The 55,681-nt window shown below is 72.5% G+C and carries 53 protein-coding genes (2 of these 53 cut by a window edge); 32 read left to right on the forward strand and 21 right to left on the reverse strand.

All coding sequences use genetic code 11. The annotated features are described in order from the left end of the window. A protein-coding gene (gndA, locus tag FE374_RS17130) for an NADP-dependent phosphogluconate dehydrogenase (RefSeq protein ID WP_139930504.1) crosses the window boundary here: on the forward strand, positions 1 to 623 show its final stretch. The gene continues 832 nt to the left of window position 1, outside the view; the window shows 623 of its 1,455 coding nt (coding positions 833–1,455); its start codon lies beyond the left edge, outside the window; it ends in the stop codon at positions 621 to 623. Between the two features lie 236 nt (positions 624 to 859). On the opposite strand, the gene FE374_RS17135 is transcribed toward gndA, so the two are convergent. From FE374_RS17135 to FE374_RS17145, 3 genes are all read right to left on the reverse strand, one after another. Next, positions 860 to 2,134, reverse strand: a complete 1,275-nt coding sequence (locus FE374_RS17135; RefSeq protein WP_139930506.1) for a 4-hydroxybenzoate 3-monooxygenase — start codon at positions 2,132 to 2,134, stop codon at positions 860 to 862. A 101-nt stretch (positions 2,135 to 2,235) separates the two neighbouring features. After that, positions 2,236 to 3,033, reverse strand: coding sequence for an IclR family transcriptional regulator (locus tag FE374_RS17140; protein ID WP_139930508.1), 798 nt, complete (start codon positions 3,031 to 3,033; stop codon positions 2,236 to 2,238). After that, positions 3,011 to 4,201 carry a polyprenyl synthetase family protein gene (locus tag FE374_RS17145; RefSeq protein ID WP_139930510.1) on the reverse strand — a complete coding sequence of 397 codons (1,191 nt, stop codon included), beginning with the start codon at positions 4,199 to 4,201 and terminating at the stop codon, positions 3,011 to 3,013. Before FE374_RS17145 ends, FE374_RS17140 begins: the two co-directional genes overlap by 23 nt. A gap of 620 nt (positions 4,202 to 4,821) precedes the next feature. Between FE374_RS17145 and FE374_RS17150 the strand changes: the two genes are divergently transcribed. From FE374_RS17150 to FE374_RS17180, 7 genes are read left to right on the forward strand one after another with little or no spacing between them, the layout of a single operon-like run. Continuing rightward, on the forward strand, positions 4,822 to 6,006 hold the full coding sequence (locus tag FE374_RS17150) for an inositol-3-phosphate synthase (RefSeq protein ID WP_139930512.1): 1,185 nt from the start codon (positions 4,822 to 4,824) through the stop codon (positions 6,004 to 6,006). Next, the gene (locus FE374_RS17155) at positions 6,003 to 6,866 is read left to right on the forward strand and encodes an SCO3242 family prenyltransferase (protein WP_230978370.1); all 864 of its coding nucleotides are present in this window, start codon (positions 6,003 to 6,005) and stop codon (positions 6,864 to 6,866) included. Before FE374_RS17150 ends, FE374_RS17155 begins: the two co-directional genes overlap by 4 nt. Beyond that, entirely contained in the window at positions 6,863 to 7,747 is an 885-nt protein-coding gene (locus FE374_RS17160) for a sugar phosphate isomerase/epimerase family protein (protein WP_139930514.1), read from the forward strand. The genes FE374_RS17155 and FE374_RS17160 overlap by 4 nt, the downstream gene beginning before the upstream one ends. Then, positions 7,744 to 8,439, forward strand: a complete 696-nt coding sequence (locus FE374_RS17165) for an EboA domain-containing protein (protein WP_179957331.1) — start codon at positions 7,744 to 7,746, stop codon at positions 8,437 to 8,439. The genes FE374_RS17160 and FE374_RS17165 overlap by 4 nt, the downstream gene beginning before the upstream one ends. Before the next feature lie 41 nt (positions 8,440 to 8,480). Next, complete coding sequence (locus tag FE374_RS17170; protein ID WP_139930516.1) at positions 8,481 to 9,347, forward strand: TatD family hydrolase; 867 nt, start codon at positions 8,481 to 8,483, stop codon at positions 9,345 to 9,347. Positions 9,348 to 9,350: 3 nt separating this feature from the next. Beyond that, positions 9,351 to 10,511, forward strand: a complete 1,161-nt coding sequence (gene eboE, locus FE374_RS17175; RefSeq protein WP_139930518.1) for a metabolite traffic protein EboE — start codon at positions 9,351 to 9,353, stop codon at positions 10,509 to 10,511. After that, on the forward strand, positions 10,508 to 11,899 hold the full coding sequence (locus FE374_RS17180; RefSeq protein ID WP_139930520.1) for an alkaline phosphatase family protein: 1,392 nt from the start codon (positions 10,508 to 10,510) through the stop codon (positions 11,897 to 11,899). Before eboE ends, FE374_RS17180 begins: the two co-directional genes overlap by 4 nt. Before the next feature lie 21 nt (positions 11,900 to 11,920). Here FE374_RS17180 and purD read toward each other — a convergent pair whose 3' ends face one another. Further along, entirely contained in the window at positions 11,921 to 13,216 is a 1,296-nt protein-coding gene (gene purD / locus FE374_RS17185; protein WP_139930522.1) for a phosphoribosylamine--glycine ligase, read from the reverse strand. Positions 13,217 to 13,292: 76 nt separating this feature from the next. Between purD and FE374_RS17190 the strand changes: the two genes are divergently transcribed. Both FE374_RS17190 and FE374_RS17195 read left to right on the forward strand, forming a co-directional pair. Continuing rightward, positions 13,293 to 14,207 (forward strand): LppM family (lipo)protein, encoded by a 915-nt coding sequence (locus tag FE374_RS17190; RefSeq protein WP_139930524.1) that lies wholly within the window; start codon positions 13,293 to 13,295, stop codon positions 14,205 to 14,207. A 94-nt stretch (positions 14,208 to 14,301) separates the two neighbouring features. Further along, positions 14,302 to 14,607 carry a DUF2249 domain-containing protein gene (locus FE374_RS17195; protein ID WP_139930526.1) on the forward strand — a complete coding sequence of 102 codons (306 nt, stop codon included), beginning with the start codon at positions 14,302 to 14,304 and terminating at the stop codon, positions 14,605 to 14,607. Between the two features lie 78 nt (positions 14,608 to 14,685). Here the strand turns inward: FE374_RS17195 and FE374_RS17200 are convergent, their stop codons facing one another. Both FE374_RS17200 and FE374_RS17205 read right to left on the reverse strand, forming a co-directional pair. After that, positions 14,686 to 15,195 (reverse strand): pyridoxamine 5'-phosphate oxidase family protein, encoded by a 510-nt coding sequence (locus FE374_RS17200; RefSeq protein ID WP_139930529.1) that lies wholly within the window; start codon positions 15,193 to 15,195, stop codon positions 14,686 to 14,688. Between the two features lie 105 nt (positions 15,196 to 15,300). After that, entirely contained in the window at positions 15,301 to 17,142 is a 1,842-nt protein-coding gene (locus FE374_RS17205; RefSeq protein ID WP_139930531.1) for a phosphoenolpyruvate carboxykinase (GTP), read from the reverse strand. Between the two features lie 124 nt (positions 17,143 to 17,266). Between FE374_RS17205 and FE374_RS17210 the strand changes: the two genes are divergently transcribed. After that, positions 17,267 to 18,739 carry a helix-turn-helix domain-containing protein gene (locus FE374_RS17210; RefSeq protein ID WP_139930533.1) on the forward strand — a complete coding sequence of 491 codons (1,473 nt, stop codon included), beginning with the start codon at positions 17,267 to 17,269 and terminating at the stop codon, positions 18,737 to 18,739. A gap of 108 nt (positions 18,740 to 18,847) precedes the next feature. Here the strand turns inward: FE374_RS17210 and FE374_RS17215 are convergent, their stop codons facing one another. Beyond that, positions 18,848 to 20,134, reverse strand: coding sequence for an adenylosuccinate synthase (locus FE374_RS17215; RefSeq protein WP_139930535.1), 1,287 nt, complete (start codon positions 20,132 to 20,134; stop codon positions 18,848 to 18,850). A gap of 251 nt (positions 20,135 to 20,385) precedes the next feature. On the opposite strand from FE374_RS17215, the gene FE374_RS17220 reads away from it, so the two are divergent. Continuing rightward, positions 20,386 to 20,766, forward strand: a complete 381-nt coding sequence (locus tag FE374_RS17220) for an STAS domain-containing protein (RefSeq protein ID WP_139930537.1) — start codon at positions 20,386 to 20,388, stop codon at positions 20,764 to 20,766. A gap of 48 nt (positions 20,767 to 20,814) precedes the next feature. Here FE374_RS17220 and FE374_RS17225 read toward each other — a convergent pair whose 3' ends face one another. After that, positions 20,815 to 23,055, reverse strand: coding sequence for an ATP-binding SpoIIE family protein phosphatase (locus tag FE374_RS17225; protein WP_168205730.1), 2,241 nt, complete (start codon positions 23,053 to 23,055; stop codon positions 20,815 to 20,817). A gap of 123 nt (positions 23,056 to 23,178) precedes the next feature. On the opposite strand from FE374_RS17225, the gene FE374_RS17230 reads away from it, so the two are divergent. Next, positions 23,179 to 23,577: an STAS domain-containing protein gene (locus FE374_RS17230; protein ID WP_230978371.1), complete on the forward strand. Its 399-nt coding sequence runs from the start codon at positions 23,179 to 23,181 to the stop codon at positions 23,575 to 23,577. 65 nt (positions 23,578 to 23,642) lie between these two features. On the opposite strand, the gene fbaA is transcribed toward FE374_RS17230, so the two are convergent. Continuing rightward, positions 23,643 to 24,665 (reverse strand): class II fructose-bisphosphate aldolase, encoded by a 1,023-nt coding sequence (gene fbaA / locus FE374_RS17235; RefSeq protein ID WP_139930543.1) that lies wholly within the window; start codon positions 24,663 to 24,665, stop codon positions 23,643 to 23,645. Positions 24,666 to 24,803: 138 nt separating this feature from the next. Further along, complete coding sequence (locus tag FE374_RS17240) at positions 24,804 to 25,475, reverse strand: TrmH family RNA methyltransferase (protein ID WP_230978372.1); 672 nt, start codon at positions 25,473 to 25,475, stop codon at positions 24,804 to 24,806. Between the two features lie 191 nt (positions 25,476 to 25,666). Here FE374_RS17240 and FE374_RS17245 point away from each other — a divergent pair, with 191 nt between their 5' ends. Beyond that, positions 25,667 to 26,407 (forward strand): HAD-IIA family hydrolase, encoded by a 741-nt coding sequence (locus FE374_RS17245; protein WP_139931680.1) that lies wholly within the window; start codon positions 25,667 to 25,669, stop codon positions 26,405 to 26,407. A 48-nt stretch (positions 26,408 to 26,455) separates the two neighbouring features. Here the strand turns inward: FE374_RS17245 and FE374_RS17250 are convergent, their stop codons facing one another. From FE374_RS17250 to FE374_RS17260, 3 genes are all read right to left on the reverse strand, one after another. After that, positions 26,456 to 27,229: a LemA family protein gene (locus tag FE374_RS17250; protein WP_139930545.1), complete on the reverse strand. Its 774-nt coding sequence runs from the start codon at positions 27,227 to 27,229 to the stop codon at positions 26,456 to 26,458. Positions 27,230 to 27,305: 76 nt separating this feature from the next. Continuing rightward, positions 27,306 to 27,875, reverse strand: coding sequence for an orotate phosphoribosyltransferase (pyrE, locus tag FE374_RS17255; RefSeq protein WP_139930547.1), 570 nt, complete (start codon positions 27,873 to 27,875; stop codon positions 27,306 to 27,308). A 10-nt stretch (positions 27,876 to 27,885) separates the two neighbouring features. Further along, positions 27,886 to 28,665, reverse strand: a complete 780-nt coding sequence (locus FE374_RS17260; RefSeq protein WP_139930549.1) for an SDR family NAD(P)-dependent oxidoreductase — start codon at positions 28,663 to 28,665, stop codon at positions 27,886 to 27,888. Positions 28,666 to 28,702: 37 nt separating this feature from the next. Between FE374_RS17260 and FE374_RS17265 the strand changes: the two genes are divergently transcribed. Next, positions 28,703 to 29,485, forward strand: coding sequence for an exodeoxyribonuclease III (locus FE374_RS17265; protein ID WP_139930552.1), 783 nt, complete (start codon positions 28,703 to 28,705; stop codon positions 29,483 to 29,485). 64 nt (positions 29,486 to 29,549) lie between these two features. Here FE374_RS17265 and FE374_RS17270 read toward each other — a convergent pair whose 3' ends face one another. From FE374_RS17270 to FE374_RS17295, 6 genes are all read right to left on the reverse strand, one after another. After that, positions 29,550 to 30,683, reverse strand: coding sequence for a ScyD/ScyE family protein (locus FE374_RS17270; protein WP_139930554.1), 1,134 nt, complete (start codon positions 30,681 to 30,683; stop codon positions 29,550 to 29,552). 184 nt (positions 30,684 to 30,867) lie between these two features. Next, entirely contained in the window at positions 30,868 to 31,470 is a 603-nt protein-coding gene (locus FE374_RS17275) for an LURP-one-related/scramblase family protein (protein WP_139930556.1), read from the reverse strand. 18 nt (positions 31,471 to 31,488) lie between these two features. After that, positions 31,489 to 32,271 carry a glycerophosphodiester phosphodiesterase gene (locus FE374_RS17280; RefSeq protein WP_139930558.1) on the reverse strand — a complete coding sequence of 261 codons (783 nt, stop codon included), beginning with the start codon at positions 32,269 to 32,271 and terminating at the stop codon, positions 31,489 to 31,491. A gap of 203 nt (positions 32,272 to 32,474) precedes the next feature. After that, on the reverse strand, positions 32,475 to 33,287 hold the full coding sequence (locus FE374_RS17285) for a serine hydrolase domain-containing protein (RefSeq protein WP_139930560.1): 813 nt from the start codon (positions 33,285 to 33,287) through the stop codon (positions 32,475 to 32,477). A gap of 69 nt (positions 33,288 to 33,356) precedes the next feature. Beyond that, entirely contained in the window at positions 33,357 to 36,026 is a 2,670-nt protein-coding gene (gene clpB, locus FE374_RS17290; protein ID WP_139930562.1) for an ATP-dependent chaperone ClpB, read from the reverse strand. A gap of 78 nt (positions 36,027 to 36,104) precedes the next feature. Continuing rightward, on the reverse strand, positions 36,105 to 37,121 hold the full coding sequence (locus FE374_RS17295; RefSeq protein ID WP_139930564.1) for a magnesium and cobalt transport protein CorA: 1,017 nt from the start codon (positions 37,119 to 37,121) through the stop codon (positions 36,105 to 36,107). Positions 37,122 to 37,232: 111 nt separating this feature from the next. Between FE374_RS17295 and FE374_RS17300 the strand changes: the two genes are divergently transcribed. Next, entirely contained in the window at positions 37,233 to 37,538 is a 306-nt protein-coding gene (locus FE374_RS17300; protein ID WP_139930567.1) for an antitoxin, read from the forward strand. Here the strand turns inward: FE374_RS17300 and FE374_RS17305 are convergent. Continuing rightward, positions 37,535 to 38,995: an amidase gene (locus tag FE374_RS17305; RefSeq protein ID WP_139930569.1), complete on the reverse strand. Its 1,461-nt coding sequence runs from the start codon at positions 38,993 to 38,995 to the stop codon at positions 37,535 to 37,537. The genes FE374_RS17300 and FE374_RS17305 overlap by 4 nt on opposite strands. A 110-nt stretch (positions 38,996 to 39,105) precedes the next feature. On the opposite strand from FE374_RS17305, the gene FE374_RS17310 reads away from it, so the two are divergent. The 15 genes from FE374_RS17310 (at position 39,106) to FE374_RS17380 (ending at position 52,135) form a co-directional block, all read left to right on the forward strand. Further along, positions 39,106 to 39,288 (forward strand): antitoxin, encoded by a 183-nt coding sequence (locus tag FE374_RS17310; protein WP_168205731.1) that lies wholly within the window; start codon positions 39,106 to 39,108, stop codon positions 39,286 to 39,288. Positions 39,289 to 39,406: 118 nt separating this feature from the next. Further along, a complete protein-coding gene (locus FE374_RS17315; RefSeq protein ID WP_139930571.1) occupies positions 39,407 to 39,730 on the forward strand; it encodes a hypothetical protein in 324 nt (107 codons plus the stop codon). A gap of 22 nt (positions 39,731 to 39,752) precedes the next feature. Beyond that, positions 39,753 to 40,049 (forward strand): hypothetical protein, encoded by a 297-nt coding sequence (locus tag FE374_RS17320; RefSeq protein WP_139930573.1) that lies wholly within the window; start codon positions 39,753 to 39,755, stop codon positions 40,047 to 40,049. Positions 40,050 to 40,280: 231 nt separating this feature from the next. Continuing rightward, the gene (locus FE374_RS17325) at positions 40,281 to 41,519 is read left to right on the forward strand and encodes a substrate-binding domain-containing protein (RefSeq protein ID WP_139930575.1); all 1,239 of its coding nucleotides are present in this window, start codon (positions 40,281 to 40,283) and stop codon (positions 41,517 to 41,519) included. A 154-nt stretch (positions 41,520 to 41,673) separates the two neighbouring features. Next, the gene (locus tag FE374_RS17330) at positions 41,674 to 42,432 is read left to right on the forward strand and encodes an ABC transporter ATP-binding protein (protein WP_139930577.1); all 759 of its coding nucleotides are present in this window, start codon (positions 41,674 to 41,676) and stop codon (positions 42,430 to 42,432) included. Continuing rightward, complete coding sequence (locus FE374_RS17335; protein WP_139930579.1) at positions 42,429 to 43,187, forward strand: ABC transporter ATP-binding protein; 759 nt, start codon at positions 42,429 to 42,431, stop codon at positions 43,185 to 43,187. Before FE374_RS17330 ends, FE374_RS17335 begins: the two co-directional genes overlap by 4 nt. Beyond that, on the forward strand, positions 43,184 to 44,056 hold the full coding sequence (locus FE374_RS17340; RefSeq protein ID WP_139930581.1) for a branched-chain amino acid ABC transporter permease: 873 nt from the start codon (positions 43,184 to 43,186) through the stop codon (positions 44,054 to 44,056). The genes FE374_RS17335 and FE374_RS17340 overlap by 4 nt, the downstream gene beginning before the upstream one ends. Continuing rightward, positions 44,053 to 45,294 carry a branched-chain amino acid ABC transporter permease gene (locus tag FE374_RS17345; RefSeq protein ID WP_139930583.1) on the forward strand — a complete coding sequence of 414 codons (1,242 nt, stop codon included), beginning with the start codon at positions 44,053 to 44,055 and terminating at the stop codon, positions 45,292 to 45,294. The genes FE374_RS17340 and FE374_RS17345 overlap by 4 nt, the downstream gene beginning before the upstream one ends. Next, positions 45,291 to 46,946, forward strand: a complete 1,656-nt coding sequence (locus FE374_RS17350) for an AMP-binding protein (protein ID WP_139930585.1) — start codon at positions 45,291 to 45,293, stop codon at positions 46,944 to 46,946. The genes FE374_RS17345 and FE374_RS17350 overlap by 4 nt, the downstream gene beginning before the upstream one ends. Then, the gene (locus FE374_RS17355) at positions 46,943 to 47,587 is read left to right on the forward strand and encodes a TetR/AcrR family transcriptional regulator (RefSeq protein WP_139930587.1); all 645 of its coding nucleotides are present in this window, start codon (positions 46,943 to 46,945) and stop codon (positions 47,585 to 47,587) included. The genes FE374_RS17350 and FE374_RS17355 overlap by 4 nt, the downstream gene beginning before the upstream one ends. Further along, positions 47,584 to 48,336, forward strand: a complete 753-nt coding sequence (locus FE374_RS17360; RefSeq protein ID WP_139930589.1) for an SDR family NAD(P)-dependent oxidoreductase — start codon at positions 47,584 to 47,586, stop codon at positions 48,334 to 48,336. Before FE374_RS17355 ends, FE374_RS17360 begins: the two co-directional genes overlap by 4 nt. After that, positions 48,333 to 49,298: an alpha/beta fold hydrolase gene (locus tag FE374_RS17365; RefSeq protein WP_139930591.1), complete on the forward strand. Its 966-nt coding sequence runs from the start codon at positions 48,333 to 48,335 to the stop codon at positions 49,296 to 49,298. The genes FE374_RS17360 and FE374_RS17365 overlap by 4 nt, the downstream gene beginning before the upstream one ends. A 160-nt stretch (positions 49,299 to 49,458) precedes the next feature. Next, complete coding sequence (locus tag FE374_RS17370; RefSeq protein ID WP_230978374.1) at positions 49,459 to 50,238, forward strand: CoA transferase subunit A; 780 nt, start codon at positions 49,459 to 49,461, stop codon at positions 50,236 to 50,238. Continuing rightward, positions 50,238 to 50,900 carry a CoA transferase subunit B gene (locus tag FE374_RS17375; protein ID WP_179957332.1) on the forward strand — a complete coding sequence of 221 codons (663 nt, stop codon included), beginning with the start codon at positions 50,238 to 50,240 and terminating at the stop codon, positions 50,898 to 50,900. Before FE374_RS17370 ends, FE374_RS17375 begins: the two co-directional genes overlap by 1 nt. Further along, on the forward strand, positions 50,897 to 52,135 hold the full coding sequence (locus FE374_RS17380) for an acetyl-CoA C-acetyltransferase (protein WP_139930593.1): 1,239 nt from the start codon (positions 50,897 to 50,899) through the stop codon (positions 52,133 to 52,135). Before FE374_RS17375 ends, FE374_RS17380 begins: the two co-directional genes overlap by 4 nt. Positions 52,136 to 52,264: 129 nt before the next feature. On the opposite strand, the gene FE374_RS17385 is transcribed toward FE374_RS17380, so the two are convergent. Continuing rightward, the gene (locus tag FE374_RS17385) at positions 52,265 to 53,383 is read right to left on the reverse strand and encodes an alpha/beta fold hydrolase (RefSeq protein ID WP_139930595.1); all 1,119 of its coding nucleotides are present in this window, start codon (positions 53,381 to 53,383) and stop codon (positions 52,265 to 52,267) included. 166 nt (positions 53,384 to 53,549) lie between these two features. On the opposite strand from FE374_RS17385, the gene FE374_RS17390 reads away from it, so the two are divergent. Further along, positions 53,550 to 55,681, forward strand: partial view of a prolyl oligopeptidase family serine peptidase gene (locus tag FE374_RS17390; protein ID WP_139930597.1) — the 5' portion only. 10 nt of this gene lie beyond the right edge of the window; only the first 2,132 of its 2,142 coding nucleotides appear in the window; its start codon is at positions 53,550 to 53,552; its stop codon lies off the right edge, out of view.

The raw sequence follows: 55,681 nt of genomic DNA on the forward strand, positions 1-55,681 counted from the left end.
TGGACCTGGGCGTCCCGGTCACCGGCATCGCCGAGGCAACCTTCGCCCGTGCCCTGTCCGGCTCCGTCCCGCAGCGCGAGGCCGCCCGCGGTGTGCTCCCCGCCCACGCCGGCACCTGGGACGTGACCGACCGCGACGTGTTCGTCGAGGACGTCCGCCAGGCGTTGTACGCCTCGAAGGTGGTCGCCTACTCCCAGGGCTTCGACCAGATCACCGCCGCCTCGGAGGAGAACGGCTGGGGCATCGACCGCGGCGCCATGGCCCGCATCTGGCGTGGCGGCTGCATCATCCGGGCCCGGTTCCTCAACCGCATCACCGAGGCGTACGAGCGCAACCCCGAGCTGGCGCTCCTGCTCGCCGACGAGTTCTTCACCGACGTCATGGACAAGGGCGTGGCCTCCTGGCGGCGCGTGGTCTCCCAGGCCGCGCTCAACGGCGTGCCCACGCCGGTGTTCGCGTCCTCGCTGAGCTACTACGACGGACTGCGCGCCGAGCGGCTGCCCGCCGCGCTCATCCAGGGTCAGCGTGACTTCTTCGGCGCGCACACCTACCAGCGCGTGGACACCGACGGCGTCTTCCACACTCTGTGGACCGGCGACCGCTCGGAGGAGAAGCAGTCCTGAGCTCATAAGAGACACCACGACGGCGGCCGGTCACCCGGCCGCCGTCGTCGTCTCTGCCCTGGCCCCGGCCCGAAACGATGCTCGGCACTCGACCGCTACACGACACGGCGAGCGCCACAGCTGCAACTGTGGCGCTCGCCGTGTCGTGTAGCGGTCGGTGACGGTGGCGTCGAGAAGCGACGCCGAGGTGATGACATGTCGCGGAGAAGATGACATCTCGCGGGGATGAGACCGGGTTACCGGGACGGCGACATGTCGCCGCTCCCCCGCAGCTGGCTCGCCAGCACTTCGCCCAGCGCCGACGCCGGGTCCAGGTACCCGGGCGCCGTCGGGATGAGCGACCACCCGGTGTACGCCTCGGCCAGGTACGTCGAGCCGGCCCGCGAGGTCGTCACCAGGTCGAGCTCGCCGAGCTGACGGCGGTTGTCGAACGAGTTGGCGTCGGGGTGGGTGTGCAGCATCGACGTCATCCACCAGGAGAAGTGCTGCGCCTTCCACACCCGGCGCAACGCCGTCGTCCCGTAGGTGGCGAGCAGGTCGTCCTTCCCCTCGCGGTAGTGCCGTTCGAGCGCCCTGGCCAGCACGCTGACGTCGCCCGCGGCCAGGTTGAGACCCTTTGCGCCGGTGGGCGGCACGGTGTGGCCGGCGTCCCCGGCGAGGAAGAGCCGGCCGTGCTGCATCGGCTCGCAGACGTAGGAGCGCATGGGGATGACGGTCTTGTCGACGATCGGCCCGTGCGTCAGGGCGAAGCCCGGGGCCGAGGTCCGCCTGTCCAGCTCGTCCCAGATCTGCTCGTCGGTCCAGCGGTCGGGGTCGTCGCTCGGGTCGCACTGGAAGTACATGCGCTGGGTGGTGGGCGTGCGCTGGCTGATCAGCGCGAAGCCGTGCGGGGAGTGCGCGTAGATCAGCTCGTCCGCGCTGGGCGGTGCCTCGGTGAGGATGCCGAACCAGCCGAAGGGGTACTCGCGGAAGTTGTCGGTGCGCAGCTCGTCGGGGATGGCCCGCTTGGAGATGCCGCGCGACCCGTCGCACCCGGCGATGAAGTCGCAGCCGAGCCGGGTGCGGGTGCCGTCGGTGTCCGTGAAGACGATGGTCGGGCTCTCGCCCTCGATGCCCTCGAGCTCGGCGTCGATCACCTCGAAGCGCACGTCGAGCCCGCGGGCGGCTGCGCCGTCGGCAAGGTCGGTGAAGACCTCCTGCTGCGGGTAGAGCTGGACCGACCGGCCCACCAGGTCGGCGAAGTCGATCCGGCGCGCCTCGCCGTCGACCCGCAGCTCGATGCCGTGGTGGGTGAACCCCTCCGAGCGCAGCCGCGCGTCGAGACCCAGCGCGGTGATGAGGTCCACGGTTCCCTGCTCGAGGATGCCGGCGCGGTGGGTGTGCGCGATCTCCTCGCGGCTGCGCTTCTCCAGGACCACCGTCTCGATGCCGGCGACGGCGAGCAGGTGGGCGAGCAGCAGGCCGGCGGGGCCGGCCCCGACGATCCCGACCTGGGTGCGGATGTCCAACATGGGGGCTCCTTCGGTGCTCACGGGCGTGCGTGCGCGGCTGCACGTGCATCGTCGCGGTGCGGCGACACTAGGACGTAGGTCACACACCCCGAAGGTTTCTCTCATTCAATGGGAGCAGGTGCGGTGCTGTGCACCACGTACCCGCCGTCGGCCACGACGGCGCCCATGGCCCGGGAGATGCCACGGCCGGCCGCCATCAGAGCGGGCACGAGGGGCCGGTGGTCCTGGGTCATCGGGATGACGATGGACAGGCTCGCGACGACGGCGCCGGTCCCGTCCCGCAGCGGCACGGCCACACCCTTCACGGCGGGGTTGATGGAGGCGGGCGCGACCGCGAACCCCGTGCGGCGCACCGTCGCGACGGTGCGGCGCAGCTGCACCGGGTCCGTCAGCGAGTGCGGCGTGAGCGCCTCGAGCGGCCCGGCCAGCACGGCCGCACGCACCTCCTCGGGGGCGTGCGCGAGGAGCACCAGGCCCGGGGAGCAGGCATGGATGGGCAGGCGGGCGGCGATGCTGCCGATGTTCGCCACCGCCCCGCCCGAGCTGAGCCGCTCGATGTAGAGCACCTCCGTGCCGGCGCGGACCGAGATCTGCACGTGCTGATGCACCACCGACTGCAGGTCCTCCATATAGGGCCGGGCCGCCTCACGCAGCCCGAGCACGCGGTGCGAACGCAGACTCAGCTCCCACAGCCGCACCCCCATGCGTACGCGCTTGTTCTCGTCTCGCTCGAGCAGGCCGAAGCCGATCATCTCCCCGACGAGGCGGTGCGCAGTTGCCACCGGGAGCTGCGCCTGCACGGCGATCTCGGTGACGGTCGCCGTCGGCGTCCGGGCGAACACCTCGAGGATGCGCATGATGCGCGTGAGCAGCGAGTCACCCGAGGTCGACCTGGCCATGGGGTGATCCTCCACCAGGGGCGGGGTGGCATCCATCCTCTGACATCGTCAGGACGTGCCTCTCGGCGTCGGCCAACGTCGCTGCGATCATCCCGGCGATCTCGTCGACCAGCGTCACCACCGTGGACGGCAGGGCCGTCCCGACGAGCGCCCGCTCGACGCCGGCGAGCTGCTCGCGCACCTGCGCCGCCACCCTGGTCGGTGCGTCCGACGCCGCCAGCGCTCGTCGCAGCTTCCTGGCCGTGACCTCGTCCAGGTCCGGGCGACCGAGATGTTCGCGCACCGCCTTCCACGCGGGCGTCGCCCGGGCATGCAGGATCAGGGCGGTGACCTTACCCTCGCGCAGGTCGGAGATGTTGCTCTTGCCCGTCACGTCCACGGGGGCGAAGGTGCCCAGCAGATCGTCGACGAGCTGGAACGCCCTTCCGAGACACAGGCCGAGGGCATCGAGCTCCGCCATGACCTCCGGCGCCGCGCCCGCAAGGATTCCGGCCGCTCCCAGCGGTGCCTGGAAGGAGTACATGGCGGTCTTGGACTGGGCCACCTCCATCGCCTGCTCCATCGTGGTCACGCCCAGGCCGAGCCCGGAAGCCACGTCATCGAGCTCCCCGGCGACGGAGACGAACAGAGTCTCAGCAAGGACGCCCCTGAGGCGAGCGTGCTCTGCAGGGGGCACATCAAGACCGGCGAACAGCTCGTGCGCCATCCCGAGGAGCAGGTCTCCGGCGAGGATGGCGCTGGCCTCCGAGAACCGGGCCGCACCGTCGGCATCGGCGCCGGCCTCGGTCGCGAAACGGAACATCGCGGCGGACAGGTTGGGCTCGCCGCGTCGCATGGTGTCGTGGTCGATGAGGTCGTCATGGACCAGGAAGCCGCTGTGCAGGAGCTCGAAGGCCGCCGCGACCTGGACGGCTGCCTCGTCACGCGTGCCGCCGAGACCCGCGTGGGCGCGCGTGACGATCCGGGCGCGGAAGCGCTTGCCCCCGCACACGGTGCGGGCGATCTCGTCCCAGAGGGCGACGTACCCCGTCCCGAGTGCGAAGGCACGGCGGCGCGCGTCGGCGAGGAGGCGGTCCAGCAGGTCGCCGACGCGGTCACCCGACCTCGTCCCCGTGTGGGCGACGGCGGCGCGCGGTGGCCTGCGCGCCGCCGCCCCCTCGCCGACCATCAGCCCCGCTCGGCCGGGACGTGGAGGTTCGCGCCGGTGGCCGGCGCGTCCACGTCCGGCTCGCGCCCTCCTCGGGTCGCGGCAAGACCCGCACGCGCGCCGACTGCTGCGACCTGTACGACGCCCCACGCGCTCGTCCCCCGGTGCGGCGACCGTTGGGCCACGCGCGGGTCGCCCACCGCAGGCGTGGTCACCACAGTGGCGCGTCCGATGAGATGTCGATGACGCCCAGGTTCACGCGCGGCGGGAGGGGGCGCGACCGATGGCGGTAGGGGCCGTCGTGAGGCCCGACTCGTCGCGAACGGCCCGAAACCAGTGCACGAGGTGCCCGGAGCCCAGCTCCCAGGCAGGTCGTCACCATGCCGAGCGCGTCCACAGCCATCTCCCGACCTCCCTGGCGTCGTTGCACCCCGATAGTGGCGTGATTTCCACCCGGACGATTGCGAAATGCCCTAACGTCTCGCCCATCGGGCACCGATGAGGAATTGTCAACGTCCCGCGCCGCCACACCGCAGGTCCACCGCCGCGCCCGCGGGCGGCGGGCCGTCCGCACACTCCGCCTTCGCCCTCGGGCGCCGCGATGGCGCCTTGCACGGGCGACCTGAACTCGAGGTGATCCGATGTCCACCACCACGGCCGCTGAGGTCCCGACATCCGCGACGACCGGCGTCTGGTTCGTCGGTGCGCGAGGGTCGGTGGCGACCACCGCCACGCTCGGCGGCCTTGCGATCGGCCGCGGTCTGGCCGCCCGTACCGGGATGGTCAGTGAGCTGAAGGAGGTGGCCGTCGCCGGCCTCGTCGATGTCGAACGTCTCGTCTTCGGCGGGCACGACGTCGTCGACACGACCCTCCTCGACCGCGCGTCGGCACTGGCCGCCACCGGGGTGATCCCCACCGGCCTGGTCCACCAGCTCGCTGACGACCTCGCGGCGGCCGACGCCCGGGTCCGGCCGGGTGTGCGTGCGGATGCGGGGCCGCAGCGCGACGCTGCCGAGCAGATCGAGGACGACCTCCACGTGTTCCGACGCGAGCATCAGCTGGACAGGGTGGTGGTGGTGGACGTCTCCAGCACCGAACCCCCTGCCCCACCGCGACCCGAGCTCGCGTCGCTCGCCGACCTCGAGCTCGCCTTGGACAAGAGCGCATCGCCCCTGCCCTTGAGCTCCCTGTACGCCTACGCCGCGTTCAAGGCGGACTGCCCCGTCGTCGCCTTCACCCCGAGCGCGGGCCCGTCGCTCGGCGCACTGGCCGAGCTCGCGAAGGAAAGGGGTCTGCCGTGGGCAGGGCGGGACGGCAAGACCGGCGAGACGCTGGTGAAGACGACCCTCGCCCCCATGTTCGCCACGCGGGCGTTGCGGGTGCGCTCGTGGGCGTCCTACAACCTCCTCGGCGGCGGGGACGGCATGACGCTCGCCGATCCGGCAGCCGCGGCAAGCAAGACCGCGACGAAGGCGGCAGGCATCGAGTCCATCCTCGGCCACCCGGTCGACGGGCCCCTCCACATCGACTATGTCGACGACCTGGGCGACTGGAAGACCGCATGGGACCACGTCTCGTTCGAGGGCTTCCTTGGCACCCGCATGAACCTGCAGTTCACCTGGCAAGGTTGCGACTCCGCGCTCGCCGCACCGCTCGTCCTCGATCTCGTCAGGCTGGTCGCGCGCGCGCACGAGCTGGGCGAGTCCGGGCCCCTCGGCGCGCTGGGCTTCTTCTTCAAGGACCCCCTCGGCGGGTTCGAGCACGCGCTGGCCGCCCAGTGGAGGGCTCTCACGCAGTGGTGCGAGTACCTCGGGACGCTCTCGTGACAACCGCACGGGACCTCGCCGAGCTGGTGCGGCTTCCGGCGGCGCTGACAGTGCCCGGCGACGTCATGGCCGGCGCGGCGGCCGCCGGCTGGCCCGCCCGGCGCGGCACCGCGGCGCTCGCGGCGGGGTCGGTCTGCCTCTACTGGGCTGGCATGGCGCTGAACGACTACGCCGATCGGGACCTCGACAGGATCGAGCGACCCGAACGGCCCATCCCCTCGGGGCGCGTGCGCCCCAGGCACGCCCTGGCGCTGGCCGCGGCTCTGACGGTCGCCGGCCTCGGTCTGGGCGCAAGCGCCGGGCGGCGAGCGCTCGCGGCCACCCTCCCGCTGGCGGGAACCGTGTGGGCGTACGACCTCGTGGCCAAGCGAACCGTGCTGGGACCGGTGGTCATGGGCGCCGCCCGAGGGCTGGACGTGCTGGTCGGGGCCACGGGCCACATCCGCCCAGCCGTGCTGCCCGCCCTGGCCGTCGCCGGGCACACCGCCGCCGTCACCGCGCTGAGCCGCGGTGAGGTCCATGGGACGCGTCCACTGTTCGCCGCGTCGGCCCTGGCCTGCACGGTGGCGACCGCCGCCTTGGCCGGCGCCGGCGCCGTCCGCGGTCAGGGCAGTGCCCCCCGGGTCACCGCGGTGGCGCTCGCGGCCCTGTACGCCTTGAGCGTCGGCCGGGCGCAGGCCGGCGCGGTCCTCCACCCGAACGGGCCCGTCGTTCGCCGGGCGACCGGGGCCGGGATCCGGGGGCTCATCCCCCTCCAGGCCGCCCTCGCCGCCGGAACGGGTTCGCTCGGGAGCGCCGCGGCGCTCCTTGTCGCGGGTCCCCTCACCCATGTCGCCACGCGGAAGATCTCACCGACATGAGCCTGCGACTGGCATACGGCACCAACGGCTTCGGCGACCATCGGCTGGGCGACGCTCTCAGTGTGATCTCCGACCTCGGGTACGCCGGCGTCGCGCTCACCCTCGACCATCCCCACCTCGACCCGTTGGCGCGCGACGCCCCTGCCCAGACCGCACGGGCGCGCCGCCTGCTGGAACGGCACGGTCTCGCCGTCGCCGTCGAGACCGGAGCCCGCTACCTTCTCGATCCCTGGCACAAGCACGAACCGACGCTCGTCTCGGACGCCGGCCGCGAGCGCCGGACGGATCTACTGATCAGAGCGGTCGAGATTGCAGCCGACCTCGGCAGTGAGGTCGTGTCCCTGTGGTCGGGGATCCTGCCCGCCTCGGCGACGCCGCAGCAAGGATGGGACCGACTCCTGACCGGGCTGGCGCCGGTGCTCCCACGAGCCGCCCGCGCCGGGGTCACGCTCGCCTTCGAGCCCGAGCCGGGGATGTTCATCTCCCGCCTCGAGGACGTGGCCGAGCTGCGCCGGCGGCTCGGTGACCCTGACGAGCTGCGGATCACGCTGGACGTGGGTCACCTGTGCTGCAACGAGACCGCTACCCCGGAGCAGTGCGTCCGGACGGCCGGCGAAGCGCTCGCCCACGTCCAGATCGACGACATGCGCAGAGGGGTGCACGAGCACCTCGAGCTCGGCGACGGCCAGGTCGACTTCCCGCCGGTCCTGGCAGCACTGCAGGACGCCGGCTACGCCGGCCTGGTGGCGGTCGAGCTTCCCCGCCACGGGCACGCCGCACCGGCGGTGGCCCGGCGTTCGCTGGACGCCCTGCGGTCGGCCATGGCTGCGGCCGAGCGGCTGCGCCGAGAGAACGCCCACCACGAGGAGGCACTGACATGACGACGACCGGGCACTCGCTCGACGAGGCCGTCTCCGCCGCGCTGCCGGAGGCGGGCCGCGTCCGGCTCGCCGAGCTCATCGAGCAGGTCTGCCGGGAGCCGGCTGCGGTGCACCGCCTGTTTCCGGCGGCGGCGCGGCTCGTCGGCCGCGGCCCCCTCGATCCCGCGGACCCGACCGGGATCGTTGGACCCACTCTCGACGACGCTGTCCGCGGAATTCTGCTCGAGGCGCTCGCGACCGCGAGGGCCGGTGAGCCGGGGGCCCTGCTCGAGGACGTCGAGGCGCTCTACCGCAACGGAGATGCCGATGAGAAGCGGGCGGCGCTCCGGGCGCTCCCCTGCCTGGGGCTCGGTCAGGCCGCACTTCCGCTCCTGCACGATGCGCTGCGCACCAACGACACCCGGCTCGTCGGCGCGGCGATGGGCGACGCGGGCACCGTGCAGCTCGACGCCGCCACCTGGCGGCAGGGTGTGCTCAAGTGCCTCTTCGTCGGCGTCCCCCTCTCCGCGGTATATGGGCTGCGCAGCCGCGCGGACGCCGAGCTCGCGCGCATGGTCGCCGCCTACGCGATCGAGCGGCTCGCCGCGGGACGCGACGTACCGGCCGACGCCCTCCGCGTCCTTGCCGACTTCCCCGACGTCGTCTCGGCGTCCGGTCTCGACGGGTGCCTGCCCGAGCCGGCGCCGCGCTGAGCCGCAAGACCCCACACCGACACCGATCAGCAGGAGGGCCCATGCGCATCTTCGACCCGCACATCCACATGACGTCGCGCACAACGGACGACTACGAGGCCATGTACGCCGCCGGCGTACGTGCGCTGGTGGAGCCGGCGTTCTGGCTGGGGCAACCCCGCACGAGCGTCGGCGCCTTCGTCGACTACTTCGACGCCCTGCTCGGCTGGGAGCGGTTCCGGGCCGCGCAGTTCGGCATCGCCCACCATGCGACGATCGCGCTCAACCCCAAGGAGGCCAACGATCCGCGGTGCACACCGGTGCTCGACGTCCTGCCCCGCTTCCTGGAGAAGGACGGCGTGGTGGCCGTCGGCGAGACGGGGTTCGACTCGATGACGGCGGACGAGGAGCGGGCATTCGTCCGGCAGCTTGAGCTGGCCGGCGAGCACGACCTGCCGGTCCTGGTCCACACCCCGCACCGCGACAAGGCGGCCGGGACGAGGCGCACCCTAGACCTGGTGCGCAGCGTCGGTCTCGAGCCCGGCCGCGTGCTCGTCGACCACCTCAACGAGACGACCGTGGAGCTCGTGGCGGACTCCGGCTGCTGGATGGGGTTCTCGATCTACCCGGAGACGAAGATGGACGAGCAGCGCATGGTGCAGATCCTCGCCGATCGTGGGCTTGAGCGGACCCTGGTCAACTCCGCCGCCGACTGGGGGCGCAGCGACCCCCTCAAGACCGCCAAGACCGGGGCGGCGATGCTGGCCGCCGGGTTCACCGACGCCGACGTGGACACGGTGCTGTGGCAGAACCCCATCGCCTTCTACGGCCAGAGCGGGCGCCTGCTGCTCGACGACGGAACCGAGGCCGGTGAGACGTTCGAGGGCAACTCCGTGCTGCGTGGCGAACGCGTGGCCGTGGAGGGCTGAGTCGTGCGGTTCCGGCACCGGGACGGCACGACCGTCCACCTCGCCTACGGCACGAACGTCCATCCCGCCGAGGACGTCGACGGCCTCATCGCGCAGCTCCACCGGTACGGCGAGCCGGTACGGGCGGCCCTCGGCGTGGATCGCATGGGCCTGGGGTTGTGGCTGCCTGCACCGGCCGCGGCCCGGCTCGTCGCCGAACCTGGCCAGCTCACGCGCCTGCGCGACGCGCTCGACCGGGCCGGGCTCGAGGTGGTCACGCTCAACGCCTTCCCGTACGCCCACTTCCACGCCCCGGTGGTGAAGCACGCGGTGTACCGGCCGGACTGGACCGAACGCTCGCGCCTGGACTACACGCTCGACTGCGCCCAGGTGCTCGCCGCCCTCCTTCCCGACGACGCGTCCCGCGGCAGCATCAGCACCCTTCCCCTGGGGTGGCGCAGCCCGTGGTCGCCGGCCGACCAGGCTGGCGCGCTGGCGCAGCTGGACCAGCTCGCGGAGGGGCTCGCGGCGGTGGCCGCCCGGACCGGCAGGACCGTCCGCGTGGGCATCGAGCCGGAGCCCGGATGCGTTGTCGAAACCACCGCCGACGCCGTTGCGCACCTCGGCACGATCGACACCGAGTACATCGGCATGTGCCTCGACACCTGTCACCTCAGCACGGCCTTCGAGGATCCGGTCGCCTCGGTGGCAGCCCTCGAGGTGGCCGGGCTCCCGGTGGTCAAGGCACAGCTGGCGGCCGCGCTGCACGTGGACCGGCCCGCCGACTCGCGGGCCCGTGCCGCCCTCGCCGGCTTCGCCGAGGACCGATTCCTGCACCAGGTTCGCGAGCTCGACGGTGAGGTCCTCGGCCGGGACGACCTTCCCGAGGCGCTCGACGGCGCGCTGCCCGGTGCCGGCCCCTGGCGGGTGCACTTCCACGTGCCCGTGCACGCCGAGCTCGCCGCACCGCTGGCGAGCACGCGGGACGTCCTCGTGTCCGCGGCGGCGGCGCTGCTCGGCGGTGCCCGCGCCCGGACCGACCACCTGGAGGTGGAGACCTACACCTGGTCGGTTCTACCGCAGGACCAGCGGCCCACCGACGACGCAGGCTTGGTCGCCGGTCTGGTGGCCGAGCTCGGGTGGGCACGGGCCAGGTTGCTGGAGCTGGGGCTGGCGGACGCATGAGGAAGATGGTCGTGATTGACGTCGTCGGGCTCACGCCGCGGCTCCTCGAGCACATGCCGCACGTGCGCGCCGTGGCGCACCGGGGCTACCAGGCGGAGCTGGGGACGGTGCTGCCTGCGGTGACGTGCTCGGCGCAGTCCACGTTTCTCACCGGACTGCCTCCGAGCGAGCACGGCATCGTCGGCAACGGCTGGTACTTCCGGGACCTCGGCGAGATCCTGCTCTGGCGTCAGCACAACGGGCTCGTCAGCGGGGAGAAGGTGTGGGAGACCATCCGCCGCGAGCGCCCCTACACCGTGGCCAACGTGTGCTGGTGGTACGCCATGGGATCGACGGCGGAGACCACCGTGACTCCGCGGCCCGCCTACCACGCGGACGGCCGCAAGGAGCCGGACTGCTGGACCTGGCCTCCGTCCCTGCACGACGAGCTCGTCAGCGAGCTCGGCCCGTTCCCGCTGTTCACCTTCTGGGGACCGGGTGCATCGATCGAGAGCTCGCGATGGATCGTCGGGGCGGCCCGCAAGCTCATGCCGCACCACGACCTGACGCTCGTCTACGTGCCCCACCTCGACTACGACTTGCAGCGCTTCGGCCCGTCCGGGCCCGAGGCGGTCCGGGCCGCCAGGGAGGTCGACGCCGTCCTCGCGCCGCTGCTCGATGACGCCATGGCGACGGCGACCACGGTGGTGGTGCTGAGCGAGTACGGCATCACCGACGTCTCGCGACCGGTGGACGTCAACCGGGCGCTGCGCCGAGCGGGGCTCCTCCACGTGCACACGAACGCGACCGGCGAGCTGCTCGACACCTGGACGTCGCGCGCGTTCGCGGCGGCGGACCACCAGATCGCGCACGTCTACGTCCGAGAGCCCGAGGACGTTCCTCTCGTGCGCGACCTGCTCGCCGAGCTGCCCGGCGTGGCAGAGGTGCTCGGAGAAGAAGGCAAGGCGGCGTACGGCCTCAACCACCCGCGGGCAGGCGAGCTCGTCCTCCTCGCCGAGCCCGACGCGTGGTTCACCTACTACTACTGGCTCGACGACGCGCGGGCCCCGGACTTCGCGCGGCTCGTCGAGATCCACAAGAAGCCCGGGTACGACCCCGCCGAGCTGTTCCTGGACCCGACCGATCGGTGGGTGAAGGCCCGCGCCGCGAAGGCCCTTCTGCGCAAGAAGCTGGGGATGCGCTACACGATGGACGTGGTCCCGCTCGACCCGTCGCCGCTACGGGGCAGCCACGGACGATTGCCGGCCGACCCCGCCGACGGTCCGGTGCTCCTGTGCTCGGACCCGCAAGGTGCCCGGGCTCGGGTGGCCGCGACCGAGGTTCGCGACGTGCTGCTCTCCCTCGCGGGCGCGTCGGCGCCGCGGCCATCCGTGGCCGGCCGGTCCTGACGGTTCGGGACGCGCCGGTGGTCAGTCGGTGCGGCGGCGTGCGCGGGCGATGTCCGTGCGGTGCTGTGCACCGGCGAGGCCGATGCGCTCCACGCCCGAGTAAGCCGCTGCGCGGGCCGCCTCCAGGTCCGGGCCCGTCCCGACGACGCTGAGGACGCGGCCACCTGCGCTGACCAGTGTTCCGCCGTCGCCCCGGGCTGTCCCCGCGTGCAGCACGTGGACGCTGTCCAGCCCGTCGGCGTCCTCGACGCCGCTGATCACGTCGCCCTTGCGGACCTGCTCGGGATAGCCGTGCGCGGCGACGACGACCGTCACCGCGGCCTCGTCCCGCCAGCGCAGGGGCCCGAGCAGATCCAGCCGCCCGGTGGCCGCGGCGTGCAGCGCCTGCGCGAGGGAGGATGCGAGCCGGGGAAGGACCACCTGCGTCTCCGGGTCCCCGAAGCGCACGTTGAACTCGATGACGCGCAGCCCGCGGCTGGTCAGCGCGAGGCCGCAGTAGAGCAGCCCGACGAACGGGGTGCCACGCCGGGCCATCTCGGCGACGACGGGGCGGGCCACCCGCTCGAGCACTTCCTCCGTCAGGCCGGTGGGCGCCCAGGTGAGCGGTGAGTAGGCGCCCATGCCACCGGTGTTCGGGCCGGCGTCACCGTCGCCGAGGCGCTTGAAGTCCTGGGCGGGATCGAGGGGCACGACGTCGCGGCCGTCGCACAGGCAGAACAGGGAGATCTCCGGACCGTCGAGGAACTCCTCGACGACGACGGCGGGCGGGCCGGCCGTCGTCGGGTCGTCGTCGTCGCGGCTCTTGGCCAGGCAGGTCCGGGCGTGGGCGAGCGCCGCGGCTCGGTCGGTGGTGACGACGACGCCCTTGCCGGCGGCCAGCCCGTCGTCCTTGACGACGTACGGCGGCCCGAAGGCGTCCAGGGCGTCGGCTACCTGTTCGAGCGTCGTGCACACGTGCGCCAGTGCGGTGGGCACCTCGGCGGCGGCCATGACGTCCTTGGCGAAGGCCTTGGACCCCTCGAGCCGGGCCGCCTCGCGCCCGGGCCCGAAGCAGGCGATGCCGGCGGCCCGGACGGCGTCTGCCACGCCGGCCACGAGCGGGGCCTCCGGGCCGACGACCACGAGGTCGGCCTCGACCTGGTGGGCCGCGGCGACCACCGCTGCGCCGTCGAGGATGTCGAGCTCGAGATTGGTGGCGATCTGGGCGGTGCCGGGGTTGCCCGGGGCGACCACCAGCCGTTCGGTCTGGGGGTCACGGGCCAGGGCCCGGGCCAGCGCGTGCTCGCGGGCGCCAGAGCCGATCAGCAGGATCCTCACGTGCCCGAGCCTACTGCGGGCCACCGACAGGCCCGACGGGGTGTTCGGCTGTCGGGCGGACCACTACGTTCAGCCCATGACCGCCCCGCGTCCCGGCGCCCGCAGCAGGCTCCGGCTGCTCGTCCTGCCGTTGCTGCTGCTGCTCGCCGGGTGCGTCCGCATGGAGCTCGGCTTCACCATCCAGCCCGACGACACCGCGGACCTGGCGATGGAGGTCGTCGACAAGACCGGGATGATGACGCGGGACGACCTCGACTGCACCGCACTGGCCGCCGAGGTGGGCCAGGCCGGGCTACCGGCGGGCGTCGACTACTCGGTGGAGGACCTCGACGAGGACGGCAACCTCGGCTGCGCGCTCGACGTCGTGGGGGCACCGCTGTCGCAGCTGGCTGCCGAGGGGCTCTCGATCACCCGGTCCGGCGAGCTGTACACGTTCACGCTCGACGGCGACGGCGCGGGTGCCGCAGAGGGCGTCACCGACCTGCCCGGTCTGGAGTTCACGCTGGCGGTGACGTTCCCGGGCGAGGTGGTCGACGACGGTGGCGGCGACGTCACCGGCAACACGGTGACCTGGACCGACCCCGCCGTGCTGAGCTCCGGCGTCACGGCGACGGGCCGGGCGGCCGGGCCGGGCGTGGTCGCCGGGGAAGCCGGGTCGGACGGCGTCGCCGGGGCGCTCCCCACCGGGTCGCTCTCCTGGCTGTGGTGGGCGCTCGCCGGGGTGGGCGCACTGGCGGCGATCGGCGGCATCGTCTTCCTCACCCGGCGCACGCGGACACCGGCCGACGCCGCACCGGCCGGAGGTGTCGCCGACGTGTTCGCCCCGCAGGGGCAACAGGTGCCGGGTGGCGCGTCGGGCGGCTACCCGCCGGGCGCCTACGGATCACCCACCCCGTACCAACCCAGTCAGCCGTCCGACCCTTACCAACCCGATCAGCACCGTCCCGACCCGTACCGGCCCGGTCACCGCACCGATCCGCCGGCGGGGTAACGCACTTCACGCCCACACCTGCGGCACGCGCTTTTACACGGAATACTCCTTCATTAATGTGGTGGTGTCAGTACTCTCTGGAAGGACGTGCCGCATGGCCACCAATGACGTCGAGATCCTCAGCAGCAAGGAAGCACCCCGCTCGGGCGGGTGCGCTTGCGGCGAGCACGACACCGAGATCCCCGCCCTCGATGTGCGCACCATCCCGCACGCGATCCGGCACGCCACCATCTTCGGTGCCCTGAGCGCCATCGCCCCGGGGTTCTCGATGGACCTCGTCGCCCCGCACAACCCCGTGCCGCTGCTCGCCCAGCTCGAGCAGCGTGAGCCGGGCGCCTTCGAGGTGGCCTACCTGCAGGAGGGCCCGGAGGACTGGACCCTGCGGCTGACCCGCCGCTGACGAACGAGCCGGCGTCGTCGACGGCGCCGGCCCGGGGCCACCTTGCTGTGCGAGCCGCGGGGCGTGCCGCCCCGCGGCTCACCGGTCGAAGCGCCAGCGCGTCGAGCGTTCGGCGAAGTCGGGCTGGCGTTCCACGACGGCGAACGCCCGGATGGGGACGAGCTCGACGAGCACGTTCTCCAGCAGGAACCCGGCACCCAACGCCGGGGACACGGGCGCGTACTTGGCGAGGTACCGCCCGATCCACGTCTCGCGACGCTCGTGGTCGCGCACCACCTCCGCACGGCCCTCGAGCGAGAGGCACTCGACGCTGTCGTCGACCGCGACCGCCGCGTGCGGGTTCGCCTCCAGGTCCGCCGCCTTGCGGGAGTGCGGACCGCACGAGAACGCGAACCGGTGCTCGTCGTCGTCCCACACGCCCCAGACGGGCATCGTGTGCACGCGGCCCGACCCCGAGGCGGTGGAGAGCCAGTAGTTGTGGCCCTCGGCGAGCTTGACGGCGGCCCAGGACCACGGCAGCTCGTGCCAGTTCGGGGTGTCTACCCCGTAGTCGGGCATGTAGGGACGTTCGGCACGCGGCTCGCCCATACCGTCACCGTACGTCCGCGCGGAGCAGACGACGAGCCCCGAGAATGCAGGTCACTGGGCAGGCGCCGGCCGGCCCGCCACGGTGGCGGGCCGGCCGGTGCGGCGTCAGTTCGCGAGCCGCTCACGCAGCTGCGCGAGCTGGTCGGTCATCGCGTCGGGCAGGCGTGAGCCGAACTGGCCGAAGTACTCCTCCGTCAGGTCCGCCTCGGCCGACCAGGAGGCCGGGTCGATCGCGAACAGCTCGGCAAGCTCGCTCTCGGTGACCTCCAGGCCCTCGAGGTTGAGGTCCTCGGTGCGGGGCAGCCGGCCGGTGGCGGCGTCGACGGCGCCCACCTCACCGTTGACACGGCGCAGCGCCCACTCGAGCACGCGGGAGTTCTCACCGAACCCGGGCCAGAGGTACGTGCCGTCGCTTCCCTTGCGGAACCAGTTGACCTGGAAGATGCGCGGGGCCTTGTCGCCCAGCTTCTCGCCCATCTCGAGCCAGTGACCCCAGTAGTCGGCCATGTTGTAGCCGCAGAAGGGCAGCATGGCGAAGGGGTCGCGGCGCAGGGCACCCACGGCTCCCTCGGCGGCAGCCGTCTGCTCGGAGGAGACCGTCGCACCGATGAAGACGCCGTGCTCCCAGTCGTAGGACTCGGCCACCAGCGGCACGTTGGTGGCCCGGCGCCCGCCGAAGAGGATGACGTCGATCGGCACACCGCCGAGGTCCTCCCACTCCGGGGCGATGGACGGCGCCTGGTCGGCCCGCACGGTGAAGCGCGAGTTGGGGTGCGCGGCCGGGCGGCCGGCGTCGGGCGTCCAGTCGTTGCCCTGCCAGTCGGTCAGGTGGGCGGGGACCTCGTCGGTCAGACCCTCCCACCACACGTCCCCATCGTCGGTCAGGGCGACGTTGGTGAAGATGACGTCGCGGTCCAGGGCGGCGATCGCCGTCGGGTTGGTGGTCTCGCCGGTGCCGGGGGCGACACCGAAGAACCCGGCCTCGGGGTTGATGGCGTAGAGGCGCCCGTCGTCGCCGGGGCGCATCCAGGCGATGTCGTCGCCGATGGTCTCCACCTTCCAGCCTGGGATGGTCGGGCGGAGCATGGCGAGGTTGGTCTTGCCGCAGGCGGAGGGGAAGGCGGCGGCGAGGTGGTAGACGCGCTCGTCGGGGCCGGTGATCTTCAGGACGAGCATGTGCTCGGCCATCCAGCCCTCGTCGCGGCCCAGGACGGAGGCGATGCGCAGCGCGTAGCACTTCTTGCCCAGCAGGGCGTTGCCGCCGTAGCCGGAGCCGTAGGACCAGATCTCCCGGGTCTCAGGGAACTGGACGATGTACTTGGTGTCGCTGCACGGCCAGGCCACGTCGGGGCGGCTCGCACCGTCGGCCTGGACCAGCGGGTAGCCCACCGAGTGCACTGCGGGGACCCAGTCGGCGCCCCGGTCGATCTGCTCGAGGGCCGCGGCGCCCATGCGGGTCATGATGCGCATGGAGGCGACGACATAGGGCGAGTCGGTCAGCTCGACGCCCACGCGGGAGATCGGTCCGCCGACCGGGCCCATGGAGAAGGGGACGACGTACATCGTGCGGCCGCGCATGGCACCGGCGAAGACGCCGCGCAGCTCCTCGCGCAGGGCGGTCGGCTCGGCCCAGTTGTTGGTGGGGCCGGCGTCGATCTCCTTCTCCGAGGCGATGAAGGTGCGCGACTCCACGCGGGCGACGTCGGAGGGCTCGGAGCGGGCGAGGTAGCTGCCGGGCCGCTTGGTCTCGTTGAGCTTGATGAACGTGCCGGCCTCGACAAGCTCCGCCGCGAAGCGCTCGTACTCCTCCTGGGAGCCGTCGCACACGTAGATCTGGTCCGGCTGCGTCAGCGCACCGATCTCCTGGATCCACGAGAACAGGTCGGGGTCGGTGATCCGGTGGCCGGTCATCGGGATCGTGGTCGTGCGGGGGTCTGTCGCGGTCATGCTTTCCTCCGTGGGTCTGTCCGAACGCCGCCGAGCGCTCTGAGTCCACTCTCCGCCCATTTCCAGCCCCGTTTCAACCCTGTGACGATGTAAAAACCGTGAAAGTTTCGCTATCGTCAACAGCATGCCGTCGACCACGTCCTCCCAGGCTCCCAGACCGGCCTCCGATCCGCTCGTTCTCGGGCGTCGGATCCGGCACGCCAGAACGGCTGCCGGGCTGACGCTGCGCGAGCTCGCCGGAGCGGTCGGCTCGACCATCAGCCAGCTCTCCCTGGTCGAGAACGGCCGGCGCGAGCCTCGGCTGTCGTTGCTGACGGCGATCGCGGAGACGGTGGGCACCACGCCGGCCGAGCTGCTCAGCTCCGAGGCGCCGCCGGACCGGCGCGCCCAGCTGGAGATCTCCCTCGAGCGGGCGCAGCGCAGCCCGGTCTTCGCCGCTCTCGGCGTACCGACCGTGCGGCCGGGCCGGCGCGTGCCGATGGACGCGCTGGAGTCGCTGGTGGCGCTGCACGGTGAGCTGGACCGGCGGGCGCGGGCGGCGATCGCGACACCGGAGGAGGCGCGGCGCATCAACACCGAGCTGCGCCTGGAGATGCAGTCCCGCAACAACTATGTGCCCGAGATCGAGGAGCTGGCCGAGGACTTCGTCCGCTCGGTCGGATACACCGGCGGCGCGCTCACCCACCACATGGTCGCGCAGATGGCCGAGAAGCTCGGGTTCACGATCATCCACGTCGACGACCTGCCGCACTCCACGCGGACCGTCACCGACCTGGAGAACGGCCGAATCTACCTGCCGCCCGCCTCTATCCCGGGTGGCTACGGGCTGCGCTCGCTGGCCCTGCAGTCGATGGCGCACCGGATCTTCGGTCACGAGAACCCGGAGAACTACGGCGACTTTCTCCGCCAGCGGCAGGAGCTGGCCTACTTCACAGCCTGCTGCCTGGTCCCCCGGTTCGCCGCGGTCGCCTTCCTCGAGCGCAAGAAGGCCGCGAAGGACCTGGCCATGGAGGACTTCCGCGACGCCTTCGGCATCACCCACCACTCCGCCGCGCAGCGATTCACCAACCTCGCGACGGCCCACCTGGGCCTGCCGGTCCACTTCATCCGCGCCAACAGCGACGGCGCCCTGTACCGCGGGTACGAGAACGACGGCGTGCCCCTGCCGGCCGACGCGAGCGGGGCCATCGAGGGCCAGCCGCTCTGCCGGAAGTGGGCGGCGCGCGCGGCCTTCGCCCGGCGCAACCGCACCACCGAGTTCTTCCAGTACACCGACACCCCGGCCGGCACCTACTGGTGCAGCACGCAGACCGGTACGAGCACGGACGCGGAGTTCTCGATCACGCTCGGTGTGCCCTTCGCGCACGCGAAGTGGTTCCGCGGCCGGGAGACCGTCCGCCGGGCGCAGTCGACCTGCCCGGACGTGAGCTGCTGCCGCCGCCCGGACCCCGAGCTGGCGGCACGGTGGCGGGAGAAGTCGTGGCCGAGCGCCAAGATGCACGCCCACGTGCTGAGCCCGCTGCCCTCAGGCACGTTCCCCGGCGTGGACGACACCGAGGTCTACGAGTTCCTCCAGGCGCACGCACCTGAGTCCTGATCCCGCGAGATGTCATCTTCTGCCCGAGATGGCATGCAGATGCCTGCAGACACCGTGACGTCTCACGGAGTAGATGACATCTCGCCGACAGGTGGGCGGCGGGGCGGGTCAGTCGAGCAGGTCGTGCCGGACGATCGTCTCTTCCCGGTCCGGCCCGACACCCACGGCGGAGATCCGCGTGCCGCTCATCTCCTCCAGGGCCAGCACGTACCGCTGCGCCGCTGCGGGGAGCTCCTCGAACGTGCGGGCGGCGGTGATGTCCTCCGACCAGCCGTCGAAGTGCTCGTAGACCGGGCGCGCGTGGTGGTAGGAGGACTGGTCGGCCGGCATCTCGTCGTGCCGGACGCCGTCGACGTCGTACGCCACGCACACCGGGATCGTCTCCAGGCCGGTGAGCACGTCGAGCTTGGTCAGCACCAGGTCGGTCAGCCCGTTGACCCGGTTGGCGTAGCGCGCCACGACGGCGTCGTACCAGCCGGTGCGTCGCGGCCGGCCGGTCGTCGTGCCGAACTCACCGCCCGCCTGCCGCAGCCGCTCGCCCATGTCGTCGAGCAGCTCGGTGGGGTAGGGCCCCTCACCCACGCGGGTGGTGTACGCCTTGGCCACCCCGACCACGCGGTCGATGCGGGTGGGCCCGACGCCCGAGCCGGTGCACGCGCCGCCCGCGGTCGCCGAGGAGGAGGTGACGAACGGGTACGTGCCGTGGTCGACGTCGAGCATGGCGGCCTGGCCGGCCTCGAACAGCACCGTCTTGCCGGCGTCGAGCGCGTCGTTGAGCACCAGCGTCGTGTCCGCGACCATCGGGCGCAGCCGCTCGGCGAAGGCGAGCAGCCCCTCCGTGGTCTCGTCGATGTCGACGGCGCGGCGGTTGAACACCTTCACCAGCAGCTGGTTCTTCTGCGCCAGCGCCCCCTCGACCTTCTGCCGCAGGATGCTGGCGTCGAAGAGGTCCTGGACCCGGATGCCCACGCGGGCCATCTTGTCGGCGTAGGTCGGGCCGATGCCGCGCCCGGTGGTGCCGATCTGCCGCTTGCCGAGGAAGCGCTCGGTGACCTTGTCCAGGGTGCGGTTGTACGGCGGGATGATGTGCGCGGAGGCGGACACGAGCAGCTTCGAGGTGTCGACACCACGCGCGTTCAGGCCGTCGATCTCCTGGAAGAGCACCTCCAGGTCGACGACGACGCCGTTGCCGATCACGGGGGTGCAGCCGGGCGTGAGGATGCCCGAGGGGAGCAGGTGCAGGGCGTACTTCTCCTCGCCCACGACCACGGTGTGCCCCGCGTTGTTGCCGCCGTTGAACTTCACGACGTAGTCCACGCGCGAGCCGAGCTGGTCGGTCGCCTTGCCCTTGCCCTCGTCGCCCCACTGCGCTCCGACGACCACCACGGCTGGCATCTTCAGTCCTCTCAGGCCGCCCCAGGGCACCGGACGGCGCCCCGACGAGGCTACCGGAGCACCCCGGCCGGCAGCCCGTCGTCTCAGCCGGGCCTACGACGTCCTGCGCGGCACGGAAGGCCTGCCGCCTCTCCGCAGGCGGGCCGTCCAGCCGTCGGGGTGCGGCACCGGGCGACGCGGGTTAGTTTCGATCCGGACAAAGCACCGTTTTATGCAGGGCAGACTCCGGCGGGTAAGGAGGGCACGACCGCATGATCGAGATCTCCGCGTCGGCGACGACGGCGGTCGTGCGCATCGCGGGCGACCTCGACCTTGCCGAACGGGTCCAGTTCCCCGAGGTCACCGCCCGGGTGAGCGGCCTGCGGCGTCAGCTGCTCGTGCTCGACATGTGCCAGGTGACGTTCCTGGACTCCACGGGCGCGGCGTTCCTCATGGCCCTGGCTGAGGCGGCCGCCAAGCGAGGCGGGACCGCCGTCCTGCGCGGGGTCAGTGACCGCGACCTGTTCGTGCTGGAGATCTGCGGAGCGCTGACGCTGTTCCGGCTCGACACCGAGCACAGGTGCCCGCCCCCCGGCGACGGGGACAGTTCCGCGTCGGCCGGGGCATTCGGCCGCGCCGACCGTCAGTCCTGACCCGTCCGGTCACGCCAAACGGTCAGCCCGTCCGGTCACGTCAAACGGTCAGCTCGCGCCGACCTCGTCACCAGGCCCTCCGCCGTCGTCCTCCGTCGCGTCCCCGCTGGGTCGCTCCTGCGTCGAGGCGGCTGACGTCGCACCGCCCGACGTCGCGCCCGCCTGCGAGCGCAGGCGCGCCCACACCACCTTCCCCGAGGGGGTGGGCCGCCAGCCCCAGTCCGCGAGCCGGTCGACGATGTGCATGCCGAAGCCGCCCACCCGGCCGGTGGAGCGCTCACGGGTGATCGGCGGTGCCGGGTTGGCGTCCTCGACCTCGATGCGCAGGCCGTCGCCGGTGTCCTGCAGGCGCAGCCCGATCCGGCCCCACCCGTGCATGACGGCGTTGGCCGTGAGCTCGGAGATCACCAGCTCGGCCGCGGCGACGTCCTCGATGCCCCAGGCGGCGCACGCCCGCCGGACCGCATGCCGGGCGCGGCCGATGGAGGCGGCATCGACCGGCAGCTGCCAGCGCCGACGTCGCGGGGCGGCGACGTCGACCTCCCCCTCGCTGCCGCCGGGCACCCGGATCACCACGAGCGCGACGTCGTCCTCCGCGGCGTCGGCGAGCTGGAGCAGCTCCTCCCCCACGCCCGCCGCGTCCGGTGCGTGGACGCGGGCGCACAGGTCACGCAGGGCCTCGAGCCCCGCGCGCATGGGCCGGTCACGGCGCTCGAGGAGGCCGTCGGTGTAGAGCACCAGGACGTCGCCGGGCTCGAGCCGGGCCGATGCCGTGCCCCGGGCGGCCAGACCGAAACCGATGAGGGTGCCGTGCGCGCCGTCGAGCGCGGTCACCGTCCCCTCCCGCACCAACAGCGGCGGCAGGTGGCCGGCCCGGGAGTAGGCCATGTCCCACGCGCCCTCCGCGGCGGGCGTGAGGGTGGCGTACACGAGCGAGGCGCTGCGTGGGATCCGCATCCCCGCGACGAGGGCGTCGACCCGGCCCAGGACGGTGCCGGGGTCCACCAGCTCCGCGGCGTAGGCGCGCACCACCGACCGCAGCTGCCCCATCGCCGCCGCCGCCTCGACGTCGTGGCCCACCACGTCACCGATGACGACGGCCACCCGGTCCTCGTCGAGGTTGACGACGTCGTACCAGTCACCGCCCACCTGGGCGTGCTCCGCGTTGGGGGCGTAGTAGGTCCACACGTCCAGACCCGGGACGTCGTCCTGCTCGGGCAGCATGGCGCGCTGCAGCGTCTCGGCCAGGGCGTGCTCGCGGGCGTAGAGCTGGGCGTTGTCCATCGCCATGCCCACGCGGCGCGCGGTCAGCTCCAGGACGGTGCCGAACTCGTCGTGCAGGCTGGGCGCGGCGTCCGCGGCACCGCTGGACTGCAGGGCCACGCCGTCCAGGTCCCGCCGCGGCAGCGCGACGAGCAGCCCGAGCGTGCGCTGCCGGCCGAGCACGGGTAGGACCAGGACCTCCGCCCGCGCGTCGCGCAGCCGCCGCAGGTGCGGTGCGACCAGCGCCAGCAGGTCCGCGGTGAGGGTGCCCTCGACGGCGGGGACCTCCGGGTCCAGCCGCACCGTGCGCATGGCGGCACCGCGGAGCAGGTCGAGCACAGGGTCGGAGGCGGTGCGCTCGAAACGGTAGGCGGTCGGGTGCATGGGCGGCGGGTCGTCGTCGATGCCCTCGGCCACGCGCAGGTTGCGGCCCACGATGACGAACGCGCACCAGGCGACCGCCTGGCGGATCAGCATGTCCGCGATGGCGCGCAGCACGTCCGCGGAGTCCGCCTCCTGGAGCAGGTCGGAGACCCGTGCCACCAGGCTGAGGCCCACCCGGGCGCGCCGCTCGGCCTCCAGCAGGCCCTGCTGCGCCTGGGCGTTCGCCACCTCCTCCGAGACGTCCCGGACGACGGCGCTCCACAGCTCCTGCTCCACCTCCGCCAGGCGCAACGGCGCGAGCTGGATGCCCGCCCAGTAGGTGCGGCCGTCCGCCCGGCGGGCGGCCAGCGTCAGCGAGCCGGAGGCGTGACCGGCGAGGGCGGCGGCGACGGCGGCGGCGCCGTCGTCGTCCAGGCCCAGGGCGTCGCGCACCCGCGACCGTGGGCCCAGCAGGTCCTGCCGCTCGAGGCCGGTGAGGCGGGCGGCGACGGCGTTGACGAGCACGGCATGCCAGTCGTCGTCCCGGCGGCCGAGGACGAGGACGGCCTCGGACAGCTGGTCCAGGACGGGTGTGCGCAACCCGCGCAGGGCGTCGGTCCGGAACGGCGCGCCGGTCCCTTCGCGATGCTCGTCGACGGGCACTGCCCGGTCCCCCGTGCGTGCCGAACCGCCGCGTGGCACCATCCGGCCCTCCGATCGTCTAGCGTTTGCCCCGGGCACGCCCGCGCGTGCCACCTTGCCCCATCCTTGCCGAGAGGAAGTGACGTGCGCGACGTGACCGAGGAACCGGGTGGGCCGACGGCCGTGCCGACGGCTGCCGAGACCGGTTCCGTTCATGTGATGGTCTCCACCGCGCGCACCAGGCTGGTGCTCTCGGGGGAGATCGACGTCGCGCTGGCCAACGAGCTCACCGAGGCGGTGTCGGACGCCGAGCGGGCGGGCCTGCCCGTGGAGATCGACGCACGTCACGTGACGTTCATGGACTCGTCCGGGGTCAGCATGCTCGCCCGGCTGGCGCACCGCACGCCGGGCCGGCTCACGATGATCGAGCCGCCGGATGTCGTGCGCTTCCTGCTGGAGGTCACCCGCATCGGCGAGGTCATCGACGTGCTGGACACCGACCCGGGCTTCCCCGAGGAAAAGCCGCCCACCGACGCCGCCTGAGCACCTCACGCGACGAGGCCCGCCCCCGGCTGGGGGCGGGCCTCGTGGCGTCAGCGGCGGACCGCTCAGGCCATCTTGGTACCGGCCGAACGCAGCTGCTGGCAGGCCTCGACGATGCGCTGGGCCATGCCGGCCTCGGCGGCCTTGCCCCAGGCGCGCGGGTCGTACTGCTTCTTGTTGCCGACCTCGCCGTCGATCTTCAGCACGCCGTCGTAGTTGCGGAACATGTGCTCCACGACCGGCCGGGTAAAGGCGTACTGGGTGTCGGTGTCGATGTTCATCTTGATGACGCCATGGTCGACGGCGATGCCGATCTCCTCCGCCGAGGAGCCGGAGCCGCCGTGGAAGACGAGGTCGAACGGCTTGTCCTTGCCGACCTCCTTGCCCACGACCTCCTGGATCTCACCGAGGAGCTCGGGCCGCAGCTTCACGGCGCCGGGCTTGTACACGCCGTGCACGTTGCCGAACGTCAGGGCGGTGAGGTAGCGGCCCTTCTCGCCGGCGCCGAGCGCCCGCACCGTGGCCAGGCCGTCCTCGGGGGTGGTGTAGAGCTTGTCGTTGATCTCGGCCTCGTGGCCGTCCTCCTCGCCGCCGACGACGCCGATCTCGATCTCGAGGATCGTGCGCGCCTTGGCGGACAGCTCGAGCAGCTCCTCCGCGATGACGAGGTTCTCGTCCAGCGGCACGGTGGAGCCGTCGAACATGTGGGACTGGAAGGTGGGCAGCTTCCCGGCCGCGACCTCCTCGGCCTCGAGGGCCAGCAGCGGCTTGACCCAGCTGTCGAGGTTCTCCTTGACGCAGTGGTCGGTGTGCAGGGCGACCGTGATGCCGTAGCCGTTCGCGACCTCACGGGCGTAGGCAGCCAGTGCGCGGGTGCCGGCGACGCGGTCCTTCACGGTGGAGCCGGAGGCGTACTCGCCGCCGCCGACGGAAACCTGCAGGATGCCGTCGCTCTCCGCCTCGGCGAAGCCCCGCAGCGCGGCGGTGACGGTCTGCGACGAGGTCACGTTGATGGCCGGGTAGGCGAACTTGCCCGCCTTGGCCCGGTCGATCATCTCGGCGTAGACCTCAGGGGTTGCGATAGGCACGTCTGATCTCCTGTGTGTGGGTGACGGTGTTCGCTGGTGATTGTCCCACTTTCCCGGCGCGCGGCGTAGGACGGACGGCACAACCCGGGCGCCGGGCGCCCTGGGGCCGGCCGGCTCGACTGCGGTGCCGGGCCGGCTCTACTCCGGTGCCGGGCCGGCGTGCTGCACCATCCACGCGTGCATGGCGACGGCGGCCGCGGCACCGGCGTTGATGGAACGGGTGGAGCCGTACTGGGTGATGTGCAGGATCTCGGTGCAGCCGGCGCGCGCCTCCGCGCTGAGCCCGGCGGACTCCTGACCGAAGAGCATCACACAGGGCCCCGGCAGCGGGCGGCCCTCGATCGGGAGGGAGCCCGGCACGTTGTCGATACCGAGGACGGGCAGGCCGGCCATCTCCGCCCAGGCGAGCAGCCCGGCGACGTCCTCGTGATGGTGCAGGTGCTGATAGCGGTCGGTCACCATGGCTCCGCGCCGGTTCCAGCGACGCCGGCCCACGATGTGCACCGCGGCGACGGCGAAGGCGTTCGCCGTGCGCACCACGGAGCCGATGTTCATGTCGTGCGCGAAGTTCTCGATCGCGACGTGCAGCGGGTGCCGGCGGGTGTCGATGTCGGCCACGATCGCCTCGATCGTCCAGTACCGGTACCGGTCCGCCACGTTGCGGCGGTCACCGTGGGCAAGCAGCTCACGGTCGTAGCGACGGTCGGCCGGCCAGTCCGCCTCGCCACCGGGCCAGGGCCCGACCCCGACGGCGTCGGCCGGCTCAGGGGGCGTCACGCGGGTGGCACGGGATGAAGTCTCTTCGAGCACGCCGGCGACGGTACTGGACGCTCGCCCGGTCACGGTCTACCGGCGTGGGAACGTGAGCCGTCCCACCCGGGCGGGTGCCGCCGTCGTCGGTAGGGTCGGAGGTGAGGCGTCGCGCCGTGGGCACGGACGAGCCCTGACCACGTGCGCCTGGGAGGCACCCGTTGACCGAGATCCGCAGCTGGCTGACAGACATGGACGGTGTCCTCGTCCACGAGGGCAGCGCGCTGCCCGGGGCGCCGGAGTTCATCGCGCGGCTCACCGAGCTGGACCGGCCGTTCCTGGTCCTGACGAACAACTCGATCTTCACCCCTCGCGACCTCGCGGCCCGCCTGGCCGCCTCGGGCATTCCGGTGCCGGAGGAGCGGATCTGGACGTCGGCGCTGGCCACCGCGAGCTTCGTCCACCAGCAGCTGCCCGGCGGCAGCGCCTACGTGATCGGTGAGGCGGGCCTGACCACCGCCCTGTACGGGGCGGGCTACACCATGACGGACACCGACCCGGACTACGTCATCCTCGGGGAGACCCGCACCTACTCGTTCTCCGCGATCACCCGGGCGATCCGGCTGGTTGAGGGCGGGGCACGGTTCATCGCCACCAACCCCGATGCCACCGGGCCCTCCCAGGAGGGGCCGCTGCCGGCCACCGGCGCGGTGGCCGCCCTGATCACCAAGGCCACCGGGCGCACGCCCTATTTCATCGGCAAGCCCAACCCCGTGATGATCCGGGCCGCCCTGAACCGCATCGAGGCCCACTCGGAGACGACGGCGATGGTCGGGGACCGCATGGACACCGACGTGCTGGCCGGGATGGAGGCGGGCCTGCACACGTTCCTGGTGCTCACCGGCTCCACCGAGGCCCACGACGTGGAGAAGTACCCGTTCCGGCCCAGCGAGGTCCGCCAGTCGATCGCGGACCTCGTCGAGCTCATCTAAGACCGCCGTTCCCTCATCCGACCCAGTCGGCTGCCGGGACGCAACCTGCTAGCGCGGCGGCCAGTCCTCCACGCCCGAGCCGGCCGGCCACGCCCCGTCCGGGGCCCCGGCCGCCGGCGCGGCGCCGTCGACCGGTCGGCCGGCGTCGCGGGCGGGGTCGAACCCGCCGCGCTGCCCGCCGAACCCGGGGGTGGACTCCGCCGGCACGGGCCGGTGCCCGCCCGGCGCGTACGCCGCCGCGGTGGTCGGGTCGGTGAAGGTGACCGCGGGGGCGGTGCGCACCGCGGGGTCGTTGGCCTCGAAGTACTCCGCGCGGCGGAACGCGAACACGGACGCGATGAGGTTGGCGGGGAAGCTCTCGGTCTTGGTGTTGAGCTGGCGCACGTTGGCGTTGTAGAACCGCCGGCCCGCGGCGATGCGGTCCTCGGTGTTGGTCAGCTCCGCCTGCAGCCGCTGGTAGGGCTCCGCGGCCCGCAGCTGAGGGTAGGCCTCGGCCACGGCGATCAGCCGCCCGAGCGCGGCCGTCAGCGCGTTCTCCTGCTCGGCGCGCTGGGCCGGCCCCGCGGCCGGCGTGGCCACCGCCGCGCGGGCCCGGGTGACCTCGTCGAGCGCGGACCGCTCGTGCGCGGCATAGCCCTTGACGGTCTCCACGAGGTTCGGGATGAGGTCGTAGCGGCGGTGCAGCTCGACGTCGATCTGCCGCCAGGCCTCCTGCACGAGGTTGCGCAGCCGGACGAAGCCGTTGAACGTCGCGACCGCCCACAGCAGCACGACCACCACGATGACACCGGCCACGACGAGGCCCACCACCAGCGCGTCCATCGGCTCTCCCGTCCCCAGGTCTGGCGTGATTGAACCACACGGGCGTCCGCTGCATCGCGGCCCCGGTGGGCCGTGCTCAGTCCAGGTCGAGGTCCGCCACGCCCAGGGCGGCGTGGTACGGCACCCCGGTCGCCTCGATCGCCTCGCGTGCGCCGGTGGCCCGGTCCACGACGACGGCGACGGCGAGCACCTGGGCGCCGACCTCACGCAGCGCCTCGATCGCCGCCAGGGGGCTGCCCCCGGTGGTGGAGGTGTCCTCCAGGACCACCACGCGGCGCCCGCCGACATCGGGGCCCTCGATGCGCCGTCGCATGCCGTGGGACTTGACCTCCTTCCGGACGACGAACGCGTCCAGGTCCAGCCCACGGGAGGCCGCCGCGTGCAGCATCGCGGTGGCGACGGGGTCGGCGCCCATCGTCAGGCCGCCGACGGCGTCGACCTCGTCCGGGCCGAGGCCGGCTTCCTCGAGCATGTCGAGCATGACGTGGCCGATGAGCGGCGCGGCCGCGTGGTGGAGGGTGGCGCGGCGCATGTCGACGTAGAAGTCGGACGTCAGGCCGGACGCCAGGGTGACCTCGCCGCGGACCACGGCGAGCTCACGGACCAGGGCGGCGAGCCGCGTGCGTGGGGTGTCGTTGGAGGTCACGGCCGCAAGCCTAACGGGCGGTCATCGCCCGTCCGCTGGCGGCCGGCCCGGCGACCGCGCGCACCAGGGCACGCGGGGCGTGCCGCAGCGCCGCGGCCGCCACCCGGTAGCGCAGCGACGGGACGACCACCACGTCCCCGCGGCGCACCCCCGCCAATGCGGCGGTGGCTACCTTCTCGACGTCGATCCAAGCCGGGGCGGGCCAGGTGGCCGCCTCGAGACCGGCCCGGTCGTGGAACTCGGTGCGCACCAGGCCCGGGCACACCACGGTGGCGGTCACCCCGGTGCCGGCCAGCTCACCGGCCAGGGCCTCGGTGAAGGTGAGGACCCAGCCCTTGTGGGCGGCGTAGGTGCCCATGGTGGTGAGCGCGGACATCGAGGACACGTTGAGGATCGCCCCGCGCCCGCGCGGCACCATCGCCTCGGCGGCGGCCTTGGACAGCTCCAGCACCGCGCGGACCATGACCTCGATCGCCTCCTCCTCGCGGGCGAGGTCGCCACCGAGGAAGTGCTGGCCGAGGCCGAAGCCGGCGTTGTTCACCAGCAGGCCCACCGGCGCGTCGTCCTGGCGTAGCCGGGCGACGACGGCGTCGCGGCCGGCGGCGGTGGCGAGATCGGCCCGCAGGACCTCGACCTCGACCCCGGCTGCGGCGCGGAGCTGCCCGGCCAGGGTCTCCAGTCGGCCGGAGTCGCGGGCGACGAGCACCAGCCGGTGCCGGTTCGCCGCCAGCTGCCAGGCGAGCTCCAGGCCGATGCCCGAGGTGGCGCCGGTCACGAGTGCGGTTCCCATTCCGGCAGCGTAGGTGCTGGCCGGTACGGTCGGCCCCATGAGGCTGGCGACGTGGAACGTGAACTCGATCCGCACCCGGGTGGACCGGGTCCTGGCGTTCCTGGAGAGCTCCGGCACGGACGTGCTGGCGATGCAGGAGACCAAGTGCCGCGACGACCAGTTTCCGGCGCTGGCGTTCGAGGCCGCCGGCTACGAGGTGGCCCACCACGGGCTGAGCCAGTGGAACGGTGTCGCGGTGGCCTCCCGGGTGGGGCTCGAAGAGATCGAGATCGGCTTCCCCGGCATGCCCACGTGGGGTGAGCCGGCCGCGGCGGAGGCGCGGGCCATCGGCGTCACCTGCGACGGCGTGCGGGTGTGGAGCCTGTACGTGCCCAACGGCCGCACGCTCGAGGACCCGCACTACCGCTACAAGCTGGAGTGGCTCGCCGCCCTGCGGGCGGCCGCCGGCGGCTGGCTGGCGGCGGACCCGGACGCGGAGGTGGCCCTAGTGGGCGACTGGAACATCGCCCCGTTGGACACGGACGTGTGGGACATGTCGGTGTTCGAAGGGGCCACGCACGTCTCGGAGCCGGAGCGGGCGGCGTTCCGCGCCCTGGAGGACGCCGGCTTCGCGGAGGTGACCCGCACCTTCGTGCCCCAGCAGTACACGTACTGGGACTACCAGCGCCTGCGCTTCCCCCGCAACGAGGGCATGCGCATCGACTTCGTCCACGCCTCCCCCGAGCTCGCCGCGCACGTCGTTGGCGCGACGATCCACCGGGACGAGCGCAAGGGCAAGGCACCCAGCGACCACGTCCCGGTGGTCATCGACATCGACTGAACGGTGGCCAGCTGACCCGTCAGCAACTGACATCTCGCGAGATGTCAGTTGCTCACGCCGTTGATCAGTCGAGCTCGAACCGCAGGATCTCGCCCTGGCCCGGGACGATCGTCTGGTTGGAGATGTACACGGTGTCCTTGTGGACGGCCAGCCCGCCCGGCAGAGTCAGGTCGTCGGTGAGCAGCTTGTGGTCGTCGGTGTGCTTGCGGTTGACCTCGAAGAGGGCGCCGGTCGTGTCGTCCGAGGCGAGACCGTTTTGGGCGATCTCCAGCACGAGGAGGTTGCCGTCCTCGGTGAACGCGAGGTCGATGACGTTCGTGAAGCCGTCGGCATACACGGTCGGCTTCTCACCTGGCACGATCCGCCAGACGGTTGCCGTGCCGGTGACGAACGGGAAGCCAGTGAGCTGGCCGACGTAGAGGGCGCCGTCCGGGCCCTTGACGACTGCGTTGGGCACCGGGTCCGGCGCGATCTTGGTGCCCGGGGCGAGCGGGTTGTCCACCTCGGCCTCCTGCGGGAAGGTGGCGAGGGTGACGATCTTGCCGTCGGGCCGCACGCCGAGCAGCGAGTTGCCACCGGCGTCGGCGACCACGGTGAGCTTGCGGGTGAACGTCAACGAGTGAGGGTTGGTGTCGAGGTCGCTGTCCTCGGGGTTCTTGTCGAGCTCGAAGTCGGCGATGTCGGCGTACTCGTGCAGCTCGCCGTGGCGGACCCGGTTGACCGAGGCGAGCTGCTCGACGAGGTCCTCGTCCGCCCCGTCGGCCAGGAGGTCGGCCAGCAGTTCGGGGTTGTTGCCGAGGCCGACCGTGGCGTGCAGCTTGCCGTGTCGGTCGAAGGCGACGTCCGACGGGCCGATGGCGGCTGAGCCGTCCTCGGCGGCGAGCGAGGGGAGCCCGGTGACGACGTCGTGGACCTTCCCCCGCCGGACATCGACCCGTGAGATCTTGCCCGTGTCGCCCAAGCACGTGGGCCCCTCGGGCCCCGCGATACAGGGTCCGTCACCGCCCCGGCCGGCCTGCGCGACGTAGAGGTCCCCGTGCCAGCCCAGCGCCAGGCCGCGCGGCCCGTCCAGTCCGCTGACGACCACCTCGGGGTTCTCCTCACTGCCGCCACCGTGGCCCAGGGCGGGCGCCGCCCCCAGGGCGACGACGGCACAGGCCGCCCCTGCGGCGGCGAGGGAGAGACGGGTTCGACGCATGACGCACCTCCGGCCGCCGGCCGACCCGGGCTGGCGCGCCGGGCGGGTCTGGGTTGGGAGGGCACGCGTCGCTGCCGCCTGCGGTGAGGGAAGTAAACGAGGCGCCGCCGGGTGGGGTCAACGGAGGGAGTGAGTGCGGGGTGAGCGGGGGCGAGCCGGGGCGGTAGGTGGGGGGTTGGCCTCGTCAGCGGCTCTGCAGGGCGTCGAGCGCGACGGCGATCGAGACGGCCAGGCGGAAGTCCAGCCGTGGGTCGGGCACGGTGATCGTGTACCGGTCCCGCACCGCCACGTGCTTCTGGGAGCTCATCACGGTCTGGCCCGTGGCGTTGTCGGTGAAGTCGAAGTGGAAGAGGAACGGCACCCAGGTCTCCCCCAGGACCGGGATGAAGTCCCACACCCGCCGCAGGACGGCCACGCCCCGGTTCCGCTCCGTGCCGCGGGCCTCCAGGCCCGACCCGGACACGTGCCAGGTGGAGCGGACCAAGCTCGCCTTGAAGTCCTTGCGGAAGAAGCCGATCGGCTGCCCGGCAGCGTCCCAGACGTCGTAGCCGGAGCTAGGGTCGATCACCTTGCGGGCCTTGAAGGAGAACACCGGCCGCTGCTTGTCCCGGTCGGTGTAGAAGGTGACGTGCTCCTTCATGGCCATGCGCTTCTGCTCCGCGAACGCCAGCAGCGGGCCCTCCGCACCGTCAGGGTTGGCCGCGAGCACCTCGTACCGGTTCACCATCATGGTGAGGTGCTGCCGGACGAAGAACTGGGGAACGTGGTGCACGGGCAGCGTCGTCATGGGGGGAGTCTGGCCCTGTCAGCGGGCGGCGAGCCAGCCGCGCAGCCGGTCGGGGCGGTCGGTGATGATGCCGTCCACGCCGGCGGCGACGGCGGCCGCCCAGTGGGCGGGCTCGTCCAGCGTCCACACCATGGTCCGCAAGCCCTCGCCGTGTAGCGCGTCGACGAGGTCGGGCTCGCGCCGCAGCAGCCGCCCGGAGGGATTCAGGGTCATGACGCGAAGCTCCCGGCACAGGGCGAGGAGGTCCTCGGGCAGCTCGTCGACGAGCAGGCCGCGCGGCAGCTCCGGCGCGGCGGCGCGCAGCGCCTCGACGGTGGCGACGTCGAAGCTCTGCACGACCATGCGGTCGGCGAGCCCCATGAGATCGACGGCGTCGGTGACCTGGCGCACCTCCTCAGTGCCCCACGGGCCCTTGAACTCCGCGAGCAGACAGATCGGAGGGTGCGCGACGAAGAACGCGAGCAGGTCCTCCCCCGTCGGCACCCGCTGCCCGCCGAAGTGGTCCGAGAACCAGTCGCCCGCGTCGAGGTCGGCCACTTGAGCCGCGGTGAGCCGGTCCACCCGGCCGGCGCCGTTCGTCGTGCGGTCCACGGTCTCGTCGTGGATGACGACGGCGACGCCGTCCGCCGTCAGCTGCAGGTCGATCTCGATGACGTCGGCGCCCACCCGCCAGGCCGACTCGAGCGCGGCGAGGGTGTTCTCGGGCGCCACCGAGGAGTTCCCGCGGTGCGCGATGACGAGCGGGAGACCGGTGGTGGCGGGCTGTCCGTCCGGCCGAGGATCGAGGTCCGTGGTGGTCATGCGGCTTCCGTTCTCTGAGGCGACGCCGCCACGCTAGTTCCGCGACGTCACACGAGCGGCGTCCGCCCCGGGCTGACGACAACTGTTCCCGAGACGTTCAGCCGTGGTCTCGCGCCGCGTCGCTCACCGCTCACCTGTCGAGGAATTCTCGCGCTGCGGACACTGGGGCGCTGCGGTCCGCGCGGGGCAGAAGTACCAGAGACCTACGCCCGGGCGTGGTCGGCGAGGATCGCGTCGGTCAGCCGTGGCCAGGTGCGGCCGGCCCACTCCCCGAACGGCTTCGCCCCCAGGAACGCGGCCGCCAGCTGGGCGTCGGGGTCCACCCACAGGAAGCTGCCCGACTGGCCGAAGTGGCCGAACGTGCGCGGCGAGGAGCTCGCCCCGGTCCAGTGCGGGGACTTGTGGTCGCGGATCTCGAACCCGAGTCCCCAGTCGTTGTGCTCCTGGCGGCCGAAGCCGGGCAGCACCCCGGACAGGCCCGGGAAGACGACCTGCGTCGCCTCGGCGAACAGCTCGTCGTCGAGCAAGGTGGGCGCGAGCAGCTCACGCCCGAGCCGGGCAAGGTCCTCCGCCGAGCCGCTGGCCGCGTGCGCGGGTGAGCCCTCGATCAGGACGGTGGACATCCCGAGCGGGTCGATGACCGTCTCCTCGGCCCAGCTGGTGAAGTCGGCGCCTACCTGCTCGGACACGTGCTCGGCCACGAGCTCGATGCCGTAGTTGGAGTACACCCGCCGACGTCCGACCGGGGAGATCGTGGCGCCGGCGTCGAAGGGCACTCCGGAGGCGTGCGCGAGCAGGTGCCGCACCGTGGCACCCTCGGGCCCGGCGGGGTCGTCGAGGCCGACCAGCCCGCGCTTCACCGCGACCAGGGTGGCCAGCGCCGACACGAGCTTGGTCACCGACGCCCACCGGAACACGGTGCCCGTCTCGCCATAGGTGGCCACGACGCCGTCGGCGTCCGTCACCACCACCCCGACGGGGAAGTCCAGGTCGCGCAGTGCCTCGAAGGTCGTCACGGGACCAGGGTGCCACGACGTCGCGGGGGCGCCGCCCTCCGGCGACGCCCCGCGCCCGTCGGCCCACCGTCACGTCCGGACGGCGCCCTCCGGCGTCGCCACGGTGAGGACCAGCCCCTGCCCCTCGGGCAGCGAGCCGGTCTGGGCCAGGGCCGCGGCCGGGTCGATGTCCGCCCGGTCCACGGTGACCGTGTCGCCGTCGTGGACCTCGCCGGCCAGGAGCATCTTGGCGAGCGTGTCGCCGATCTCCCGCTGAATCAGCCGGCGCAGCGGCCGGGCGCCGTACGCTGGGTCGTAGCCCTCCAGCGCCAGCCACTCGCGGGCGGCGTCGGTCACCTCCAGCCGCAGGCGGCGCTCCGCCAGCCGCAGGGCCAGCCGGTCCACCTGCAGGTCCACGATCGAGCCGAGCTCGTCGAGGCTGAGCGCGTCGAAGATGACGACGTCGTCGAGCCGGTTGAGGAACTCCGGCTTGAAGCTGACCCGCACCGCGGCCATCACGGCCTCACGCTTGGCGGCCTCGTCCAGGCTCTGGTCGACGAGGAACTGCGAGCCAAGGTTCGAGGTCAGCACGAGGATGGTGTTGCGGAAGTCCACCGTGCGGCCCTGGCCGTCGGTGAGCCGACCGTCGTCGAGCACCTGCAGGAGGATGTCGAAGACCTCGGGGTGGGCCTTCTCCACCTCGTCCAGCAGCACGACGGCGTAGGGCCGACGGCGGACCGCCTCGGTGAGCTGGCCGCCCTCCTCGTAGCCGACGTACCCCGGCGGGGCACCGACGAGCCGGGCCACCGAGTGCTTCTCGGAGTACTCCGACATGTCGATGCGCACCGTGGCGCGCTCGTCGTCGAAGAGGAAGTCCGCCAGGGACTTGGCCAGCTCGGTCTTGCCCACGCCGGTGGGCCCGAGGAAGAGGAAGGAGCCGGTGGGCCGGTCGGGGTCGGCGACGCCGGCCCGCGAGCGGCGCACCGCGTCGGACACGGCGCGCACGGCCGTGCGCTGACCGATGAGGCGCTGACCGATGACGTCCTCCATGTGGAGGAGCTTCTCGGTCTCACCCTGGAGCAGCCTGCCGACGGGGATGCCGGTCCAGGTGGCCACCACCTCGGCGACCTCGTCCGGGCCGACGTGGTCGGTGACCATCGGGGCCTGGCGCGTCGCCGCCCCTTCCACCGCCCCCGCCTCCTCCGCCTGCTCGGCGGCGGCGAGCTCGCGTTCGAGCGTGGGGATCTCTCCGTACAGCAGCCGCGAGGCGGTCTCCAGGTCACCCTCACGCTGCGCCCGGTCGGACTCGGTGCGCAGGGCGTCGAGCTGGGCCTTGATGTCACCGACCCGGTTGTGGCCGGCCTTCTCGGCCTCCCACCGGGCGGTCATGCTCGCCAGCTCCTCCTGCCGGTCGGCGAGGTCGGCGCGCAGCTTCTCGAGTCGCTCCTGCGAGGCCGGGTCGTCCGACTTCGCCAGGGCGAGCTCCTCCATCTTGAGCCGGTCCACGGTGCGGCGGAGCTCGTCGATCTCGATCGGGGAGGAGTCGAGCTCCATCCGCAGCCGGGACGCCGCCTCGTCGACGAGGTCGATGGCCTTGTCGGGCAGCTGGCGGCCGGTGATGTAGCGGTGCGAGAGCGCCGCGGCCGCGACCAGGGCGCCGTCGGAGATGCGGACCTTGTGGTGGGCCTCGTAGCGCGGGGCGATGCCGCGCAGGATCGCGACGGTGTCCTCCACCGAGGGCTCGCCGACGAAGACCTGCTGGAAGCGGCGCTCCAGCGCCGGGTCCTTCTCGATGCGCTCGCGGTACTCGTCCAGCGTGGTGGCGCCGACCAGGCGCAGCTCACCGCGGGCGAGCATGGGCTTGAGCATGTTGCCCGCGTCCATGGAGCCCTCGGAGGCACCGGCGCCGACGACGGTGTGCAGCTCGTCGATGAAGGTGACGACCTCGCCGTCGGAGCTCTTGATCTCCTCCAGGACGGCCTTGAGCCGCTCCTCGAACTCGCCGCGGTACTTCGCGCCGGCCACCATGGCGGCCAGGTCCAGGGCGATGAGGCGCTTGCCGCGCAGGGAGTCGGGCACGTCGCCGGCCACGATCCGCTGGGCCAGGCCCTCGACGACGGCGGTCTTGCCGACGCCGGGCTCGCCGATGAGCACGGGGTTGTTCTTGGTGCGGCGGGAGAGTACCTGCACGACGCGACGGATCTCGGCGTCGCGGCCGATGACCGGGTCGAGCTTGCCGTCGCGGGCGGCGGCGGTCATGTCCTGGCCGTACTTCTCCAGGGCCTTGAAGGTGCCCTCCGGGTCCGGCGAGGTGACCTTGCCCGTGCCGCGCACGGTGGGCAGCGCGGCGAGCAGCCCCTCGCGGTTGGCGCCGGCGGCGCGCAGGATCTCCCCGGCCGGGCTGGTGGACGCGGCGAGCGCGACAAGGAGGTGCTCGGTGGAGACGTATTCGTCACCCAGGGCCCGGGCCTCGTTGCCGGCGTCGGTGATCATCGTCATCGTCGCCCGGGAGGTCTGCGGCTGGGCGACCGAGGAGCCGGACGCGCCGGGCAGCGTGGCGAGCGAGGCGCGGACGCGCTGGGCGATCGCGCCACGGTCGGCCCCGACGGCGTCGAGCAGGGCGGCGGCGACCCCGCCCTCCTGCTGGAGCAGGGCGGCGAGCACGTGCGCGGGCTCCAGCTGCGGGTTGCCCGCGGTGGACGCGGCGCGGATCGCCTCGGCGATCGCCTCCTGCGACTTGGTGGTGAGCTTGGTGTCCATGTGACCTCCGGGTCGATCAGAGTTCAGAGTCAGTACGGATCAACCGTTCCGAAGTTGAGTCTATTCCGCTCAACTTACTCAGAGCCACCGGTGCCGCTTGAAGACCAGGTAGAGCACGGTGCCCATGACGACCATGCCGAGCAGGGCAAGGGGGTACCCGAGAACCCAGGCCAGCTCGGGCATGTGGCGGAAGTTCATCCCGTAGATCGTGCCGATGAGGGTCGGGGCGAACAGGATCGCCGCCCAGGACGAGATGCGCTTGACCTGCTCGCTCTGCAGATAGCTGGCCTCGGTGAGCCGGCGCGTCTCGTCGTTCTGCTGCTGGGCCACGAGCGTCGCGTTGACGAGGAGGGCGTTCTGGAGCAGGGCGCGGAAGGAGTCCGCGCGCTCGACGATCCGCAGCGCGTGGTCGTGGACGTCGCGCAGCTTGTGCTGCAGCTCGATGTCCACCCCGTAGCGGTCGAAGCCCTGCTCGAGGTTCTCCAGGATCGGCAGCAGCGGGTGGGTGGCCCGCTGGAAGGCGATCACCTCACGGGACAGCTCGTAGATGCGGCGGGACACCGTCGGGTCGCTGCTGAAGAGCTCGTCCTCGATCTCGTCGATGTCGTTCTCCAGCCCGGCGGCCACCGGGGCGTACTCGTCGACGACCTGGTCGAGGATGGCGTACAGCACGGCCTCGGGTCCCAGCCGCAGCATGTGGGGCTCGCGCTCCAGCCGGCGCCGGACCTCGCCGAGGTCGGGCGACTCCGCGTGTCGGACGGTGACGACGAAGCTCGGCCCCGTAAAGACGTGCAGCTCGCCGAACTCGACCTTCTCGGTGCTGTCGACGTAGCGGGCCGGGCGCAGCACCGTGAACAAGGTGTGGCCGTACCGTTCCAGCTTGGGCCGCTGGTGCGCCTTGTTGGTGTCCTCCTCGGCGAGCTCGTGGAGGTCGAACTCCTGGGCAACCGCGCGCACCTCGGCGGCGTCGGGCCGGTACAGACCGAGCCAGGCCATGCCGCCGTGCTCGCGCAGCAGCCCGAAGGTCGCCTCGAGGGTCGGCGGGCTGGCGGCCCGGGCGCCGTCGACGTAGATGACGTTGTCCACCACAGTCATAACGCAACCTTCCCGCACGACGCACCCGGATGCGCTCTCGCATGGCCCACCCGGATGCGCGGCCCCCCTCGACGACCTACCGTGCACCCACAATGAACGAGGGAGGAAGCCATGGGGTTCGACGACCTGGCCCGGAAGGCCAAGGACGCCTTCCAGAGTGAGAAGGTGCAGCAGGCGTTGCGCTCGGAGAAGGCGGAGACGGTCAGCGACACCGTGCTTGAGAAGGCCGCCGGGATGGCCGACAAGGCCACGGGCGGCAAGTACGAGCAGCAGATCGCCGGTGCCCGGAACATGGCCGACACCAAGATCGGCACCGACAACCCCAGCAGCCTTCCAGACCCCCGACGACGAGAGCGGGCAGGGGGGGACCCCCGCCCGCCCGTGACAGCCGGTACGGGTCAGGAGGGCCGCCGCTAGACCTCGACGCCGGGCGCGAACATCGGCCACGGGTCGGCGGCCTCCAGCTGCGCCGCGAGCGCCAGGAGCGTCTCCTCCTGCCCGAGCCGAGCGCCGAGCATGACACCGAAGGGCAGCTCGCGGGCGCCGTCGCCCTCGTCGACCACCTGCCGGTGCAAGGGCAGGGAGATCGCCGGGGCCCCGATGAGGTTCCACGCCGAGGTCCACGGGGTGAAGGCCTTCTGCGCCGCGAAGTCGCCGGCCGGGTCGGAGTCGTCGCGCAGGGCCCCGATCAGCGCCGGCGGCTGGGCGAGGGTGGGCGTGAGGATGACGTCGAACGCGGACCAGGCCAGCGCCGTCTGCCGGGTCAGGCGCTGGACGTCCGTGACCGCCTGGGCGTACTGCGCCCCGGTGAACCGCCGGCCGAGCTCGCGCATCCACCGCGTCAGCGGCACCAGGAGCTCCTCCTGCTCGGGCGGCACGGGCGCACCCAGCACCCCGACGGCCCACAGCGGCATGAAGGCGTCCCACTGCTCCGGTGCGAAGGGCACCGGCGCCTCCGCGAGGTGGTGGCCCAGGCCCTCGAGCAGCCGGGCGGCCCGGTCGACGGCGGCCCGGGCACCGGGGTGCACCGGCGCCCCGGCGACGTTGACCGGCTCGGTGAGCACGCCGACGCGCAGCGGCGCGGGTGGCTGGTCGCACGCCTGCAGGAACGTGCTGCGCGGGCCGGGCAGGAGGTAGTGGTCACCCGGCCAGGGTGGGGCGAGCACGTCGAGGAAGGCCGCGGTGTCGCGCACCGTGCGGGTGAGCACGCCGTTCACGCCCAACCCGGCGCCGTCGACGCCGTACGGCCCGGAAGAGATCCGGCCGCGGCTGGGCTTGAGTCCCACCAGGCCCGTGGCGGCCGCCGGGATGCGGATCGACCCGCCACCGTCGCTGCCGTGGGCCACCGGCACGATGCCGGCCGCGACGGCGGCTGCCGCACCGCCGCTGGAGCCACCGGCGGACCGGGTGAGGTCCCAGGGCGTACGGGCCGGGGGTGCGACGTCGGGCTCGGTGTAGGGCGGCAGACCCAGCTCCGGTGTCGTGGTCTTGCCGACCATGAGCGTGCCGGCCGCGCGCAGCAGCGTCACTACCCCGTCGTCCACGCTCGCGACGTTGCCGGCGAAGGCGGCCGAGCCGCACTCGAACGGCAGGCCGGCCACCATCGTCAGGTCCTTGACCGGGGCCGGGACGCCCAGGAACGGCGGGAGGACGCCGTCGTCGCGGGCGGCGGTGCCGACGGCGGAGAGCTGTTCCTCCGCCTCGGCCGCCTGGGCGTGGGCGCGCTTCTCGGCGAGGTGGACGAATGCCCCCACCTGCGGGCCAAGTCGGCGGGCCCGCTCGAGGGTGTGGTCGGCGATCTCCGACGGCGACACCTCCCCCGCCCGCACGGCAGCGGCGAGGTCGAGGGCGGAGAGCTCGTGGATCTGGGTCATGCCCCGAGGCTAACCACAGCCCGGTGTCCGGTTGCAGGGCCGGCGGTGCGGCGCGAGGCTCGACCTCGTGACGCTGGCCGGCGTGACGGTTCGATGAAGGGACGGCAGCCATGAGCATCGGCGACCTGGGCGACAAGGCCAAGGACCTCGCGGGCAGCGAGAAGGCCGAAGGGATCAGCGACTCCGGCATCGAAAAGGCCAAGGACGCGGCGAGCGAGAAAACCGGCGGCAAGTTCGACGAGCAGCTGGACAAGGGCGGCGACGCCGCCGACCAGCGACTCGGCAACGAGTAGCACGCACAGCGTGACATGGTCGGTGGCCCGGCCATCTCACCGCGCCCTGTTGCAGCCCGGTCGGACCGGGACGAGACTTCAGGTGGCGGCGAGCCCCGGCCAGAACGGAGAGAACGCCATGACCAGGAAGCACGACCCGGACGCCGAGGAGCCCCGAGCCGCACCGCCCGGGCGCGGCCGTTACGACGAGGGCCAGGCCTCGGACGAGGATCTGCAGGCCGAGCTCGGCCGGCACCACGGCCGGTACGACGACGGCGAGCGGACCGACACCACGCATCCCTCCACCGACGAGCTGCTCCGCGGCCGGTACGACGAGGGCCAGGCCACGGACGCGGACCTCGCGGCCGGAGTCCGGCGCCCGCACGGCCGGTACGACGAGGGGACGCGAGCCCCCGACGCCGACTCCGACGACGCCGGCGACGAGTCCCGGTCCGACTTCTGAACCCCACTGGACGAGGTGCCCCATGAGTGAGATCCAGCCGCAGGACCCTGCCCAGCACGTACCCGGCGCGCCGCCTGAGCCGCACGGCCGCTACGACGAGGGCGAGGTGGCCGAGGAACGCCTCGTCGAGGACGAGCACACCCGCGGCCGCTACGACGAGGGCGAGGTCGCCGAGGAGGTGATCGCCAAGGAGGAAGGCGTCCACGGTCGGTTCGACGAGGGCCAGGCGGCGGACGCCACCCTCGACGCCGAGGAGGGCATCGAGGGCAGCTTCGACGAGGGCCAGGCCAGCGACGACACCCCCTCGCCCACCCCCTGACCCGAGGATCCGTCCAGGAGCGACCGGCCCAGACGGGCCGGTCGCTCCTTGCTGTTCGCCGCGGTGCCCGCCGCTCGTCGCCAGGCGTGCGGGCCGCGATGTGTGGCCGACCGTGTCCGGATCGTGACCGGGTGTGGTGGGCGAACCTGTTGACAGCGTGTGACCGGGCGCACAAGATGCAACCTGAATCACCTCTCAGGTTGGGAGGTGCACCCTTAAGGAAGGCGTCTTATGCGAGCCACAAGGAAGTCCCTCGCGCTGACCCTCGGCGTCGCGACCATGCTGGCCGTGGCTGCGTGCGCCCCCTCCACCGGAGGTGGCGGGAACGAGAGCACCAGCGGGTCCAGCGAGTCCACCACCGAAGCCGCCGAGGGTGGCGGCGAGCCGATCAACATCGGCATCATCACCTCGACCACCGGCCCGCTCGCCGCGTACGGCGAGACCTTCGTCGACGGATTCGAGGCCGGCCTGGACTACGCCACCGACGGCACCGGCGAGGTCAACGGCAGCCCCCTGGAGGTGAAGTTCGAGGACGATGGCGGCGACACCGACCGCGCCGTCACCCTCGCCCGTGACCTCATCGGCCAGGGCTACACGATCCTCGGCGGCACCGCCTCCTCCGGCATCGCCCTGTCGCTGGCCGAGCAGGCCGAGCAGAACAAGGTGCTCTACGTCTCCGGCCCCGCGGCGTCCGACGCCATCACCGGCATCAACGACTACACCTTCCGCTCCGGTCGCCAGTCCCTGCAGGACGTCGCCACCGCCGGCTCCTTCGTGGACGTCGAGGGTCAGCAGGTGCTGGTCCTCGCCCAGGACAACGCATTCGGCCAGGGCAACTTCGCCGCCGTGCAGGCGGTCCTCGGGGCCAAGGGCGCCGAGGTGACCTCGGTGATGGTGCCCGAGGACGTCACCGAGTTCACCCCGTTCGCCGCGCAGGTGCGCGACGCCGCACCGACCATGGTGTTCGTGGCCTGGGCCGGCGCCACTTCCGGTGCGATGTGGCAGGCCCTGGACCAGCAGGGCGTGCTCGACGACATCACCGTCGTCACCGGTCTGGGCGACGCCTCGACCTTCGGCGCCTACGGCGCGGCGTCGGACAAGATCGACTTCCTCAACCACTACTTCCCCGGTGCGCCGGACAACGAGATCAACGCCGCGATGGTCGAGCACGTCGAGGCGGCCGGTGGCACGCCCGACCTGTTCACCCCGGACGGCTTCACCGCCGCCCAGATGATCGTCCGCGCGATCGAGGAGGCCGGCGGCGCCGACGACGTCGACGCCATGATCGCCGCGCTGGAGGGGTGGAGCTTCGACGGGCCCAAGGGCAGCTACACGATCCGTGCGAGCGACCACGCCCTGATCCAGCCGATGTTCCAGGTCAAGCTCGTCTCCGACGGCAACGGCGGCTGGACGCCGGAGCTCGTCTCCGAGGCGGCAGCGGAGGACGTCGCCCCGCCCGAGGCCGGCTGACCTCGTCCGAGGCCCAGCTGACCTCGGCCGAGGCCGGCTGACGCGCCCCACACCGGGCGGCCGTCCGCTCCGGACGGCCGCCCGCGCAGACCGCACCACCGGCGCCACGCCACCCGGCCCCCGAGCACGCCACCCGGCGCCCCGAGAGGACACCATGCCCAGTTCCGCCGCGCTCACCGTCGAGTCCCTGAGCTTCCAGGTCGGCGGCGCCAAGATCCTCACCGACGTCAACCTCGAGGTGGCGCCGGGCGAGATGATCGGCGTCATCGGCCCCAACGGGGCCGGCAAGACCACGCTGTTCAACATGATCTCCGGGATCCACGCCCCCACGGCCGGCCGGGTGCTTCTCGGGGGCACCGAAATCACCCACGAGCCGATCCACCGCCGGGCCAAGGCCGGGCTGGGCCGGACCTTCCAGACCTCCAACCTCTTCCCCGGGCTGAGCGTGGCCGAGAACGTGCGCCTGGCCGCCCAACGGCACCTCGGCGGGAACCTCTCGGTCTGGCGCTTCCCGCGCCGGGGCGACCATGCCTCCACCCTCGCCGCCGGCTACCTGGACGAGGTGGGGCTGACCGACCTCGCCGAGGCACCGGCCAGCGGCCTGTCCCACGGCGACAAGCGGAAGCTCGAGATCGCCGTCCTGCTGGCCATGGACCCCAAGGTCATCCTCCTGGACGAGCCCATGGCCGGGGTGGCCCGCGCCGACGTGCCGGGCCTGAGCGAGGTCATCCGCCGCATGCACCGCGACCACAAGTGCACCGTGCTCATGGTCGAGCACCACATCGACGTGGTCCTCGGCCTGGTCGAGCGGGTCGCGGTGCTGCACCAGGGCACCATCCTCGCCCTGGACCAGCCCGACGCGATCATGGCCGACCCGCTCGTGCAGAGCGCCTACCTGGGAGCCCCCGTATGAGCCCCATCCTCGAGGTCGAGCACCTCTCCGCCACCATCGCCGGCCAGCCGGTCATCGAGGACATCACGTTCTCCGTGCCCGCCACCGGCGTCACCGCCGTGCTCGGGCGCAACGGGGTGGGCAAGACGTCCACGATGAAGGCGGTGATGGGTCTCATCGCCCGGTCCGGGAAGGTCGTGTTCGACGGCGTCCGGATCGACCGGGAGGACACGCACCGCATCGTCCGGCGCGGCATCGGGTACGTCCCCGAGGACCGTGAGGTCTTCGGCTCTCTGACCGTGGCCGAGAACCTGCGCCTGGCGGAGCGGGACGCCCACCCACGGCGGGACCTCGTCGAGCAGCTGTTCCCGGACCTGGTCCGGCGCGGCGGGCAGCGGGCCGGCACGCTCTCCGGCGGGCAGCAGCAGATGCTGTCCCTGGCCCGCGCGCTGCTCAACGACAACCGGCTGCTGCTGGTGGACGAGCCGACCAAGGGCCTGGCCCCCAAGATCGTGACCGAGGTGGCCGAGGCGCTCGAGGAGGCGGCCCGCACCGTGCCGGTCCTGCTCGTCGAGCAGAACCTGCCGGTCATCGAGCGCCTCGCCGCCGACGTTGTCGTCATCGACTCCGGCCGCGTCGTCCACACCGGCCAGGCGGGCGCCCTACTCGCCGACGCCGAGGCGGTCCACCGGCTGCTCGGCGTCCACGCCGACACCGCCGACTCCGTGGCCGCCGACGCCGTGGCCGCGGCCACCGCCCCGGAAGGAGTGAAGTGAGCACCATCGTCCTGCTGCTGATCACCGGACTGGGCCTGGGGGCGCTGTACTTCCTCGTCGCCTCGGGCCTGTCGCTCATCTACGGCCTGATGGGCGTGCTCAACTTCGCGCACGGCTCGTTCCTCACCCTCGGCGCGTTCGCGGGCTGGGAGGTCGCCCGCCGCATCGGGCCAGGGACGTGGACCGGCTTCCTGGTCGCGCTGCTGGTCGGGGCACTGGCGGGGGCGCTCATCGCCGCCCTCACCGAACTCCTGCTCATCCGCCCGCTGTACAACCGGCACATCGAGCAGGTGCTCGTCACGGTCGGCCTGGGCCTGGCCACCGTGGCGCTGTTCGAGGGCATCTGGGGCACGGACGCGATCAACATCTCCGGGCCGGAGTGGCTCAGCGGCACCACGACCATCCTTGGTGCTCGCGTGCCCAACGACCGCTTCCTGGCGATCGCCGTCGCCGTGCTCGTGCTGGCCGCGCTGGTCGCTTTCCTCAAGTTCACCCGGTTCGGGCTCATCATCCGCGCGGGCGTGGAGAACCGCGCCATGGTCACCGCGCTGGGCATCGACGTGCGCCGCTCCTTCACCCTGGTGTTCGCCATCGGGGGCGCGGCCGCGGGCCTCGGCGGTGTGCTCGCCTCGCAGTACTTCGACTACGTCTCCGCGCACCTGGGTGCCACGCTGCTGATCTTTGCGTTCATCGTCACCGTCATCGGCGGCCTCGGCTCCCTGGGCGGGGCGGCCGCGGCAGCGGTGCTCGTGGCCATCCCCCAGCAGTTCGCCAACTACTACTGGGGCGTGGGCGACCTCATCGCGGTGCTGGCCCTCGCCGTCGTCCTGCTGCTGCGACCCTCCGGACTGATGGGAGCGAAGGCATGACCACCTCAACCCACGCGCCCGAGCGCACCGACGCATCCACGCCCGAGCCGCGCCGCGCCCGCGGCGGCCAGGTGTCCCGGCGGGGCCTGACGCCCTGGCTGGTGGGCATCGGCGTGGCCGTGGTCATGTTCTGCCTGCCGCTGCTCAACCTCTCCCTGCCGGGCGTGCTGCCCGGGCCGACCTACACCCCCGGCAGCCTGCACCTGCTGGCCCTGTGCCTGCTCTTCGCAGCCCTGGCGTTGAGCTACCACCTGCTCTACGGCGTCGCCGGCATGCTCAGCTTCGGCCACGCCCTGTACTTCGCCGCCGGCGCGTACGGGCTGGCGATCCTGCTCGACCGCACGGAGCTGGGGCTGCTCACCGCCGGGGCGCTCGTGCTCGTCGGCGCGATCGTGCTGGCCAACGTGGTGGGCGCCATCTCGTTGCGGGTCAGCGGTGTCTCCTTCGCGATGGTCACCCTGGCTTTCGCCCAGGCCGGCAACGTCCTGGCGCGCCGCAACACCGCTGGCCTCACCGGCGGCGAGGAGGGCGTGGGCCTGCGCACCACCAACGTGCCCGACGCGCTCATCGGCGTGGTCAACACCCGCACCATCTACTGGGTGGCGCTCGCGGTGCTCCTCGTGGTCTACGTGGTCGTCACCTGGGTGCAGCGCTCCCGGGCCGGTCACGTGGTCGAGGCCACCCGCGAGAACGAGATGCGCGTGCGGGTCATCGGCCAGCAGCCGTACCTCATCCGGCTGCTCACGTTCGTCATCGCCGGCGCCCTGGCCGCCCTCATCGGCATGGCCTACCTCGTGCTGCAGTCCCAGGCCGTACCGCAGATCTCCTCCGCCGACTTCACGATCACGGTGCTCGTCATGGTCGTGCTCGGCGGTGTCGGTTCACGGTGGGGCGCCATCGTCGGGGCTGTCGTCTACACGCTGCTCGACCAGCGCCTGGGCGTCTTCGCCTCCTCCGCGTTCGTGGACTCCCTACCGGCGGTGCTGCGGGTACCGCTGGGTGAGCCGCTGTTCATCCTCGGCGTCCTGTTCATCCTGGTGGTGCTGTTCATGCCCGGCGGCATCGCCGGCGCCGTGGACCGGCTGCGCCGCGGCGGCTCGGGGCGCAGCGGCACGGGCCGCGGCGGCGCAGGGCACGGCGGCAGACGCCGCGTCGGCAAGGGCCGCCGGGCCGCCGGCTCGCACAGCGAGACCGCCGCGGAGAGCACCGAGCGGCAGCGCCTCGAGGAGCTCGCATGAGCGACAACCGGCACACCATCGGCCGCTGGACCGCCGACCGCGCCCGGCTCAGTCCCGACGCCGTCGCGATCGAGGAACGTGGCCACGCCACCACCTACGCACGCCTCGACACCCGCGCCACCGCGCTGGCCGAGCGCCTCGTCCGGGCCGGGTACGGCCGCGGGGACCGGGTGGCCACGCTGACCCGGAACAGCACCGACCACGTCGTGCTCTTCTTCGCCTGCGCCAAGGCCGGCCTCGTCCTCGTGCCCCTGTCCTGGCGCCTGTCGACCGACGAGCTGGGCTACCAGCTGCGGCACGCCCGCCCGGCCCTCGTGCTGGTCCAGGCCACACTCGCGGACAGCGCCCGGGCCGCGCTCGCGGGGCTCGACCCGGCCCCCGCCGTCGAGCTCCTCGGCGCCGACGGGGTGGAGCAGCACGTCCCCTACCCGGTGCGAACCGATCCCGCCCCGCCTGGGCCGCAGCGACCGGTGGCCGACGACGACCCCTTGCTGATCGTCTACACCTCCGGCACGGCGAGCGCCCCCAAGGGCGCGATCCTCACCCACGCGAACTGCTTCTGGACCAACCTGTCCCTCTCCGGCGCGATCGGGCTGACCGAGCACGACGTCGTCCTCGCCGTGCTCCCCCAGTTCCACGTGGGCGGGTGGAACATCCAGCCGCTGCTGGCGTGGTGGACCGGCGCCACCGTCGTCCTCGAGCCCGAGTTCGACGCCGGCCGGGCGCTGGCGGCGATCGCCGCGCACGGGGTCACGACCACGATGGGCGTACCGACCATCTACCGGCTCCTCGCCGAGCACCCCACGTTCGCCGACGCCGACCTGTCGAGCCTGACCCACGCCGTCGTCGGGGGGGCCACGATGCCCCCGGCGCTGCTGCGCACCTGGCACGATCGCGGAGTCCGGGTGACCCAGGGCTACGGCCTCACCGAGGCCGGACCGAACGTCCTCGCCCTGCCCGCTTCCGACGCCGCCGCGCACCTGGGGTCGGTGGGCAAGCCCTACCCGCACGTGGAGGTCACCGTCACCGACCCCGCCACCGGGCAGGTGCTGCCCGGGAGCGGCCGCGGCGAGCTGCTCGTGCGCGGACCGAACGTGTTCGCCGGGTACTTCCGCGACCCGGAGGCCACCGCCGAGACGCTGCGGGACGGCTGGCTCCACACGGGGGACCTCGTCGAGCGCGATGCCGAGGGGTTCTTCCGCGTCGTCGACCGCATCAAGGACATCTACATCTCCGGCGGGGAGAACATCGCGCCGGCCGAGGTCGAGGCGGCCCTGACAGCCCACCCGGAGGTCCTCGAGGCGGCCGTGGTCGGTGTGCTCGACCAGCGCTGGGGCGAGGTGGGGCACGCGTACGTGGTCCGGGCGGCCGGGTCGCGGCTGACCTCCGAGCAGGTCATCGCCCACACCCGCACCCTGCTCGCCGCGTTCAAGGCACCCCGCACGGTCGACTTCGTCGACCAGCTGCCCCGTACCGCCCTGCACAAGGTGCGGCGCGGCGCGCTCCCCCGCCCGGCACCGACCGCGGGCCGGGCGGGAGAGCCGCCCGCGGGTCAGCCGGGGGCGGGTCACCCGGTGGTGGGTCGGCCGGCGACGGGTCAGCCGGCGGCCGCACTGCGGCTGGTCTCCGGCGACGAGGGGGCGGCCCGATGAGCGCCCTGCCCCGCACCGAGCGCGGTGGCCGCACCCGCGCGAAGATCCTCGAGGTCGCCACCGCCGTCTTCGCCGAGCGCGGCTACCACGACGCCTCGATCGTGAAGATCACCGAGGCCGCCGGGGTGGGCCAGGGGACGTTCTACCTCTACTTCGCCTCCAAGCAGGAGGTGTTCGAAGAGGTGGTCCGCGACCTGAACTCCCGCGTGCGGCGGGCGATGTTCGAGGCCTCCAACGGTCAGGCCGGCCGGCTGGCCGCGGAGCGGGAGGGCTTCCGCGCCTACTTCCGCTTCACCGCCGACAACCCGGCCCTCTACCGCATCATGCGGCAGGCCGAGTTCGTCGCGCCGCACGTGCTCCGCGAGCACTACGAGCGCATCGCCGCCGGGTACGTCGCCGGCCTGCAGGACGCCCAGCAGCACGGCGAGCTGGCCGAGTCGATCGAGCCGGAGGTCGCCGCCTGGGCGCTCATGGGCATCGGCGAGCTGGTCGGCCTGCGCTGGGTGCTGTGGGAGCACGAGAACGGCAACGGCCACGCGACCATGCCCCCGCACGTGTTCGAGTCGACGATGCGCCTCATCGAACGGGCCCTCACGCCGCTGCCCGGCGAGGGGTCCACCACGGAAGGACGGTCCTCATGAGCTCCACGTCCCTCGCCGGCCGCCGCGCCGTCGTCACCGGGGGTGGCGCCGGCATCGGCGCCGCCTGCGCCCGCGCCCTGGCCGCCGAGGGCGCGCACGTGGTCGTCGCGGACCGGGACGAAGCCGCCGCCACCGCCGTCGCCAACGAGGTGAACGGTGAGGCCTGGGTGGTGGACCTCGACAACACCCGCGCCCTCGACGGGCTCGCGCTCGAGGCCGACGTGCTGGTCAACAACGCCGGCATCCAGGTGGTGCGCCCCATCGAGGAGTTCGACCCCGAGGACTTCCGCCGCATCCAGCGGCTCATGATCGAGGCACCGTTCCTCCTGGTGCGCGCGGCCCTGCCGCACATGTACGCCCGGGGCTGGGGCCGGGTGGTCAACCTGTCCTCGGTTCACGGCCTCATCGCGTCACCCTTCAAGGTCGCCTACGTCACCGCCAAGCACGCCTTGGAGGGCTTGAGCAAGGTCACCGCCCTCGAGGGCGCCGCGCACGGTGTCACCAGCAACTGCGTCAACCCGGCATACGTGCGCACCGCGCTGGTCGAGAAGCAGATCGCCGACCAGGCCCGGGTGCACGGCATCAGCGAGGCCGAGGTGGTCGAGAAGGTGCTGCTCACCGAGCAGTCGGTCAAGCGCCTCGTCGAGCCGGAGGAGGTGGCCTCCCTGGTGGTGTGGCTGACCGGCCCGCACGCGGGCATGGCCACCGGCGGTTCCTACACGCTGGACGGGGGGTGGCACGCACGATGAGCATCGACAGCGCGCCCCGCACGCACACCTACACGGAGCTCGACGTGGCCGTCGACGGCGGCATGCTGCACGCCGGGGTGTGGGAGCCCCGCGGCGCCCATGACGAGTCCCGCGCGGCGACCGACGGCGAGCCCGGCGCGCCCTCGGACGGCGTCCCCACCGTCCTCGCGATCCATGGCATCACAGCCACGCACCGCGCCTGGGACTGGGTGGCCCCGGCCCTGGCCGGGACCCGGGTGGTGGCGCCCGACCTGCGCGGCCGCGGCCGCTCGAACACACTCACCGGCCCGTTCGGCATGGCGCGCCACGCCGACGACGTCGCCGCCCTGGCGCGCGACGTCGGCGCACGGCAGGTGGTGGTCGCCGGGCACTCCATGGGCGCCTTCGTCGCCGTCGTGCTGGCCCACCGCCACCCGGACCTGGTGCGCTCGCTCGTCCTGGTCGACGGTGGCCTGCCGCTGGCCCTGCCGGCGGGCCTGGACGCCGACGCCGCCATGACGGCGGTCCTCGGCCCGGCCGCCGAGCGGCTGGCCATGAGCTTTCCGGATCACGCGGCCTACCGAGAGTTCTGGCGGAGCCATCCGGCGTTCGCCACGTGCTGGGCAGAGGACCTCGGCGGCTACTTCGACTACGACCTCGAGCCGGTCGACGGCGTCTTCCGCGCCTCGGCCCGCCTCGAGGCGATGACCGGCGATCAGCGCGAGCTGTTCACCGGGGAATCCTTGCTGCCGGCGCTGTCCGCCCTCGCGGTGCCGACCACGTTCCTGCGCGCCCCGTTCGGCCTCATGGCCGATAACCCGCTCTACCAGCCCGGAACGGTGGAAGAGTGGCGCGGACGGCTGCCCACCCTACGGTCGGTCGAGGTGCCCGACGTCAACCACTACACGATCGTCATGACGCCCCCGGGCGCAGCCACCGTCGTCCGCGAGATCACGCGGCACCTGGCAGCGAGCACCCCATGAGCGGACTCGCAACGCCCCCTCTCCGTCGGACGGACCCGCCAGACGCGGGTCGCGGAGCGAAGCAACGATCGCGGTCATACCTGGCATTCGCACATCGAGGTTCCCCGGACGAGGCGGGGACGGCACAGTGAATCGGCACGAGCGACGAGGAGGTCCTGGCGTGGACGGGTTGGACAAGGTGGTGGGTTCGGCCGCGGAGGCGGTGGCGGACATCGGTGACGGTGCGTCGTTGGCGGTGGGCGGGTTCGGGTTGTCGGGCAACCCGATCGCGTTGATCGAGGCGTTGCTGGCGCAGGGTGCGAGCGGCCTGGAGGTGGTGTCGAACAACTGCGGGGTGGACGACTGGGGGCTGGGCATCCTGCTCGGCGCCGGGCGGCTGGCGAAGATGACCGCCTCCTATGTGGGGGAGAACAAGGAGTTCGAGCGGCAGTTCCTCTCCGGGGAGCTGGAGGTCGAGCTGACCCCGCAGGGCACGTTGGCGGAGAAGCTGCGCGCGGGTGGGTCGGGGATCGCGGCGTTCTTCACCCCGACGGGGGTGGGCACGCAGGTGGCCGAGGGTGGTCTGCCGCGCAGGTACGACGGCGCGGGCCAGGTGGCGGTGGCGTCCCCGGTCAAGGAGGTGCGCATGTTCGACTTCGCCGGCGGTAGCCGTGAGTTCGTGCTGGAGGAGGCGATCACGACCGACTTCGCCCTGGTGCACGCGATCCGGGGGGACCGGCACGGGAACCTGGTGTTCAACAAGGCGGCCCGGAACTTCTCCCCGTTGGCGGCGATGGCGGGGCGGGTGTGCATCGCCCAGGTCGAGGAGCTGGTCGAGCCGGGGGAGCTGGACCCGGACGAGGTGCACCTGCCGGGGATCTACGTCCACCGGCTCGTCGAGGTGGGCGGCGGGATCGAGAAGCGGATCGAGAAGCGCACCGTGCGTGAGGGGAGCAACTGATGGCGCTGACCAGGCAGGAGATGGCCGCGCGGGCGGCCCTGGAGCTGGCCGACGGGTCCTACGTGAACTTGGGGATCGGGTTGCCGACCCTGGTGCCCAACTACGTGCCGGCCGGCCGGCAGGTGGTGCTGCAGTCGGAGAACGGGATCCTCGGCGTCGGGCCGTACCCCGTCGACGCGGACGTGGACCCGGACCTGATCAACGCCGGCAAGGAGACCGTGACGACCCTGCCGGGTGCGGCGTACTTCGACTCGGCCCTGTCCTTCGGGATGATCCGCGGCGGGAAGATCGACGTGGCGATCCTGGGCGGCATGCAGGTCTCCGCCGGAGGGGATCTGGCCAACTGGATGATCCCGGGGAAGATGGTCAAGGGCCCGGGCGGGGCGATGGACCTGGTCCACGGCGCCGGGAAGGTCATCGTCCTGATGGAGCACAACGCCAAGAACGGTGACGCGAAGATCGTGACCGAGTGCTCCTTGCCGCTGACCGGCCGGGGGGTGGTGGACCGGATCATCACCGACCTGGCCGTCATCGACGTGACCGACGAGGGGCTGGTGCTGGTCGAGACCGCCCCCGGGGTGTCCGTGGAGCAGGTGCGTGAGCGCACCGAGCCGGCGCTGACCGTCGCCGCGGACCTGGTCACCGTGGGGGTGCGGGCATGAGCGCCACCGACCCCATCACCACGCCAGCGGCCGGGGCCGCGTCGAACGGGCAGGGGCCCGCCGACGTCGTCATCGTCGGTGCGGCGCGGACCCCGCAGGGCAAGCTCCGCGGCCAGCTCGCGTCCTTCGCTGCCACCGAGCTGGGTGCAGCCGCGATCCGCGGCGCGCTGGCCCAGGGCGGGGTGCCGGCCGAGGCGGTGCAGGCGGTGATCCTGGGTCAGGTGCTGCAGGCCGGGGCCGGGCAGAACCCGGCCCGGCAGGCCGCCATCGGCGCGGGCATCCCCTGGTCCGCGCACACCGCCACGGTGAACAAAGTCTGCCTGTCCGGGCTGACCGCGGTCATCGACGCCGCCCGGCTGCTGCGTTCCGGGGAGGCCGAGGTCGTGGTCGCCGGGGGCATGGAGTCGATGACCAACGCCCCGCACCTGCTGCCGGGCTCGCGGGCCGGGTACGCCTACGGGCCGGTCACCCTGCTGGACCACACCGCCCACGACGGGCTCACCGACGCCTTCGACCATGAGGCCATGGGCACCTCCACCGAGCGGTACACCACCGAGCGCTACCCGCTGACGAGAGAGCAGCAGGACAGCGTCGCCGCCGCCTCCCACCAGCGCGCCGCCAAGGCGTGGGAGAACGGGACGTTCACCCCCGAGGTGGTCCCGCTCACCGTGACCACCCGCAAGGGGCAGACGGTCGTGGACACCGACGAAGGCATCCGGCCCGAGACCACGGTGGCGACCCTGGCCAAGCTGCGGCCCGCGTTCACTCCGCAGGGGTCCATCACCGCCGGGAACGCCTCCCCGATCTCCGACGGCGCCGCCGCCGTGGTCCTGACCACCCGCCAGGTGGCCACCGAGCGGGGCTGGCCGGTGCTGGCCACCGTGCGGGCGGCCGGGCAGGTCGCCGGGCCGGACACCTCCCTGCACGCCCAGCCGGCCCGGGCGATCGAGGCCGCCCTCAAGCGGCAGGGCTGGGACGCCCACGACCTCGACCTCGTCGAGATCAACGAGGCCTTCGGCGCCGTCGTCGCCCAGTCCACCGCCGAGCTCGGCGTCGACCCCGCCAAGGTCAACCCCCACGGCGGCGGCATCGCGATCGGTCACCCCATCGGCGCCTCCGGCGCCCGCCTCGTGGTCCACGCCGCCCACCAGCTCCACGCCGACCACGTCCAACGCGCCGCCGTCGCCCTCTGCGGCGGCGGCGGACAGGGCGAAGCACTCCTCCTCGAAGCCTGACCGCCCGAGGGGACCACGAACGCCCGGTGCGTCACTGACGCACCGGGCGTTCGCCGCCGTCCGCTGGTGATGCGGGAGATCGGACGGCGTGCGGCTGGGGCGACCCGGGAACAGTGGTGCCGCCTCGCGCTACGACGTGCGGTCTGCCGCGACCTCGCGGGCTGCGGCCAGCGCGCCGGTGAGCAGCTCGAGGAACCGGTCGGGCACCTCCAGGTGTGGGCTGTGCCCGATGCCCTCGAGCACGACCTCCTCGTACGACCCACCGTTGGCGGCGAACCGGTCCAGGACGGCCCGTGTCTGGGCCACCATCGGCTGGCGCGGGTAGACCTCCTCCCCCGGCCAGCCGGGCACGGCGCCCAGCGCACCGAGGTGCCCGAAGTCGAACAGCGAGGCGTCGGAGACGATCGCGTCGACGTCGCCACGGATCCAGGTGACCGGCCCGATCCCGGGTGTCTCGGCGACGTCACTGACGTCGAAGAAGGCCGGGGAGAGGGCGTTGTTCATGCCGGTTGTGCCGGGCGCGACGCCCGGCCAGTTCTCGCTGGGCACGACCGTGCCGGGGTAGTGGTCGTCGCCGGTGCGGGTGGAGAGCACGGAGTCGACGAGCAGGTCCTCGTCGTCCCCGGAGAAGCTCGGGGCCACGTAGAACGCACGAAAGACGTTGCGCGGGGAGTGCGGGTGCTCGGCGGTGCGGTCGCCGGCCGCGAGTGCGGCGATGAACTCGGGGTTCACGGTGCCGCCGCCAGAGCCGGCGTGGTCGTCCCAGATCGGGGCCCCCTCGGTGCCGCGGGTGCCGCCGAACCCGTAGGGCGACATCGGCGCCTCGAGCACGATCGCGCCCACCCGTTCCGGGTGGTCGATGGCCAGCTGCAGCACGGCGCCGGCGCCCGCGGAGTGCGCCACGAAGTCGGCCCGCTCGATGTCCAGCGCGACCATGAGCGCGAGCAGGTCGTCGGCGAAGTCACCCATGCCCTGGGTGGCATCGATGGGCAAGGGCTCCGTGTCGCCGAACCCGCGCAGATCCGGTGCCACGCCGCGATGGCCGGCGGGCAGCCGTTCGAGCAGACCTTGGAAGAACGCCGACGACGAGCAGTTGCCGTGCACGAGGATCACCGTGGGCTGATCGCGGGTGCGGGCGGCCCAGGTGTCGCCGTCGAGGGTGGCATGGTCGCCGTCCTCCAGGGCGGCGGTCGCGCGCACGTGCACGCGCAGCCGGTCCGTCGTCACGTCGAACTCGTGAACCGTCATGGTCTCTCCCCCACTTCGACGGCGCCGTCGCCGCCCTGCCAGCACGATAGGTGCGTAGATCGCCCGCGTACCGCCTTTCGGCCCGGTGTGCCGGGTTCTGGCTGTCCGCGCCCTGCCTTGGCTGCCGTGCGCCCTCATGACCGCGCCGCGTGATGGGATAGCAGGCATGACGAGCACCACCGCGCCCGACGGCACGACCAGGGCGTCCGACGCCGCCACCAGCGTCGAGACCGCCGACCCGTACGCCTGGCTGGAGGACGTCGACGGCACCGAGCCGCTGGCCTGGGTCCGGGAGCACAATGCCGATGCCGAGGCGGCGCTGGCGGCGTCGGCGCGGTTCGAGGAGCTGCGCAGCGGGATCCTGCAGGTGCTGGACTCGACCGAGAAGATCCCGGCCGTCGCCCAGCGCGGCGCGCACCTCTACAACTTCTGGACCGACGCCGAGCACGTCCGGGGGGTGTGGCGGCGCACCACCTGGGCCTCATACCGCACGGCCGACCCGCAGTGGGAGGTCCTCATCGACGTCGACGCCCTGGCGGAGGCCGAGGGGGTCGGCTGGGTCTGGCACGGCGCCCGGGTGCTCCGGCCGTCGTTGACCCGCGCGCTGGTCGCACTCTCCCGCGGCGGCGCCGACGCGGACGTCACGCGCGAGTTCGACCTGACGACCCGGTCCTTCGTCGAGGACGGGTTCAGCCGCCCGGAGTCCAAGGGCGGGATGGGCTGGGCCGACGCCACCGGCGACGCCGTGTTCGTCTACACCGACGTCGGCGAGGGCTCGATGACGACGTCGGGCTACCCCCGCACCGTGCGCCGCTGGCGGCGCGGTTCCGCACTGGCCGAGTCCTCCGAGATCTTCGCCGGTGAGGTCACCGACCTGTCCATCGCCGCCGTGCACGACACGACCCCGGGCTTCGAGCGCGACTTCGTGGTGCGGGCCCGCGCGTTCTACGACTCCGACACCTACCTGCTCGGCGACGACGACGTGCTCACACGGTTGGACGTGCCGCGCTCGAGCGAGCCCGGCGTGCACCGTGAGTGGCTGACCGTCGAGCTGCGTGAGGACTGGGCGGTGGCGGGACGCACGTACCCCGGCGGGGCGCTGCTCGCGGTCCGGTTCGACGATTTTCTCGCCGGTGCCCCGGACTTCGAGGTGCTCTACGCCCCCACGGCGACGACGTCGCTGGCGGGCATGAGCTGGACCCGCCACCACCTTGTGCTCAACATCCTGGACGACGTCACGAACCGGCTCGAGGTGCTCACCCCGCCCACCGGCGCCGGGGCACCCTGGCGCCGGCGACCGCTGGACCTCGGCGGCGGTAGCACGCGAGTCGAGCTCCCCGAGCTGGCGACGATCGCCGTCGGCGCCGTGGACCCGGACGAGGAGGACGCCCTGTGGGTGACCACCTCCGGCTTCCTTTCCCCGACAACACTGTCGCGTCTCGACCTCGACACCGACGGCGCCACCACCGCCGTCGAGCCGCTGAAGGCGTTGCCGGCGTTCTTCGACGCGACCGGGCTGCACGTCGAGCAGCACTTCGTCACTTCGGCGGACGGCACGCGCGTGCCCTACTTCCAGGTCTCACGCGAACCGGTGGCCGATGACGCGCAGGTGCGTCCCGCGCCGACGCTGCTCACGGGCTACGGCGGGTTCGAGATCTCCCGGCTTCCCGGGTACTCGGGCTCGGTCGGGCGCTCGTGGCTCGAGCGGGGCGGGGTGTACGTCGTCGCCAACATCCGCGGCGGGGGCGAGTACGGACCTTCCTGGCACCAGGCGGCGCTGCAGGAGAAGAGACACCGGTCGTACGAGGACTTCGCCGCCGTCGCCCGCGACCTGGTCGCCCGCGGTGTGACGGACCCTGCGCACCTCGGCGCGCAGGGCGGGTCGAACGGCGGGCTGCTCGTGGGCAACATGCTGACCGGGTACCCCGAGCTGTTCGGCGCCGTGGTGTGCCAGGTGCCGCTGCTGGACATGAAGCGGTACTCGCACCTCCTCGCCGGGGCGTCGTGGATGGCTGAGTACGGCGACCCCGACGCGCCCGAGCAGTGGGAGTTCATCCGCACGTTCTCGCCCTACCACCTGTTCGACCCGGCCGTGGCTCACCCGCCGGTGCTGTTCACAACCTCGACCCGCGACGACCGCGTCCACCCCGGGCATGCCCGGAAGATGGCGGCGAAGATGCTCGAGGCCGGCAAGGACGTCACCTATTACGAGAACATCGAGGGCGGGCACGGCGGTGCGGCGACCAACGCGCAGGCGGCGTTCATGCAGGCGCTTGCGTTCGAGTTCCTCTGGCAGCG

The sequence above is a fragment of the Georgenia yuyongxinii genome, assembly GCF_006352065.1.
GTDB classification, from domain to species: domain Bacteria; phylum Actinomycetota; class Actinomycetes; order Actinomycetales; family Actinomycetaceae; genus Georgenia; species Georgenia yuyongxinii.

Bases quoted from the DNA above. Each gene is read 5' to 3' on its own strand.
- FE374_RS17150 (WP_139930512.1), top strand. From the start codon at position 4,822: ATGTCCACCACCACGGCCGCTGAGGTCCCGACATCCGCGACGACCGGC.
- FE374_RS17295 (WP_139930564.1), bottom strand. From the start codon at position 37,121: ATGACTGTGGTGGACAACGTCATCTACGTCGACGGCGCCCGGGCCGCC.
- FE374_RS17170 (WP_139930516.1), top strand. From the start codon at position 8,481: ATGCGCATCTTCGACCCGCACATCCACATGACGTCGCGCACAACGGAC.
- FE374_RS17165 (WP_179957331.1), top strand. From the start codon at position 7,744: ATGACGACGACCGGGCACTCGCTCGACGAGGCCGTCTCCGCCGCGCTG.
- FE374_RS17355 (WP_139930587.1), top strand. From the start codon at position 46,943: ATGAGCGCCCTGCCCCGCACCGAGCGCGGTGGCCGCACCCGCGCGAAG.
- FE374_RS17135 (WP_139930506.1), bottom strand. From the start codon at position 2,134: ATGTTGGACATCCGCACCCAGGTCGGGATCGTCGGGGCCGGCCCCGCC.
- FE374_RS17380 (WP_139930593.1), top strand. From the start codon at position 50,897: ATGAGCGCCACCGACCCCATCACCACGCCAGCGGCCGGGGCCGCGTCG.
- FE374_RS17260 (WP_139930549.1), bottom strand. From the start codon at position 28,665: ATGGGAACCGCACTCGTGACCGGCGCCACCTCGGGCATCGGCCTGGAG.
- FE374_RS17385 (WP_139930595.1), bottom strand. From the start codon at position 53,383: ATGACGGTTCACGAGTTCGACGTGACGACGGACCGGCTGCGCGTGCAC.
- FE374_RS17305 (WP_139930569.1), bottom strand. From the start codon at position 38,995: ATGACCCAGATCCACGAGCTCTCCGCCCTCGACCTCGCCGCTGCCGTG.
- FE374_RS17315 (WP_139930571.1), top strand. From the start codon at position 39,407: ATGACCAGGAAGCACGACCCGGACGCCGAGGAGCCCCGAGCCGCACCG.
- FE374_RS17345 (WP_139930583.1), top strand. From the start codon at position 44,053: ATGACCACCTCAACCCACGCGCCCGAGCGCACCGACGCATCCACGCCC.
- FE374_RS17220 (WP_139930537.1), top strand. From the start codon at position 20,386: ATGATCGAGATCTCCGCGTCGGCGACGACGGCGGTCGTGCGCATCGCG.
- FE374_RS17200 (WP_139930529.1), bottom strand. From the start codon at position 15,195: ATGGGCGAGCCGCGTGCCGAACGTCCCTACATGCCCGACTACGGGGTA.
- FE374_RS17350 (WP_139930585.1), top strand. From the start codon at position 45,291: ATGAGCGACAACCGGCACACCATCGGCCGCTGGACCGCCGACCGCGCC.
- FE374_RS17180 (WP_139930520.1), top strand. From the start codon at position 10,508: ATGAGGAAGATGGTCGTGATTGACGTCGTCGGGCTCACGCCGCGGCTC.
- FE374_RS17250 (WP_139930545.1), bottom strand. From the start codon at position 27,229: ATGGACGCGCTGGTGGTGGGCCTCGTCGTGGCCGGTGTCATCGTGGTG.
- FE374_RS17140 (WP_139930508.1), bottom strand. From the start codon at position 3,033: ATGGCCAGGTCGACCTCGGGTGACTCGCTGCTCACGCGCATCATGCGC.
- FE374_RS17280 (WP_139930558.1), bottom strand. From the start codon at position 32,271: ATGACCACCACGGACCTCGATCCTCGGCCGGACGGACAGCCCGCCACC.
- FE374_RS17160 (WP_139930514.1), top strand. From the start codon at position 6,863: ATGAGCCTGCGACTGGCATACGGCACCAACGGCTTCGGCGACCATCGG.
- FE374_RS17320 (WP_139930573.1), top strand. From the start codon at position 39,753: ATGAGTGAGATCCAGCCGCAGGACCCTGCCCAGCACGTACCCGGCGCG.
- FE374_RS17330 (WP_139930577.1), top strand. From the start codon at position 41,674: ATGCCCAGTTCCGCCGCGCTCACCGTCGAGTCCCTGAGCTTCCAGGTC.
- FE374_RS17245 (WP_139931680.1), top strand. From the start codon at position 25,667: ATGGACGGTGTCCTCGTCCACGAGGGCAGCGCGCTGCCCGGGGCGCCG.
- FE374_RS17360 (WP_139930589.1), top strand. From the start codon at position 47,584: ATGAGCTCCACGTCCCTCGCCGGCCGCCGCGCCGTCGTCACCGGGGGT.
- FE374_RS17310 (WP_168205731.1), top strand. From the start codon at position 39,106: ATGAGCATCGGCGACCTGGGCGACAAGGCCAAGGACCTCGCGGGCAGC.
- clpB (WP_139930562.1), bottom strand. From the start codon at position 36,026: ATGGACACCAAGCTCACCACCAAGTCGCAGGAGGCGATCGCCGAGGCG.
- FE374_RS17300 (WP_139930567.1), top strand. From the start codon at position 37,233: ATGGGGTTCGACGACCTGGCCCGGAAGGCCAAGGACGCCTTCCAGAGT.
- FE374_RS17325 (WP_139930575.1), top strand. From the start codon at position 40,281: ATGCGAGCCACAAGGAAGTCCCTCGCGCTGACCCTCGGCGTCGCGACC.
- FE374_RS17275 (WP_139930556.1), bottom strand. From the start codon at position 31,470: ATGACGACGCTGCCCGTGCACCACGTTCCCCAGTTCTTCGTCCGGCAG.
- FE374_RS17365 (WP_139930591.1), top strand. From the start codon at position 48,333: ATGAGCATCGACAGCGCGCCCCGCACGCACACCTACACGGAGCTCGAC.
- FE374_RS17195 (WP_139930526.1), top strand. From the start codon at position 14,302: ATGGCCACCAATGACGTCGAGATCCTCAGCAGCAAGGAAGCACCCCGC.
- FE374_RS17205 (WP_139930531.1), bottom strand. From the start codon at position 17,142: ATGACCGCGACAGACCCCCGCACGACCACGATCCCGATGACCGGCCAC.
- FE374_RS17270 (WP_139930554.1), bottom strand. From the start codon at position 30,683: ATGCGTCGAACCCGTCTCTCCCTCGCCGCCGCAGGGGCGGCCTGTGCC.
- FE374_RS17190 (WP_139930524.1), top strand. From the start codon at position 13,293: ATGACCGCCCCGCGTCCCGGCGCCCGCAGCAGGCTCCGGCTGCTCGTC.
- FE374_RS17215 (WP_139930535.1), bottom strand. From the start codon at position 20,134: ATGCCAGCCGTGGTGGTCGTCGGAGCGCAGTGGGGCGACGAGGGCAAG.
- FE374_RS17265 (WP_139930552.1), top strand. From the start codon at position 28,703: ATGAGGCTGGCGACGTGGAACGTGAACTCGATCCGCACCCGGGTGGAC.
- FE374_RS17335 (WP_139930579.1), top strand. From the start codon at position 42,429: ATGAGCCCCATCCTCGAGGTCGAGCACCTCTCCGCCACCATCGCCGGC.
- FE374_RS17145 (WP_139930510.1), bottom strand. From the start codon at position 4,201: ATGGTCGGCGAGGGGGCGGCGGCGCGCAGGCCACCGCGCGCCGCCGTC.
- FE374_RS17375 (WP_179957332.1), top strand. From the start codon at position 50,238: ATGGCGCTGACCAGGCAGGAGATGGCCGCGCGGGCGGCCCTGGAGCTG.
- FE374_RS17210 (WP_139930533.1), top strand. From the start codon at position 17,267: ATGCCGTCGACCACGTCCTCCCAGGCTCCCAGACCGGCCTCCGATCCG.